The sequence below is a fragment of the Kitasatospora sp. NPDC094015 genome, from assembly GCF_040304075.1.
GTDB lineage: Bacteria > Actinomycetota > Actinomycetes > Streptomycetales > Streptomycetaceae > Kitasatospora.
In genome coordinates this window covers 55531-111606 of sequence record NZ_JBEOUL010000024.1, presented here as the reverse complement: position 1 = coordinate 111606, position 56076 = coordinate 55531, and the positions used below count along the sequence as shown (strand labels likewise).

Genomic DNA, 56076 nt, shown 5'->3' with positions numbered 1-56076 from the left:
GCGGACGGAGGGCGGCCCGATCCTCGTCCACGGCAGCGCCGAACTCAACCACAGCCTCTCCGACGCGGGCCTGATCGACCGCTACCACCTGCTGGTCTTCCCGCTCCTCCTCGGCGCCGGCCAGCGGCTGTTCAGCGCGACCGACAAGGACACCCAGCAGCTGAAGCTGGTCGAGCACGAGGCCTACCCGAACGGCCTCCAGAAGAACGTCTTCGACGTGGTCCGCTGATCCCGCCCCGGAGACGGTTCAGCGGCCGGTCATGTTCCACCGGCCGCCGGCCGTACGAGGGCGAGCAGCTCCTCCGGACCCGTGTACCGGTAGGTCCGAATGCTCACTCTCCCCGGGGGCCGTCTCACCTTGACGTGTCGTCAGAACCAGTGCAGACAGTGCGGGGGACGCTCGGCGCGGAACATGGCGTCCGCGAGGGCGGCCGCGTCCGGGCGGTGGGCGTGGATGTGCCCGGCCCGCACCAGAACGCTCGGGGTGGTGCCGCCGAGGTAGACCGAGCCGAGGTCGCTCACGTCCATCGACAGGTCGGGCTCCCGGTCGGTCGGGACGCAGTCGGCCTTCCCGTCCCGGACGGTCAGCAGGTGGCGGCCGCGCTCACCGAGGATCGGGTCGTCGACGTCGAGCACGAGCTCGCCGTCCGCGGACCAGGCGCGGGCGGTGAGGGCGCGCGGGATGTCCAGGAGCCGGACCCAGAGCCAGTCCGTGCTGCTGCTGTTCGCCTCGGTGGCCCGGAAGTCCACGAACTGCCAGCGCAGCGGGTGCTCGGGCGGGACGTGCTTGAACACCACCTCGGTGACCAGGTCGTGCGAGAGCAGGAACCGGGTCAGGGCGGTGTGGACGGCGTCGTCGGTGGCGATCGTCTCGTCCACCGTCAGGATCTCGGGCCCGCCGATCGCGTAGCTCGCGTAACCGTCCGGCACGCCGTCGGCATCGCGGTGGACGGCGACGTAGCGCGGCGCGGGCGCGATCGGGGGCTGTCCGGCGCCCGAGGACCACCAGCGGTGCGGCCGGGACAGCGCGCCCGGCTGGTCGCGGCGGTACCGGTCGTAGACCTGCTCCAGGATTCCGCCGCAGTCGGCGCGCCGCAGCACCTCGATCGAGCCGCCGAGGTCCGCCGACCCCGCTCGGGGGGTGCCGAGGGCGGAGCGGTGGCGCGGCACGGTGAGGCGCCCGGTGTAGGTGGCCGGCCCGTAGCCGAACCTGCGGTAGATCACGGCCTCGGAGGCGAGCAGCACGGAGAGGAACTCGCCCCGGGCGCGGAACGCGTCGAGCTGGTGCCGCATCATCGCACTGAGCACGCCCTGGCGCCGGTGCGTGGGCAGGACGCCGACGGCGGTCACCCCGGAGACGGGGACGGTCGTCCGGCCGGGCAGCGTCAGCTCGAAGGAGTACGCACCGGCGGTCCCGACCGGCCGCCCGTCCGGCGCCACCGTGAACAGGTTCCGGTCCATCTCGTACGCCCCCCACAGGACCGCACCCCCCTCGCCCGGGGCATCCGGGAACTGCCCGAACGCGGCGTAGAGCGTGTCCACGAAGACCTCGCGGTCCTCCTCGGTCGTGTACCGGATCTCCATCGCTTCCGTGCCCTCCCCAACCTCCCGGCACCACACCCCGCAGCGCCCCGCCACAGTGCAGCGCCGCCGACCGACCAGGTCAACCGAATTACGGCTCCTGCGGAGTCCCGGAAGAACGCAGCCGGAGGGGCGAACTCGTCGCGGACCCTTCCACCTGATCCCGGCAAGCCCCGGGCCCGACACGACCTCCAGCGGTCGGCTGCGGTAAGGGTTTCAATGTTCCGTAGCTGCCGTCCTGGAAGGTGAGGATGGTCGGCCTGGGGTCGTGTTCCTCGCGGTAGTAGCCGCTGTAGCCGGGTTCTTCGACGTGCGGGGCGAGCAGGTGGAGGACCATGACGATCAGGCCCATCTCGTCATCGGGCCAGCGATTGCGACTGAACAGTCCCCAGCTGTAGCGCTCGTGACCGGCCGGGGAGACCCGGGACCGGCGCCGGAGCGACGCGAAGTCTCCTCCGGGTAGCGGGCTTTCCGGATCCGGGGTGAGCACCGCGTACGGGTGCTCGTCAGGGTTGAGGCTGCTCGGGCGCTCGGGGATCGTGCCGAGGTGCCAGCGGAGGGCGTCCAGGACCGTGTCGGGTGTGTCGTCCCGGAGGACGCAGGTGAGGACGACTTCGAAGTGGGGCATCACGGCCGCATTCTGCCCGGCACGACCGACAGTCCCGAGGCCGTGGTCCTACCGGGCCAGGACCTCGACGACGCTCAGGCGCTGAGCAGTTCGTGGACGGCTCGGGTGGCCGTGGCGATGTCCGCCGCAGGGATCTGGGAGTACTCGTCCGAGACGGTGAAGGGCGGTCGGCCGCCCGGTCGGCATTCCAGTTCGACCACCTCGGGGCTGGTCGCGATCCGGAGGAGGAAGTGGTCGTGGTCCGGGGCGGCGACCTCGATCACCAGGTCGGGCACCTGCTCGCGAAGGCGCCGGAAGACCTCGTCCAGGGGACCACCGGTCGTCCGGTCCGCTGTCCAGTCGCTCGTGCTCATGCCGGGTCGGTGGTCGTGGGAGCGGTGTTGAGCAGGCCGAAGGGGACGTGGACGCTCGGGGTCGTGCGAGAGGTGCTGGCCAGGTGGACGGCCTGGTCGTCGAAGAAGATGTGCGGCTTGAGGATCTTCATGATCTCGCCCTTGTCGATGCCGCCGAGGAAGAACGCGTCGTTGACGCGCACCCCCCACCGCTTCAGGCTCAGCACGGCCCGCTCGTGCGCCGGGGCGTTGCGGGCGGTGACGATCGAGACCCGGACCCGGAGTTGGTACGCGGGGTCGCGGAGGCGCTCCTGCTCCTCCCGGAGCTGGATCCGGTTGACCGCGGCCAGGAAGTCCTTCAGCGGCCCCGCGTCGTGCGCGGTGCCCGCGTTGGCCAGCTCGTGCGCCCGGAAGCCTTCGATCCCGCCGCTCCGGTAGACCTGCTCGGAGGCGTCGGAGGCGAGGATCCCGTCGAAGTCGAAGGAGACGCGCAGTTCCTGGTCGCCTGGGTCGTCCGCGCCGCGCGGCCCGAGCACGTACCCGGCCGGCAGTCCGGCGTCGACCGCCTCGCGGACGTCGTCCTGGTTGGCGGAGAGGAAGAGCGACATGTTGAGCGCCGGCATGAACCGGTGCGGCGAGCGCCCCTGGGTGAAGATCGCCCGGGAGATCGGCAGCTTGTGGGAATGGACGGAGCGCATGACCCGCAGACCGGTGTCGGGGTCGTTCCGGGAGAGCACGATGACCTCGACGGGCGGATCGTCGGGCGCGAGGTCGTTCAGCGACAGCAGCCGCCGGATGAACGGGAAGGCCGTCCCCGGCCGGAGCTGATCGTCCAGGTGGGCCTCCTGGTGGGCCCGGTAGCTCTCCTCGCCCTCCTCGCGGAAGACGGCGTCGGATTCGGTGAGGTCGAAGAGGGCGCTGGAGGCGATACCGACGACCAGGCGGTTCGCGAGTTCGTAGGTCATCCGGTCACCCTCTCCGCTCGATCTCGGCTCGATCTCCGAGCGATCCCCGCTCGGTCGGGGTCGAGCATGCGCCCCATCATCGCACCTGCGTACGAAGCTCCGGTCAGGCGGTGCGGGGCAGCCGTGCGGTGCGGGCGAGGCTGTACAGGGTGAGGGCGATGACGGTGGTGGCGTACACGACGACGGCGGTCTGCAGGCCGTACACGTTGGTGAGCAGGCCGGCGAGGACGGTGGGGATGCTCATGGCCAGGTAGCTGAGGACGTAGTAGGCGGCGAGGGTGCCGGCGCGTTCGGCGGGGGCGGCCGCTGGCAGCAGCAGGCGCAGGGTGCTCTGGGTGACGGCGCCGAATCCGGCGCCCGCCAGGGCCGTGCCGGTGAACAGCGCCGCCAGGCTGTGCAGTTGGGGGCTGCTCAGGGTGAGCAGGGCGCCGGGGATCAGCAGCGCGGAGCCGGCGAGGCTGACGGTGCGGGCCAGCAGCGACCGCGCGCCGTGGCCGGCCAGGCCGGCCGCCGCGGTGAGGGTGAAGAAGACCAGGCCGCCGGTGGCGGGCGCGGCGTGCGGGGCGATCAGCCGGGCGAGCGAGGGGCCGAGCGAGGAGTAGAAACCGCCCAGCGCCCAGGCCGCGACGATGCCGGGTGCGGCAACGGCCATCGCGGGCCGGGCGGCGGGGGCGAGGCGGATGGTGGGCCGCAGCGAGCGCAGGGCGCCCGCGGTGGGGCGGACGGTCTCGCCGGTGAGCAGCACGGCGCCCGCCTGCGCGGCGAACAGGAGGATCAGCAGCAGGTAGACGGTGCGGGTGGGGGCGGGGGCGTACTGCACCAGTGCGGTGGCGGCCAGGACGCCGGCCGCCATGCCGGCCACCGGTGTGATCCCGTTGGCGACCGTGGCGCGGCCGGGTCGGTCGGGGTCCTCGAAGTCGAGCAGGGCGGCCCCGGCGGCGCTGGTGGCCACACCGGTGGCCAGGCCCTGGAGGATCCGGGCCGCGATGAGCGCCGGCACCCCCTCGGCGGTCGCGAAGGCGATCATCGCGACGCCCTGCACCAGCAGCGCCCCGGCGAGGACCGGGCGCCGACCGAGGTGGTCCGAGAGGGTGCCGGCGGTGAGCAGGGCGACCAGCAGGGCGAGCGCGTAGGCGCTGAACACCACGGTGAGCGTCATCGCCGAGAAGTGCCAGGCGGCTTGGTACAGCGCGTAGACGGGGGTGGGCGCGCTGGAGGCGGCGAGCAGCGCGACCAGGACGGAGGCGTGCAGCGAGAACGCGCCGCGGCGGCCCGGTGCGGGGAGACGGAGGGAACGGGACGGCCGGACCGTGACGCTGGGCATGGAGACACCTCTGAGCCTTAAAGCGAACGCTTTGCGTTAAGTACTCTAGGCCTGACACTCCTCTTGGCGCAAATATTTAGCTTTTAGTGGGTAGGGGATGAGCCGACCCGGGCCAGCGCCGCCGTCACCAGGCCGTCGGTGTACGCCTCGGACAGCTCCGAGGGGCGGAACAGGATCCGGTACATCAGCGGCGCGACGACCACGTCCAGCAGGCTCTCCACGTCCGGCACGGCCTCGCCGCGGCCGGCCGCGCGCACCCCGATCGCCGTCAACTGCTCGGCGGCGTAGTCGGAGCAGCGCGCCGCGTTGCCCTGCTCGGGATCGCCCAGCAGGGAGTCGCGGATGTAGGTGTGCCCGGCCGTGGAGGACATCTCCTCCGCGAACTGCAGCGCCCACGCCGCCAGATCCGCCCGCAGGTCGCCGTGGTCCGCCGGCGGGCCGTCGGGGCGCAGCCGCTCCACCGCCACGTCGGACAGCAGCTCCCGCAGGTCGCCCCAGCGGCGGTACACGGTGGACGGGGTGACCCCGGCCCGGGCGGCGATCAGCGGGACGGTCAGCGCGTCCCGTCCGAGTTCCGCGTCGAGTTCCTTGACGGCCTGGTGGACGGACTGCTGGACGCGGGCGCTGCGCCCGCCGGGGCGCGCGGTGGGGCGGGCATTCATGGGCCCAGCTTAACGCGAAGATATTGCGTCTGCCATGCCGCTCCGGGGTGGGTGCGGGACGACGTCCCAGTACCGGGCGGGCACCACCAGCTGCTCGCCGCCCACCTCGGTGCGGCGGTCGATCAGGATCACCGGGTCGTCCCGCAGCAGGCCGAGCAGCTGGGCGTCCTTCGGCCGGGCGAGGCCGGCGCGCAGCAGCGTCGTACCGCCGGCCGGTTCGGGCGCACGGCGATGGGCGAGCAGCAGTGGCCGGTCCTCGACGAAGTACGCCAGCGGGACGCCGGGCCCGCTGCCCAGCGGCGTCCAGTCCCCGTCCGTGCCCGGGCGGACGCCGAAGCGGGCGTGCTGGTCCAGGTGGAGCAGGTGCCGGACCGGGTCCTGCGGCACGTACGTCCCGGAGCCGGCCCGGCCCTGCAGCAGGCCGGCGCGGATCAGCTGCTCCTGGGCGCGCTGGACGACGGAGTCGCCGACGCCGAGTTCGGCGGCGAGCTTCGCCCGGGACGGCAGCCGGCTGCCGGGCGGCCACTGGCCGGCGGCGATCCGGGCCCGGAGCGCCTCGGCGACCAGGGTGTGGGCAGGGTGGTGGCCGCGCGGCATCCGGTCCTCCCCTCGATCGCTCGTGACGGTGCTGTCCGTGGCACCGTAGCGCGTCCCCGTGCGCGGGCGGGGCCCGTCGGCCATCCGTCAGCGGGCCGCCGCGCCGAACGGGCCGCCGGCGCCGAAGGCGAGCCGGGCGAAGCGTTCGCCGATCAGCCGGTGGGCGGCCGGGTCCGGGTGGAGCCCGTCGGGCAGCGGCAGTTCGGCCGCGTCCGGCTCGCCGTAGAGCGCGAGGCCGTCGAGGTGGTGCAGGTGCGGGTCGGTGGCGGCGCGCTGCCCCACGATGCGGGCCAGCTCGTCCCGGATCACGGCGAGGGTCAGCTTCCCGGCCGCCACCTGCGCGGGATCGCCGGTGGCCACGAACCGCAGCCGTCCCTCGCGCAGCGCGGTGAGGTCCGGGGCGCTCGGCCCGGGCGTGTGCTCGTGGATGGCGCAGTGGATCGGCGAGACGACCAGCAGCGGGGTGGTGGGGTGGCCCTCGCGGACGGTGTCGAGGAAGCCGTGCACGGCCGGGCCGAACGCGCGCAACCGCATCAGGTCGGTGTTGACGACATTGATCCCGATCTTGAGGCTGATCAGGTCGGCGGGGGTGTCGCGGATCGTACGGGCGACGAACGGGTCGAGCAGGGCGCTGCCGCCGAATCCCAGGTTCACCAGCTCCGCCCCGCCCAGGGTCGAGGCGACGGCGGGCCAGGTCCCGGTCGGGTGGGCGGCGTTGGAGCCCTGGCTGATCGAACTGCCGTGGTGCAGCCAGACCTTGCGGCCATCGGCCGGTGCGGTCCGGACGGGCGCGTCGGTGCGCAGCGCGACGAGCCGGGTGGTCTCGTCGTGCGGCAGCCAGATCTCGACCTCCTTGTCCTCGTCGGACAGGCCGGTGAACCGCAGGGTCTCCACCGGACCGGGTGTGGTCCCGGCCGCCCCGGTGGCCAGGTCGACGGTGAGGGTGTCGCCCTCGGCCGCGACGGCCCGCCCGGCGGGCCGGCCGTCGACGAGGAGTTCGTACACCCCGTCGGGCCGCGGCGGCGCTCCGGGGTAGGACCGCTTGGTGGCCAGCACGTCCAGCTCGACCGTGGTGGCCCGGGTGCGGAAGACCAGGCGGACGCCGGAGGGCTGGGACTCGGCCATCGCCAGCTGGCCGTCGGGTATCTGCCGGCGGGCCCGGGCGGGCAGCCGGTGCGGCAGGATGCCGCGGTCGGTGTGCTCCAGGTCGAGGGCGCCGCGCAGCAGGTCGGCGGTGATCGGGGTGGTGGTCCGGTCGTGCTCGGTGTTCATCGTCCTCAGGTCTTCTCGATCGGTGGGGTGGCCGGGGCCGGTCAGGAGGCGCCGGGCCAGGTGCGCAGCAGGGCGTCGAGCGCGCCGAGGATCTCGGTCCAGCTCTCCTGCGGGTCGGGGGCGCTGTGGCTGAAGCCCCCGGCGGCCTCCAGGCCGACGTAGCCGCTGAAGACGCTGCCGAGCAGCCGCACGGCGTGGGTCTGCTGCGGCTCGGGCAGGTCGTACCCGCGCAGGATCGCCCGCGTCATCCGGGCGTGCCGGACGCCGGCACTGGCGGCCGCCGTCTCGGGGTCGAGGGGGTACTTGGTGGCGGCGAAGCGGCCCGGGTGCGCGAGGGCGTAGTCGCGGTAGACGTTCGCGAACGCGATCAGTGCGTCCTTGCCGGCCCGGCCGGCGATCGCGGCGGCGACCTGGTCGGCGAGTTCCTCCAGGGCGAGCAGGGCGATCCTGGTCCTGAGCTCGTGGGCGCTGCTGACGTGCGAGTACAGGCTCGCCGTCCGGACGCCGAACCGGCGCGCGAGCTCCGCGGGGGTCGCCTGCTCGAAGCCGATCTCGTCGGCCAGCTCCGCCCCCGCCCGGACCAGGCGCTCGGTGGTGAGTCCTACCCGTGCCACGGCCGTCCTCCTGACCTTCGCTCCGCTTCGGCGTACCTGACTAGGTTATATCCTAAACCTCTTAGGAAAGTGCCTAGGGGGATATCGCCGGAACCGGCAGCTCGCGCGGAGCCGTACGGCGTGGCCGAGCCGCGGTCGCGGACCGGGCGACCTAGCGTCGTCGGCACACCCCGAGGAACGGAAGGACGCCGCCATGCCGGAGCAGAAGATCACCACTTTCCTGTGGTACGACCACCAGGCGGAGGAGGCGGCGCGGTTCTACACCTCGCTGTTCGCGGACTCCCGGATCACCGAGGTGCAGCGGTACGGGGAGGGCGGCCCCGGCGAGCCGGGCTCGGTGATGACCGTCGCGTTCGACCTGGCCGGGCTGGGGTACGTCGCCCTCAACGGCGGCCCGCTGTTCCCCTTCACCGAGGCGATCTCGCTCCAGGTGAACTGCGAGGACCAGGCGGAGGTCGACCGGCTCTGGTCCGCCCTGACCGAGGGCGGCGAGGAGAGCGCCTGCGGCTGGCTGAAGGATCGGTACGGGCTGTCCTGGCAGATCACCCCGCGCCGGCTGGTGGAGCTGCTCGGCGACCCGGACCGGGCGGGGGCGCAGCGGGCGATGCAGGCGATGATGCAGATGCGGAAGATCGACATCCAGGCCCTGGAGGACGCGTACGCCGACCGGGGAAAGGCTTCCTAGCCGCCCCGCGGCACCGGGCCCGGCCGGAGCGGGCGCCGGCCGGGCCCGTGGTGCGTCATCCGGTGACCCGCGGCGGCCTCAGTACGCGACCGACATCCGGGCGCGGGGGTGGGCCGCCGCCTCCAGCTCGTCGACGAAGGCGACGGCGTAGTCCTCGGCGCTGATCGAGCTGGTGCCGTCCGCGGCCGTGAGGAGGGTGTCGCCGCCGACGCGGAAGGCGCCGGTGCGCTCGCCGGGGGCGATCGCGGCCGCGGGGGAGACGGACGTCCACTCCAGGTCCGCCACGCCGCCGAGCGCGGCGAGCAGATCGGCGTGCGCCAGCGCCTCGCCCCGGTACTCCGCCGGGAACCCGGGGGTGTCCAGCAGTGCGGTGCCGTCCGTGGTCAGCAGCGAGCCCGCGCCGCCGACCAGCACCACCCGGCGCCCGCCGGCCCGGGCCACCCCCTCCAGCAGTGCGCGGTGCAGGGCGAGGAACGGCTCGCGCGGATCGCTGCCGTCGCGCGGCGGGACCAGCGCGGAGGCCACCACGTCGGCGCCGCCTACGACGCCGGCGACCTCCGCCACCGAGCCGGCGTCCACCGCCGTGCCCGTCACCAGCGCGTGCTCCAGCGGGGCCCGACCGGAGCGTGAGGCCGCGGTCACGTGGTGGCCGCGAGCGGCGGCCTCGGCGGCGATACGGCTCCCGATCATGCCGGTGGCACCGAAAAGAACGATCTTCATGGGACTTCTCCTGGCTGGTCCGAATCCTCCGCCCGACGAGCGGACGCTCCCGGGCACCTCTCCAAACTAGGAGGTCGGCGCATCGCCGCCCGGGTACGGTGAGGACCGATGATGGTCAGAAACGGACAACCGGGCGACGCCGGCGGTGAGCGGATCCGCGAGGTCGACTTCACCGCTCCGGCGGGCGTCCCCTCCGGCGTCGAGGTGATGTCCTTCCCCCTGCTGCGCGCACGCCTGCCGGCCCGGAGCCTCACCGGCCCGCAGCGGCCGTCCTTCCACCAGCTGCTCGCGCCCACCCGCGGCGTGCTGCGACACTCCGTCGACTTCACCGGCCACCTGCTGCACCCCGGCAGCTGGCTCTGGATCCGGCCCGGCCAGGTTCAGCAGTGGCACCGCCTGGACGACACCGACGGCACGGTCGTGCTGTTCCGGGCCGAATTCCTCGACCCGGTGACCACCGCGACGGCCCGGCTCGACGACCCCTTCGCCCCGGTGGCGCTCCGGCCGGACGAGCAGGACGTGCCCCGCCTGCGGATGGCCTGCGACCACCTCCGGCTGGAGTTCGACGCGCTCGGCCGCCTGCCGCTGGAGGTCCACACCGCGGCCCTGCGGCACCTGCTCGCCGTCCTGGTGCTGCGCCTGTCCCACCTCGCCGCCCCGACCGGCGCGCCGGCGGCGGGCGAGCCCGACGAGACCTTCGTACGCTTCCGCGAGGCGGTGGAGCGGGACTTCGCCCGCAGCCACCGGGTGGAGGACTACGCGCACCGCCTCGGCTACGCGCCGCGCACGCTCACCCGCGCGACCCGGGCCGCGGCCGGGGTCGGCGCCAAGGAGTTCATCGACCGGCGCATCGTGCTGGAGGCCAGACGCCTGCTCGCGCACGGCGACCACAGCGCGGCCCGGATCTCCCAGCAGCTCGGCTTCAGCAGCGCCACCAACTTCAGCAAGTACTTCCACCAGCGGACGGGACAGAGCCCGATCGCCTTCCGCACCGCCGTACGCGACCGGCCCGCACCCTAGTTCGGCCACCGGACCGTACGAGCACCGGGCGGCGCCGAACGCCGGCGCGGAGAGGGACGGCGGACGGCGTGACCGACGGGGAGTACGGCTGGTACCGGGGCAGCGGGCGCGGGCGGGAGCTGCTCGCGAGGGCCGCACGCGGCAGGGTCGCGCTGAGTCCCACCTCCCCGCCCACCGCCGGGGAGGCGTACGCGCTCTCGAGCGCCCTGCTGGACCTGTTCGTCGCGTCCGGGCTCGACGGCGACGACCGGCCGACCGCCGACGGGATCCTGATCGAATCACTGGTGGACGGCCTCGCCCGCTACCGGGACGACGACGCCGAGGAGGACGAGGCACCGCGCTGACCGGGGCACGATCGGGGTGCGTCCGCGGCGCGGAGCTGGGTAGACGCGGTGATCACGGGGCGGGGTTGCCGGCCGTCGGCAGCCGCGCCGCCCCGGACCAGGAGGCGACCATGAGCGCGGACGGCACGGCGGACGAGGTGGAGCGGTCCACCGTCGACGAGGACCAGGACGGGACCGACCTGCCCGATCTGGAGAACGAGCTGGACGGGCGGAGCTACGACGACGTCCTGGACGAGGGCTACGCGCCGCCCGACAGACCGCTCGGCGCCACCAGGACCGGCACGACCACGGCCGAGCAGCGCGAGGGCGAGAGCCTGGACGAGCGGCTGGCGCAGGAGGTGCCGGACGTGGCCGCCGAACCGGGCGACGGCATCGGCGACCTGGTCGGCGGGCCGGGCGAACCCGTCGACCCGCAGGCCGGGGACGCCAGGGCCGGCCGGCTGGTCGCGCCGGACGAAGGGGCGCACCCGGACACCGAGGCCCAGCTGCTCGCCTCCGACGTCGGCATCGACGGCGGCGCGGCGGGGGCGGAGGAGGCGGCGGTGCACGTCACCCCGGACGACGGGCCCGGCGGGTGACCGGTGCCCGGGCCGCGGTGCGCGCCGTCGCGCGCCGCGGCGGGCAGCGCGTGCGGTGGTCGGGCGCGGGCCGCGTCCACCGCGCGCCCCGCAGCGGGGCGCGCTCGCCGGAACGGCGTGCGCGGGGCAGCGGGATAGAGTGGCGAGACAGGGGCGGGGGCAAAGGAGCTGGGGTGAGAACAGCACACGGTGTGGCGACACTCGATCCGGTCGACGTCGGGAACCACGTCTGCTGGATGGTCGGACCGGGTGAGGACACGGCCGGCCCGGCGCGGGCCTTCGTGGCCGACGGCGAGCTGTTCGGCGACATGGTGCTGGTGCTCGGGGACACCGGGGGCACCCACCGCGGTCCGGTCTCCTGGGAGTCGTTCTTCACCGAGGTCAGCCGGGGCACCGAACGCGCCGACCGGGAGGGTTTCCGCGCCCTGCGGGTACTGGCGGACCTGAGCCGGCTGCCCGCCGCCGACACCCGGCCCGAGATCCTGGCCCGGCACGAGCTGAGGCTGGACGCCCTCGCCGCCGACAGCGGCGCCATCCTGGTCTGCGTCTACGCCAGGGCCGCGCTCACCCCGCAGGCCATCGACCAGGCGGCGGGCGTACATCCGCACCATCTGGGCAGGGGAGCGGTCGGCCCGGGGTTCCGCCTGTTCAGCTCGTCCCGGGACCGCTGGAGCGTCAGCGGCGTCGTGGACACCGAGGGCGCCGAGACCTTCCGTACCGCGCTCGGTGAGCTGCTGACGCTGACGCCGGTGCTGCACCTGGAATGCGGGGATCTGGAATTCATGGACAGTGCCGGACTGACCGTCCTGGCGACGGCCGCCCGTGGCCTGCCGGGGCGCCGGATCGAGCTCCACCGCGCCAACGAGACCCTCCGCCGCGGCTGGACCCTGCTCGGGTTCGAGCATCCCGAGATCCCCGTGGAGCTGAAGTCGTGAGCCACCCCGACGTCGCGCCCGCCGCCCCCGTACCGGGGACGGGGGTCCGCCACATCCTGTTCCCGTACGCGGACGAGGACCGGTTCGTGCACGGGGCGCTCTCCTTCGTCGACAGCGCGCTGGGGGCGGGCGAGGCCGTGGTGGTCGCCGTCTCGGGTCCGCGCGAGCGACTGCTGCGCGAGGCGCTGACCGGGGCCGGCACCCGGGACGGGGTGTCCTTCCTGGACAGCGGTGAACTGGGGAGCAACCCGGGGCGGTTGATCCCGGTGTGGCAGGCCTGGATCGGCAAGGTCGCCCAGGAGGGGCGGCCGGTCCGCGCCATCAGCGAGAACCGGTGGGCGGGGCGGACCGGCGCCGAGACGGCCGAGCTGCGCTACCACGAGTGGCTGCTCAACAAGGCGTTCGAGCAGTCCCCGGTGTGGTGGCTGCTGTGCCCGTTCGACACCGGAGCCGACCAGGAGGGGACCTTGCGGTCACTGGAGCGTTGCCATCCACTGGTGCTCGGCGACGAAGGACCGGTGCCCGGCGCCGACTACGCCGAGGGCCCGTACGCCTTCGAGGTGCTCGGCGATCCGTGCGACCCGGACGAGGAGCTGGCCTTCTCGGCCGGTGCGCTCGCCTCGGTGCGCGAGCGGGTCACCGCCTGCGCGGCCCGGCACGGGCTCGCCGGGGACCGGCTGCGCAGCCTGCTGCTCGCGGCCACCGAGGTGGCCGCCAACAGCATCAAGTACGCGGGCGGCGGCAGCCTGCGGACCTGGGCGGAGGGCTCGCGGGTGGTCTGCGAGTTCCGCGACGGCGGCTACATCGCGGATCCGATGGCCGGCCGGATCAGGCCCACCATCGACCAGGTCGGCGGCCGGGGCCTGTGGCTCGTCCAGCAGATGTGCGACCTGGTCCAGATCCGTACCGACCCGCGGACCGGCACGGTGGTGCGGCTGTCGATGGACGTCGACGCCGGCTGACGGCCGACGAGGGGTCGGGCGGCCCGGCCCGGATGCGATCCGCGGCCGGGCCGTCCGACTGCCGTGCGGGGTCGGTCAGTTGGCCAGGCTGAAGTCGCCGCCGACCGGTGCGGCGAGCTTGTCGACGCCGGTCAGCGCGGTGAGCGTGGTGACCGGGGTGCTGCTGTCGGTGGTGGTGCCGTTGCCGAGCTGGCCGGAGCCGTTGTTGCCCCAGGAACGCACGGTGTTGTCGCCGAGCAGGGCGAGGGTGTGCTCACGGCCGCCGGCCACCAGCTGGATGCCGGTCAGGCCGGGGACGGGGACGGGGGTGATCCGGTAGTCGGTGGTGCCGTCGCCGATCTGGCCGGAGGTGTTCTGCCCCCAGGCCTTGAGGCGGTTGTCGCTGTCGGTGACGGCCATGCTGTGGTTGCAGCCGGCGGCGATCTGGGAGACCCCGCCGAGCCAGATCCCCTGGGTGTCCACGGGCGTGTAGCGGCTGATCGTGCTGTTGTCGCCGAGCTGGCCGGTCGCGTTGTACCCCCAGGCCTTGACGGCGTTCCCGCTGGTGGGCCTGGTGGTGCCGCTGGGCGGCCCGACCAGGGCGAGGTTGTGGTTGCAGCCGGCGGCGATCCGGGTCACGCCGGCCAGGTTGGCGACCGGGGCGGGGACGTTGCGGCTGGCCGAAGTGCCGTCACCGAGCTGGCCGTTGATGTTGTAGCCCCAGGACCACACGGTGCCGTCCTCGCGCAGCGCGAGGCTGTGGTGCAGGCCGGCGGCGATCGCGATCACCTTGTTGAGGCCCTCGACCCGGACGGGGACGCTGCTGTCGGCGTTGGTGCCGTTGCCGAGCTGGCCGTAGTTGTTCTTCCCCCAGGCGACCACGGTCTGGTCGGTCAGCAGGGCCAGGCTGTGCGCGCCGCCGGCGGCCACGTCGGCGGCGTTCGACAGGTTGACGACCTGCCCCGGGGCGTTGTGGCTGAAGACCGAGCCGTCACCGAGCTGGCCGGAGGTGTTGGCGCCCCAGGACTGGACGGTGCGGTCGGTCAGCAGGGCCAGGCCGTGGCCACTGGCCGGCCCGGCGCCGCCGGCGGCGATCTTGACCACCTCGGCGCTGGTGAGGCCGAGCACGGTGGTGGCCGTGGTGCGGTAGTCGGTCCAGGTGCCGTCGCCGAGCTGGCCGACGCGGTTGTTGCCCCAGGACTTGAGTCGCTTCTCCTGGGCGTGCGCGCCGGTGGCGGGCAGCGCGGTCAGGCCGAAGGCGGCCAGCGCGGCGAGCCCGGCGGCGAGTGCCGGGCGCAGCCGGCCGGCGGGGGCGGTACGAGGGTTCGTCATGTGGTGCCTTCCTGCTCGGTGGTCGGGATCAGCGGGGTGGAGCCGGGCGGGTCGGTTCACGGGGTCGGCGCGGCGGAGCCGTACGGTCCGGTCCACGGGGTCAGCGGGCCAGGCTGAAGTTGCCGCTGCTGGGCGCGGCGACCATGGAGACGCTGCTGGACCGGGCGAGCGCCTGGACCGGGGACAGCCGCTGGGTGGTGGTGCCGTCGCCGAGCTGGCCCTTGTCGTTCAGGCCCCAGGTCTGGACGGTGCCGTCGGAGAGCACCACGACGTTGTGAGCGCCACCGGCCGCGACGGCGGCCACGCCGGACAGGCCCGGGACGGGCACGCTGGTGTTGCGGGTGGTGGTGGTCCCGTCGCCGACCTGGCCGTTGGCGTTGTTGCCCCAGCCGCGCAGGGTGTGGTCCTGCAGCAGGGCGATGCTGTGCTGGGAGCCGGCCGACAGCGCGGTCACGTTCTTCAGTTCCAGCACGGGGACGGGGTACGGCTTGTTGACGGCGCTGTCGTCGCCCAGCTGGCCCTTGTCGTTGTTGCCCCAGGACATCACGGTGCCGTCCGCGAGCACCGCGAGGGCGTGCGAGGCGCCGGCCGTGATGCCCTTGACGGTGGTCAGCTCGGGGATCGCGACGGCCGTGGTGCGGGGGGTCTTGGCGTCGGGCACCGGCGCGGGCACGGGGTCGGTGGACTTGGCCGGCCTCGGGGTGACGCCCAGCTGACCCTTGTCGTTGCCGCCCCAGGTCTTCACCGTGCCGTCCTGGAGCAGGGCCATGCTGAAGGAGTCGCCGGCCGCGATCGCCTTGACGCTGTCGAGGCCGGACACCGTGACGGGGAGCTTGGCGTCCGTGGTGGTGCCGTCGCCGAGCTGGCCCTTGTCGTTGAGGCCCCACGCCCGTACGGTGCCGTCCTTGAGCAGCGCGAGGGCGTGCGAGCCGCCCGCCGCGATCGCCTCCACCCCCGCCAGTCCGGCCACCAGGCTCGGCACCGCCCACTCGTCGGTGGTGCCGCTGGCACCGTTGCCCAGCTGGCCCTTGTCGTTGCGGCCCCAGCTCTCGACGGTTCCGTTGCCGAGCAGCGCCATCGCGAAGCCGGTGGTGGCCGTGCCGCCGGCGGCGATCGCGTCGACCTCCGCGCCGGAGAGGCCGACCACGGAGATCGGGGTCAGTCGCTGGGTCTTGGCGGTGCCGTCGCCCAGTTGCCCGTTGACGTTGTTGCCCCAGGCGCGGGGCCGCAGGTCGTAGGCGGAGGCGGCGGAGGTGGGCAGGGCGGTGGAGCACAGCAGCGTCAGGCTCGCGACCAGGGCGGGCACGGCGGTCACGGGGAGGCGGCGGAGCGTGCGGCGCAGCGGGTGCATGGTGTCCTCGGGTTCGAAGGGGCGGGGTGAGCGAGGGGCGGGCGGGTCGGGCGTCAGCGGGTGTCAGCCGGCGGCGGCGCGGCGGACGGGCCGGTCGCCGGGCAGCCCGGGGTGCGGCAGCGGCCGGGGGTGCACCGCGGTACCGGCGCTCGCGGGGGAGCCGTCCCCGTGCGGGGCCGCGGCGGAGTGCTGAACCACGGTCAGCAGCGGCAGGGCGGCCGCGAGCAGGGCGGTGCAGGCCCGTACGCGCAGGGCCGGTCCGGTGGTGCGGGGCATGGCGGTCCTCGGACTCCTGGCCGCGCGGCGTCCTGGCCGCGCCGGCCGCAGATGGAAATGATGATCGGATTGGCAGGATCCCTGCCCAGTCATGCGAACGATCGTGCGGGTGCGGAGGACTTTTCCACACCTATGGCCCAGCTCGATCACCCGAGATCGCCCCATCGGGCCGCCCCTGGTTGCCGTCCGTAGTCGGTGCACGGAGCATGGCGCCTGTGCCTGGTCGTCCGTCAGCTGACCCGGGCGCAAGTGCCGGACCCTTCCCCCGACTTCAGTTGGAGACACCGTGCTGCGCACACAACGGGCCAGACTCCTGGCCGTGACCCTCGGGGCCGCTGTGGCCCTGGCGGCCCCGGCCCCCACCCCGGCCTCGGCGGAGGACACCGAGCCGGCGGTGGTGGTGAACGGGACGTTCTCCTCGCCGACGGTGCCCGACGGACAGACCTGGGTCACCGGTGTCGAGGGCTGGAGCGGCGGCGGCGTCGGCTCGGCCGCCCGAGCGGCCCATCCGAAGGGCCTCCAGGCCGCCTCGCTCGCCTGGAACGGGCAGTCGGTCCCGCTCGGCACCCGGCTGCGCGGCGTCCGTTCCGGCGCCACCGTGACGCTCAGCTGGGACGACAACCCGGACGGCTGCGCGCAGCAGGGGGCCGCCAGGCGGCCGTACACCGTGACGGTCGACGGGGCGACCAACACGCCCGGTGCGTTCACCACCAACAGCCCGACCGGGAAGGCGAACTGGTTCGTCGGTCGGACGTACTCCTTCACCGCCGCCGAGGACGCGCCGCAGATCACCTTCACCTCGACCGCCACCGAGAATCCCGGCTGCGGGATCCTGATCACCAACGTCGCGGCCAAGCAGACCGCCCCGCCGCTCGGTGCGCCGCAGAGCGGGGCGTCCAGCGACCCGTGCAGCGGTGACGCGGCGGACGGCGCGCAGTGCAAGGCGGTCGCCGGCAAGCAGGACGAGATCGCCAAGTGCCCCGCCTCCGATCGGGATTGCCTGGCCGGGGTGGCGGGGACGGGCGACGCCCAGAACGCGGCCATCGGCAAGGAGACCCAGGCGGTCGAGGACTTCGGCAAGGTGCCCCGCGATCAGGACCCGAACGCGGCCGCCGACGGTCTGTGCGCCCTGCCGAACGCGCTGACCGCCTCCGTCGGGCCCGGCGACGCGGTGGTCCCGCCGAGCGACTGGTGGTTCTGCTGATGGGCCGCCGGCTGCTGCGCGGTCTGGGCTGCACGATGGCGACGGCCGGCCTGCTGCTCGCCGCCACCCCGCCCGCCCCGGCCGCGGACGCCGTGGAGGTCCCGGTGCCCAACGGCACCTTCGCAAGCCCGGTGGCGCCGGACAACGGCACCCAGGCCGGGCACGCCGGCTGGTCGCCGGACAACACCGGGGTGGTGTTCGGGAAGGGCCTCGCCCAGCACCCGCTGGGGTACCAGGCCGCCGCGCTCAACTGGAACGGCGCCGCGCTCACCCTGCGCACCCGGCTGTGGGGCGTGAAGGCCGGCTCGCACACCACCCTGACCTGGGACGACAGTCCAGGTGTCCACCGGCAGTGCAAGCCCGAACAGGTCAAGGACGGGCAGCGCTACAACGTCGCGCTGATCACCGCGGGGCCCGCGCCCGACCCGGAGGTCACCACCAAGGGCACCGACACCGTCGGCGTCGCCAACTGGACCACCGGCCGGACCTTCGAGTTCACCGCCACCGAGGACAACCCGATGGTCTCCTTCGAGTCCGCCGAGCAGCGCGACTCGCTCTCCTGCGGGCCGCTGATCACCAACGTCACCGCCCGGCAGACCCCGGCCCCGGTCGACCAGCGGATCCGCAAGGAGCAGCTGCCCGCCCCCATGGCGTACCGCGGCAACGATCCGCTGGAGCCCGGGATCGCCGTGGACGACTGCGAAGGGTCCGCCGGCACCTGCGTGTTCACGGTCGACAGCCGCTCCTCGTACCGGTACTACGGGCCGGCCAGGATCGTCGGCGAGGTCTACCTCAACTGCACCCGCAACCCGGTCGTCGACGACCACCGGGTGCGGGCCACCGAGCTCCCGTACGACAACCTCACCCAGTACTACGCGCTCAAGGGCGCGCCGCTGGTGCCCAGTCGCTCCGACATCTCGCAGAGCCGCCCCAACCTGGCGGGGCAGGTCGCCGCCGGGTTCAGCGTGGCCGGCGGCAACGACGCCGCGGTCTCCAGCAGCACCCCGCTCACCTGGAGCCGGACCACCGACAAGAACCTCAACCCCACCATCCAGCCGGGCGAGATGAGCTGGATCGAGGTGCAGCCCGCGCGCGAACGGGTGGTGGGCACCTTCACCAACTCCCGTAACGCGTACCGCCTGGACGCGCTCTTCGACGTGCCGTCCAGTGCGCTGCCGGACCGGTACTACCAGCGCACCGGGCCGCTCACCGAGGCCGAGCTGAAGCGCTGCGGCTCCGCCCGGCCGACCGCCGGCACCCCGGAAAACGGGACGGGCGCGGACACCCGCCTGCTCACCCTGGACGCGCCGCCCGAAGGCGCCGGGACCACGGTGACCGCGCTCGACCGGTGAGCCGCACGGCCCACGGACCGGCCGCCCGCCCCAACCCCGGGGCGGGCGGCCGGCGGCCCGTCAGTCCAGCGGCAGCCAGCTCCCGTCCGCGGCCGCCCGCAGGCGCGCGGTCGGCCGGGCCCCGTCCGCGCGCGGCGCCGCCTCGGTGAGGCCGGCGGGCGCCGAACGGCCGGGCGGCCGCAGTGACAGGCACCGGTCGGTGGCGCTGAAGGTCTGCGCGACCACGGTGCTGACGTTCACGCTGGACGGGCTGTCGACGATCACGTTCTTGATCAGCTTGCCGAGGCCGTCCACCCGCAACTCGCCCACCGTGCGCGTCATCGCGTTGAGCACGCCGAACTGCAGCTCGTCGTTGGGCTGCACGGTGAACTTCACCTGCGTGCTCTCGGTGCTGCTGCGCCGCCACTCGTGCGAGTAGGTGGCCCGGAACGCGAGCGCGAAGGTGGCCGTCGCGCTCAGCTTGAGCTGCGCCGCGCCCGACACGCTGCCGCCGACGGCCAGGGTGGCCCCGTTGGCGATGTCCGCGTTCGGGCCCTTGTCGGTCGGCGCGGTGTGGTCGGTGTGGGTGATCTCCGTCTTGTTGCTGCCGCTGGCTCCGGCCGAGACGTCCGTGGTGTTGTCGATCGTGCCGGACAGCGTGGCGCTGCCGGAGATCTCGCCGCCGATGTTGTCCGTGGTGCTCGACTCCAGCACCACCGTGCGGTAGACGTCGATCGCCCGGTCGGTGCAGTTGACCGCCGCGTTGCCGACCGAGACCACCGCCGTGGTGAACTCCCGTGACAGCCCCGGGAGGATCCGGAACTCGCACGCGTACTGCGGGCCGCAGCCGCGGGCGATCGCGGGCGCGTCCTGGGGTGCCGTGTCCGTGCCGGCGGCCGCGGGCCCATCTTCGGCGAAGGCGGCAGGCGCGGACCACCCGGCGGCGGAGCACAGGGCGAGAACGGTCACGGCGGCCGCGGCGGCGGGCCGCTGCCCGCGGCCCCTCACCGCGGGCTCCAGGTGCCCCGCGCGCTGCGGACCAGGACGGCGTCCGGTGCCCGCCGCGCGCTCTCGGCCCGGTCGGCGGGCAGGTCGATCAGTCCCGTGGCGGCGGAACGCCCGGGCGGGCGCAGCGACAGGCACTTGTCCGGGACGGCGAAGGTCTGTGCCACGATCGAGCTGGCCGTGACGGTCGACGGGCTGTCCACGGTGATGTCCTTGATCAGCTTGTCGGTGCCGTTCACCTTCAACTCCCCGGCGGTGCGCGAGGTGGCGTTGACCATCCCGAACTGGATCTCGTCCCCCGGGCTGACGGTGAACACCACCCTGGTCGACTCGGTGCTGACGGCCTGCCACTGCCGGGAGTAGCTCGCCTGGAAGGCCGATTCGAAGGTCGCCTTCGCGCCCAGGTGCAGCGCGTTGGACCCGGAGACCGTCCCCGTCGCCTCGGCGGTGTTCTTCACCTGGTCCTCGGTGAACGGGCCCTTGTCCTTGTTGGGGCCGAACTGGGTGACGCTGTTCACCACGCCCGGGGTCGCACTGGCCGACCCGGCGACGGTCACCGTGGTGTCCACCCCGCCCTCCAGCGCCGCCCGGCCGGAGATCGCGCCGCCGATGTTGTCCGTGCTGCTGGTCACGAAGGTGACGGTGCGGTCGATCTCCATGGTGCCGCTGGTGCAGTTGATCGCGGCGTTGCCCACCGAGAGCACCCCGCTGACGAACTCCCGCGGAGCGGGGTCGTACATCCGGAAACTGCAGGCGCCTTCCTGGGCGCACAGGCCGGCGACCTCGGCCGCCGAGGCCGGCCGGTCGGCGCCGTCCAGCACCTGCGCGGTCGGGAACGGAGGTGCGGCGGCGCCCTGCGGGCCGGCGCCGGCCGGGACGGCCCAGGGGCCCAGCAGGGCCAGCGCGGCCGCGGGGCCGAGCAGGGCGGACCGGGCGGCGCACCGCCGGGTCCGCGGGGGCGGGGAAGTCAGCACAGACGCTCTCCTCACTCGCGATCAGGGGATTCCGACCTGCCGGAGGGGCCGGCCGATTCGGTGACGGAACGGGTCCCGCGGCGGCCGCACGGGCGCGCTCGAACCCGCGGAGGACCCCTTCGACCCATCCTTGACGACCATTCCGTCGTGGGCGAACGATCAGCCCTTGCCCGTGCGCCATTCGATGACCCGTCACCCCCGGCCGGCACCGGTACGAGCGCTGCTCGCTCCTGCCGGGGTCTCCGGCACGAACGGCCGGATCCGCTGCCCGCCCCCGTGCCCGGGTGCGGCCAACGGCCGTCAGCGAGAGCGAGTTGAGGGGCCGTCCGATCGGGTGAGCGGGCGCCGCCGCGGGGGTCGGCGTCGGTGGTCGGCGCTACGTTGCGGGAATGGACATCACAGCCCTGCCCGGGCCGGCCGTCAGCGGCCGGATCCGTACCGGCGCCCACCTCCGGTGCCCGGACCCCAGCCCGCACCCGACCCTCGGCGGCGCCTCGATCGCCTTCGTGTCCGCCCCGCTGTGGGAGGCCCTGACGGCGATGGCCGCCGGCCTCGATCCGGCCGCGACGGCGGCCGACCCCGCCGGCTCCGCCTGCGACGCGCTGCGCCTGATCGTCGCCGCCGCCGAGGACACCGCCGACCCCCACGAGCCGGCCGGCCGGCTCTACGCGACCCCGAGCGTGGTGGAGCTCGGCCGCCGGCCGATCTGGCTGCTGCGCCCGGACGGACCGCACGGCCCGGTCACGGCGGCGTTCCCCGCCGACCTCTGAGCGCCACCCGGCCACCGGGTAGGGTGCTCGCTCCGGCGCCCGCGGTCGCGGACCGGCGGAGCGAGCGATCGGCGGGCGATCGGCGGACGAGGAGTGGCGGGCATGAGCGGCGGGCAACGGCCGGACGAGGCACGCCCCGGCCTGCTCGGACGGCTGCGCGGGCCCCGGCTCGGCCGGCGGTTCGAGCGGTTCTGGGCCGCGTACGCGACCAGCGCGCTCGGTACCTGGCTCGCCTTCGGCGCGTTCCCGCTGATCGCCGTCCAGGTGCTGCACGCCGGCCCGGCCGAGGTCGCCGCGCTCGCCTCGGTGGGGGCGGCGGTCGGCGCGGCCGTGGCGGTGCCGATCGGCCCGTGGGTGGAGTTCCGCCGCAAGCGGCCGGTGCTGATCACGATGGACCTGGTGCGGTTCGCCGCGCTGGCGACGATCCCGGTCGCCCACGCGTTCGGCGTGCTCGGCTTCGTCCAGCTGCTGCTGGTCTCGGTCGTGGTCGCGGCGGCCGACCTCGGCTTCCGGGCCGCCTCGGGCGCCTACCTGAAGTCGATGCTGCCCGCCGGGGACCTGCTCGCCGCCAACGCCCGCTTCGAGTCGACCACCTGGACGACCACCATCGTCGGACCGCCGCTCGGCGGTGCGGCGATCGGGCTGCTCGGTCCGGTGGTCACGGTGCTGGCCGACGCGGTCAGCTATCTGTTCTCCGCCCTGGGCATCCGCGCCACCGGCGGCCCCGGGCACCCGTCCGAGCAGCCGCCGCAGCGCCGGGCGGGCGCCCGGATGCGGGCCGGCGACCTGCTCGACGGCTGGCGGTACATCCTGGCCGACCCGGCGCTGCGCCCGCTGTTCCTCAACACCGTGCTGTTCAACGGCCTGGTGATGGCCTCCGAACCGCTGCTGGCCGTCCTGATGCTCGGCCGGCTCGGCTTCGCGCCCTGGCAGTACGGCCTGGCCTTCGCCGTCCCCGCGATCGGCGGCCTGGTCGGCTCCCGGCTGGCCCGGCCGCTGGCCGCCCGGTTCGGTCAGCACCGGGTGCTGACCGTGGCCGGGACACTGCGCGCGCTCTGGGTGCTCGGTCTGGCGTTCGTCGGGCCGGGCACCGGCGGGCTGCTGCTGGTGATGGCGGTCGAGCTGGGGCTGATCGTGAGCTGCGCGGTCTTCAACCCCGTCCAGGCCACCTACCGTCTCCGGCGCACCCCGACCGATCGGGTCACCCGGACGCTCTCCGCCTGGGGGGTGACGGCCAAGGCGTCGACCGCCCTGCTGACCGCCCTGTGGGGTGTGCTGGGCGCGCTGCTCGGCTCCCGGACGGCCATCGCCCTGGCCGGCGTACTGCTGCTCGCCACCCCGCTGCTGCTGCCCCGGAGCGCGTCCGCGCCGGACCCCGCGCCCGAGCCGCACCCCGATCCGCAGGCCGCCCCGAGCCAGGCCTGAGCCTGGCACCGTGAGCCCGGCACCGTGAGCCCCGCGCCCGGAGCCCCGCGCCCCGGGCCGGGGCAGGTCCCCGGGCCGGGGCAGGTCGGCGGCGGCGGGTCAGGGGAAGCGGGCCAGGCCGCGCGCGTCCAGCTGGGCGGCGAGCGCGGCGATGCTCTCCTCGGGCACGTCGTCGATGCCGTTGACGGCCGGCGTCACCGTGAGACCGTTGGCGCCCTGGAACGCGGTGAGCGCGCCCCGGGTGCCCGGCCCGGCGATGCCGTCGAGGCCGTGCGGGTCGAAGCCCAGGGTCTCCAGGGCGGTCTGGACGCCGATCAGCAGGTTGAGCGGCACCGGCAGCGCCCCCGAGCGGAGGTTGGCGTTCAACGGCTGGGTGGGGTCGTAGACCAGCGCGCCGATGTCCCCGCCCTGCTCGGTGACCCAGCCGGCGAGGGTGAACAGCAAGGCGTTGCGCACGTTGCGAGGGATCACGCCGGAGTTTCCGGCCTCGGTCATCCGGCACTCCCGGGCCATGGTCAGCCGGTCGCCGCCGGCCGCGGCCGCCTCGAAGTGCGGGAAGCGGAACATCGGCCCCATCGCCCAGGCCATGCTGAGCAGCCCGAGCTGGCCGGGCGCGGGCCAGCCGTCGTACCCGGCGAACGGCGGGCGGCCGCGCAGCGAGGTCTCGAAGCTGTCCAGCTTGGCGGTGATCAGCGCGTCCACCGACCCGTCGGAGACGAGGAGTTGGCCGAGCGCCCGCTTCTGCGCGATCGGGGCGTTGGCCGTCCCGCTGAACTTGATCTTCCGGTACTCCTCCTCGATCGCGGTCCGGTCGGCCGGGACGGCGGTGTCCCGGTCGTGCCAGTCCAGCGTGAAGATGTCGGGCAGCGGCACCGGGTTGCTGCCGAAGTTCGCCGGGTCGTCGGCGTCGAGCAGGTTGCCGACGCCGGTGGACACCAGGCTCTTCACGTCCAGGTACATCATGTGCTCGCGGCTCTCCAGCGGTTCGCTGAAGGCGTTGAACCCGTCTCTGACACTGTCGTGCATGACGATCGACTCCTCACGCCGGCCCGGCCGGCTCCTCGGGTTGCGGTGGCGCGGCCGGTCCGGACGGCGGCTCCAGGACGTCGAAGCGCAGCCCGCTGGAGCCCCCGCCGGCGCCGCTGACCTTGCGCCGCGCGCCCCACGCGTGGACCGAGCCGTCGTGCCAGCGGGTGTACTGCCGGCTGCGTTCGACCCGGACGCCGGAGCGCGGGACCTCCTCCTCGAACAGCCACTGCTGCTCCCGCAGCAGCCCACCGAGCGGTTGCGCCGGGGTGCCCTCGTCGCGGACCAGCCCGGCGAGCACCAGCCGGACGTCCTGCGGCGCCGCGGGATCCAGCGGCTGGGGCACCAGCGGGTACCAGTGGCCCGGGACGTCGGTGGCGAGCACGTACCGGTCCGCGGGCGGGTCCCCGGGTCGGGCGACCGGCCGCTCGGGCAGCGCGGCCACCCAGCGGGCGTACCGGTCCAGCGGCTCCCCGGCCAGGTCGCCGACGGTCTCCTCGACCGCCCAGGCCAGATTCGCGGCCTCGTCGCGCAGCAGCAGGACGGACTCGGCGGGCGGGCCCTCCAGCCCGGCGGGCAGCGACGCGGCCCGGTAGAACCACGGGGACGGCGCCGGGGCCGAGCCGTCACCGCCACCGCCCATGGCGCCGCCGGCGGAGTCCTCGCCGAGGCCGTAGAGGTTCCACCCCGAGTCCTCCAGGGCGGCCGGGGCGAGCACCGTCGTTCCGCCGAAGACGTCCGTCACCGAGCAGTGCACGACCCGGCTGAGCGAGCCCACGGCGGTGGGCAGCGGGCAGCAGAACCAGTCGTTGCCGTACACGGTGGTGAAGGCGATCAGGAGCAGCCGCCCCAGGTCGGCGGGGCTGGTGTCGACGGCTCCGAAGTTGATCCTGGCGTCCTCCATCTCCCAGAACCGGGTGGCCGGCATGCCGCCGAACAGCGCCGGGGTGGGGACGATGGCGCGCTGCTCGCGGGTGACGGCGGCCTCGGTGACCGGCACCTGGGCGGGCGGTGCGTCCACGGCCCACCAGTCGAGGTGCCCGCCGAGGTACTCCTGCGCCCGCAGCTCCAGCTCGGGCAGCGTGGAGGCGCGCACCGCGAAGGCGTACTCCAGGCGGTTGGCGTCCCAGGCGGCGGGCCGCGCCGGGCCGTCGGCCGTTCCCGCGCCGTCGGCCGGTGCTTCGGGGCCGGCTGCGGGCGTGGGCACCCGCGGCGCCCACCAGGCCAGCCAGCGGCTCGCGGCGCCGGCCAGCGCCGCCAGGTCGGCGGTGGCGGCGCCGAACTCCTTGGCCGCGGTCTCGTCCCGCTCCGCCAACCGGGCGAGCCACGGGGCCAGCGCGACGGCGTCGGGCAGCCGGCCCCGGACGGCGACGCCGAGCGGGGCGGGTGCGAGCGGTCCACCGACCGCGCCGGGGCACACCGTTGCGAAGGCGGGTAGCAGGGCGCCGAGGCCGCAGGCCACGAGTTCGCGCTGCCAGCGCAGGCCGCCGGCCAGCGCCAGCCGGGCGTCCGGCCCCCGGACGGGCTCCCGCTCGACCAGCTCCTCCAGCACCATCCGGGCCGGATCGTACGGCTGCCAGCTGTCCCCGTCCGCGTCGCTCCCGCCGCCTGTGCCCGTGCCGCTGCCGGTGCGCCAGCCGTCCAGCAGGTGGGTCTCCTGGGCCAGCGCGACGTGGACGGGTGAGGCGGCGTCGTCGCCGCAGAACTCCCCGAAGGCGTACTGGCGCGCCAGCAGGTGGGCGGCGTCGCCGATCCGGGCGGCCAGCGCCTCCTCGACGCCGGCGTCACGGGGCACCGGCTCGTACCGGAACATCCCCGGGTCCATGGCTCCTCCTCGCGTCCTTCCGGCGTCCCCGAGCGGTCAGATCAGCTGGTGGGGTGGGGTCATCAGCTCGACGGGCAGCAGCCCGCGCAACTCGGTGAGGTCGTTGAGGTCGAGCCCCCGGATCCGGGCGAGCGCGAAGGTCTCCTCGACGACGGCGTGCACGTCCTCCATCCGCCACCCGCGCAGCTGGTCCGGCGGCACCGCGACCAGCAGGGCCTGCGGGGCCCGGGCGTCCGGCTGGTCGTAGTGGAAGGCGAGGCCGCCCAGCTCCTCCACGGCGGACCCGCCGCCGGCGGGGAGCGGCTCGGGGACGGTCTCGGTCCAGGAGTCGACCAGCAGCCCCGCCACGTGGTCCGGGTCCGGGGCGCCGTCGGTGCGCAGCAGGGCGCTGTGCCGCGCGGCGGGCCTGGAACGGGACGGCACGGGGGCCGGACCGAGCGCGATCCACCGCTGCCCGGGCGGCAGTTGGGTGACGGTCGTGCCGCACGGCGGGGTGCCGGCCAGCACCTCGGCCGCGGTGAGGGCGTCGCCGAGGGCGCGGGTGCCGGGCCTGACCCGTTCCATCTCCAGCAGCCAGTCGGCGCGCTCCTCCTCGCCGGCGCCCTCGGGGCCGGGCGCGGTGAGCGCGGCGCCGGCCGGGGTGCCGCCGAGCCGCAGTTCGGGCAGCACCGGCAAGGTCCCGGCGAGTGCGGAGGAGACCGCGGCGGTGATCGCGGTGACCCAGCCGAGCGCCTCGGACGGCTCCTGCGGCGGCGGCCCGGGCAGCGGGCGCAGCGGTGCGGCGGCAAACCGGTCGAGGACCGCCTGCGCGTGGCTGCGCAGCGCTTCGATCGCGGCGTCGTCGGCGGGTGGGCCGAGGGTGTAGGCGGAGGTCACCCCGAGGTCGGCCAGGGTGTCCAGGGTCCTGGAGACGGCCTCCGCGAGGCCCGGCAGCACCTTCACCTGTTCGACCAGGGTCGCCACGGCGGTGGTGGTGGCGGCGTGCCAGGCCGTGACCCGTTCGGCCAGCCCGGTCAGGTCGGCGCCGGCCCGGTCGTCGTCGCCGTCCTGGTCGAGGTGGGTGGTGAGCAGCGGTTCGGCCGAGGCCAGGACTGCGGCCAACGCGCCGCAGAGCAGCCGCAGTTCGGCGAACCTGGCGGCGCCGGGACCGGTCACGGGCGGGGTCGGCGCGGGCGCGGCGCGGGTGGCGGCCTGACGCAGCAGGCGGCGGGCGAGGGCGGTGTCCTGGCGGGCCGGGTCGGTGTCCCCGGTGCCGGGCGGCCCGGCACCGAGCACCACGTCGAGCGCGCACACGCCGAGGTCGGCCAGCGTCAGGGTGAGCGGTGAGCCCGGGTCGCCGAAGTCGAACCGCCAGCCGGCCGGCTCGCCGAGCCGGGCCTCGCACCAGCGTTCGAGGGCCGGTGCCAGCCGGGCGAGCGGCCGCGACCCGTCCCAGCCGGCGACCTCTCGCGTCGGTGCGAGCACGCCGATCCGGTACGTCAGCGCGGTGGCGGCGCGCGGGGTCCGGATCACCTCGAACTCCTGCGGGAGGTGGTCGCCGCGGGCGATGCCGTCGGCGGCGGTGGCCGCCCGCTGCGCGCTGCCGCCCACCAACTGGTGGACGCTCTCGGCCAGCAGCAGGTCGCCGACCGCGTCGACGGTGTCCTCCAGGTCCTGCACCAGCGGGGTCGCCGGGTCGAGCAGCGGCCGGTCCTCGGCGGGGAGATCTCCCAGCAGGTCCTGGAGCTGGCGGCCGTGGGCCAGCCAGTCGTCCAGCAGCGCCTGGCCGTCGAGGACGTCGCGGGCCGCGATCGTGGTGCGGGCGAGATCGCTGTCGGGGGCGGTGGGGTCGACCATCCGGGGGAGCGGGTAGCCGGCCCGCAGCGGTGCGATCAAGGCGTCCAGGCCCGCGTCGTGCAGGGCGCGTTCCAGGCGGTAGCCGAGCAGCGCGCCGAGGTTCCGGCCGGAGCGGACGCCGTCCACGACGGCGAGCGCGCGGCGGACCCGGGCGGCGCGCAGGTCGACCGCGAACGCCTGGCGGTCGCTGTGGCCGAGCCAGCCCGAGCGCAGCACGGCAGCGGTCACCGCGTGGTGCAGGGAGGGCGCCAGGAGGTAGCCGTCGTTGGTCCCGGGGGAGCCGTCGCCGGCGGGTTCGGGCGGGTCGCCGGGGACGGGCTCCGGCGGGGGCAGCGACTCCGGGCGCGGGTGGAGGTCGCAGACCCAGCCGTACGCGCCCAGGTGGATGCCGTCCGGGCGGCTGCTGCGGGTCCTGGCGAGGCGGGCGGTGGCCACCGAGGACATCCAGGCGTCCAGCCGGTGGGTCTGGGTGTCGAGCACCTCGCACAGCAGCCGTTCCAGGCGCGGCAGGTCGGCGTACGGCAGGTCGTCGCCCTCGCCGCCGGGCCGCCCGGCCGGGTCGGTCGGGGCGGTCTGGGCCGGTGTCGGCGGGGTGACCAGCGACAGGTCCTCCGCCGCGGCCAGCTGTTCGAAGGCCAGCGCGGCCCAGTCGTAGATCTGCGGGACGAAGCCGGCGTCCGTCGTGAGGTCGCCGCCCTCCAGCCGGACACCGGCCGGCGGCACGCTGCCGGCCCTGAGCAGCTCGCCCAGCCGGAAGGCGTAGGTGTACATCAGGGAGGTGGCGTAGTGGTAGAAGAGTCCGATCCGCCCGGTGCCCATCCCGTCCAGGGCGGAGCGCAGTGCGGCCACCCTGGCCAGCAGCTCCGGTGCGGGCGTCCCCCCGGCGGTCACCTGGGGAATGGCCTGCTGCCAGAAGTTCCACATGAAGCGCAGCGGTCGGGCCCGCGCCAGGTCCACCGCCTCGGGGGTCGGGTCCTGGTCGAGCAGGAACTCCAGCGGTGTCGGGAAGGCGGTGAGGTCGGGCGGCGGTGCCCAGGCGAAGAACGAGCGGTGCGGCACCGTGCCGGTCGGCGTGTCGGGCGGCGGCTGGAAGGGCGGCGAGACCGGGTCCTGCATGACGTGGCGCAGCCGCCGGGAGGCCGGCAGCCGGTGCAGCAGATCGTTGACCACCTCGTCGGGGTCGCCGCCCGCGCCCACCCCGGGCGAGCGGAAGGCCTGCGATTCGATCAGCGTCCGGAAGCCCGAGATCTGGTTGAGGACCCGCAGGTCGACCTCGGTGCCGTGCCACAGGTCGAGCGAGGTGACGGGGAGCAGGCCGTACGGCTGGTTGCCCACCCGCAGTGTCGGCAGCAGGCCCCGGCCGCGGACGTGCCGGACGTAGTGCGAGACCAGGTAGGTGAGGTCGGGCTGCCCGCCGCCGTCGATGGTCTGCCAGTTGATGGAGGAGGCGGCGAAGGCCCCGGCCGCGCCGTGCAGCAGGGCCAGCAGGTCGTGGTCGTCGGAGGCCAGTCCGTCGGTGACCGCGGCGAGCACCCCGGCGGCGGTCGGGCCGAGGGCGGTCGCCGCCCGCGCCGCCGCCTGCGTGCTGCCGGGGGTGAGGGCGGCCCGCTGGGCGGCGACGAGGTCCGGCGGGGCCGGTGGGGTGCGCGGGTGCCAGGCGGAGCGGGTGGAGTCCGTGTTGTTGGTCGGGGTGCCGGTGGGCAGGACGGCCAGGCCGTCGGTGCAGCGGTGCGCCTCCAGCAGGGTGGTGAGCAGTTCGGTGGTCCGCGCGCAGCTGCCGCCGCGCACGCCCGCGACGGTGACCAGGCTGAAGTCGGTGCGCAGCCCGGCCAGCGGCACCCGCACGCCCAGGCCGACCCGGACGGCCTCGTCGAAATCGGTGAGCCAGCGCGGCGGCACCAGCGACTCGGGGGCGGGGCCGACGTCCAGCTGCTCGGCGATCGGCTCGCCCTGTTGCCGCCAGAGCAGGCCGATCTGGCCGTCGCCGGTGGTCTCGTAGCCGGAGAATACCAGCCGGTCGGGCAGCACGTAGCTGTGCGCGGCCCGGGTGAAGGTGCCGGCGCGGGCCGGCGGTTCGGCGGCCCACGGGGCCGGGTCGGGCGCGGTGGCGTCCGGAGCGGTCTCGACGGCCGGTGCGGGGCCGGCCGGGTGCAGCGCCCCGACGGCCCAGGCGGCGCGGTCGGGGCCGATCGCGGCCGCCAGGGTGGCCCAGGCGGCGGTCCGGCGGTCCGCGTTCGGTCCGGCGGCCCAGACGGCCCGCCAGTACGCCTCGGTGGCGGTCCGCTCGTCGGGGGTGAGGGCGCTCTCGTGCGCGTCGACGTGGATGTCGTCGGGGAAGGCCCGGATCCACAGCTGGGGTTCGGCGCCGCCGAGGCCCCGGTACACCGTCTCCAGCCGCAGCGGGAGCAGCAGCAGCGGGTCGGCGCCGTCCTCGGGCCACAGCGCCGGCTCGGCGCTCGCCAGTTCGCGGTAGGTCTCGCGGGCCTGCTGGTAGCGGGTCTCGGCGGCGTCCGCCTCCTGGCTCGCGCCCAGGTGTTCGTTCTCCAGACCGGTCTCACCGGCCAGCACGCGTTTCTCGTAGCCGGCCAAGCCGGTCCTGGACCAGTCGAGGGCGACGCGGGCGTCGCTGACGGCGCGGTGGGCGCCGGCGATGTCGTTGCTCACCGTGGTGCTCCCATCAGGCTGCGGGCGGTGCGGAGCAGGCGGAACGGGCGCTGCAGGGTGACCCGGGCGACGTCGGCGGAGTTCCAGGCCCGACCGGCGGTGCGCGGGTGCTCCTGCTCCTCGAGCGGCTCGGGCTGCGGCATGCCGCCCAGCGAGGCGAACGCACCCGCCTGCACCCGCTCCCAGTTCAGCTCGTCCCAGGACGTCATGCCGGCGCCGATGCCGGGCGCGGTGTCGTAGCCGAACCGCAGCCGGTGGCCGTTCTCGGCCAGCACGATCCACCAGTCGTGGATGGACTGGCCGGCGGGCAGCTGGAAGGCGTAGGCGCAGGTGCGCTCGTCCATCGGGAGCACCATGATCGGCGCAACCCAGCTGTCCGGCGCGAGCAGCGGGTCCTGCACGGCGGCGGGCGGGACGGCGGCCACCACCATGCCGGGGTAGCGGCGGACCAGCCGGCCCCGGATCAGCAGCACGTCCAGGCCGTTCGCGTCCAGCGCGAGGTGACTGCCCAGCGCGCCGTCGAGCGCCCAGCCGTGCACCGGCGGGATGTCGGCGAGGCCGTCGGGCCGCGGCCAGAAGTGCGTGAACGGGCTGCCGCGCAGGTCGGTCGGGTACTCCCGCCAGCGCATCTCCCGGTTGATCTCGTCGTTGGCCCCGACCATGAACGCGGCGATGAACGGGCCGTTGGCGTGCAGCAGCACGGCCCGGTCCTCGGGGATCGCGGCCGCGCCCGGCAGGAACCAGTCCGGCTCGGCCTCCTTCAGCGCGAGCGCCATCGCGGCGGGGAAGTCCGGGCAGTCCATCACCGGCTCCGAGACCTGCTCGGGCAGGGCGACCGGCGACCCGCTCGGTACGGTGACGAGGTCCGCGAGCCGGGCGGCCAGCAGCGGGCCCGGGTCGAGCGCGCCGGCCAGCCGCTGCGCGATGGCGTCCGGGTCGACCGGCACGCCGTACCGCAGGAGTTGGCTGCCGGGGTCGTCGCCCATGTCCTGCGGCCCGGTCATCGCGGTGTTCGGTTCGGGCAGCACCATGCCGAAGTCCTCCGGCGGCGCGGTCAGCGCGCCGGCGAGTCCGGGGACGAGCGGTGCGACCGCACCGGGGTCGAAGAGCTGCTCGGCGGCGAGCAGCCCCGCGGAGTCCGGGCCGCCCGCGGCGAGCCCCTGCCCGCCGCCGACCAGCTGCCCCACCGTCGGGCCGAGGACCGAGGTGATCGCCCCGGCCTGCGCGGCGAAGCCGTTCGCGAGCGCGGCCGGGGCCAGCGCGGACATCGTCCGCAGGACACCGGTGGCGTGCCGGGTGGCGGCGGAGCGCAGCGCACCGTCGACCCGCCCGGCGAACGGCTCGCCCGCCGCACCCTCCACGGGGGGAGCCTCCTGCGGCTTCGTCACCAGCGGCACGGGCAGCGGGGGCAGCAGCGCGCCGGCGAGCGTGCGCCGGGCCAGGCTGTCGCCGTCGAGCGCGGCCCGCCGGGCGACCGGGCCGCGCCGGCGCAGCAGCCGGTGGAAGGCGGTGCTGGTGAGCGCCGTCGGGGCGGGGCTGACCGCGACCTCGGTGCGCAGCGGCAGGCCGCTGTCGGTGCGGACCCGGTCGCCGACCGGCGCGGCCAGGGCCATCAGCTCCCCGGGCGAGAGGGTCCGCAGGTTGCGGCGGTGCAGCGATCCGGCGACCCGGCTGCAGAACGCCGCCCGCTGCCGCCGGCGGTTGGCCTCCCGGATCTCGCCGACCCCCTCCCACGCCCGGGCCATCAGGAACTCCTGGTTGTCGCGCACCCAACCGGCCCCGAGCGCCGCCGCGATCCGGCTCTCCGGGTCCAGGTTGAGGTCGGCGAGCCAGCCGGTCGCGCTCGGCGCGATCGACCGGCTGACCACCGGGTGACCGCCGTACAGGGGTGGCGCCAGCGCGGTGTCGGTGCCGCGGTCGATGTGGGCGGCGACCCGGGTGCGGAAGTCGTCCAGCGCGGCCCGGGTCGCGGTGCCGGGCGGCGGTGCGAACAGCGTGAGCACGCCCTGGACGGTGATGGTCTGCCGGCCAGCGGCGGCGTCGCCGGTGGCGAGCGGGTCGCCGTGCAGCCAGGGCCGGGTGATGTCGACGGTCCGCCCGCCGAGCGGTCCCGCCTCCTCGGGCGTCAGCGGCACGACGGCGGTCGCCAGCGCCTCGAAGTCGCCCTCGGTGCCGGTGCGGAAGGTCCAGGAGTGGTAGACCGGCAGCCGGAAGCGGTCGGTGCCGGGGAACGGCCAGGCGTCGCCCAGCTGGTCGATGTCGGCGAAACCGCCGCTCAGCCCGGCGCTCACGCCGCTCTGGAAGGCGGGCACCAGACAGGCCAGGTAGTCGGTGCCGGGGCCGAGGCGGCGGGGGCAGAGCAGCCGGGAGATCAGCGGGCCGGGCCGCCCGGCGGGCCGCTGGAGGTGCGCCCACTGCCAGGAGTCGCCCAGCGGCGGCAGCAGGCCCGCCTCCACCTCGACGGACGCCAGCGGGTTCCCGGGCCGCAGGGGGTGCCCGGCGGCCTCCACCACGATCAGCACCAGCCACGGCCGCAGCCGCCCGTCGACGGCCTTCGCCGGGGTGAACAGCCACGGCAGCTCGGGGGAGTCGAACTCCACGCAGGGGAGGTAGTTGGGTTCGACGTCCGTGCTGCCGGGCGCGGGCTCCACCCGCACGATGTGCCGGGTGTCGAGGCCCACCACGCCCTCCGGGCCGAGCATCCGCAGGCCGTGGCCCTCCACCGGCACCCGCGCGCCGCGCGGCCCCGACAGGGTCAGCGTGGGCGCCAGCTCCGGCGGCAGGGCCGGGTCGGCGGTGCGGATCGCCGCACCGATCGAGGTCTGCAGGTAGGGGGCGAACTCCAGGTCGTCGTCGGTCATCGGGGCCGCACCTCCCAGCTCTCCACCGCGCGCAGGCCGGGCCGGCCGGCCAGCAGGCCGCGCAGTTCGGCCGCGGGCGGTGCCGCGCCCGGCACCCCCACCGGCGTCCTGAGCGCGGTCATCGACCAGGTGGACGCCGCCGCGAGGGGCTGCTGCGGTGCCACCCGCAGCCCGGGAGCGGCGGCCCGCCACCAGCGGGCGTCACGGATCGAGGCGGCGAGGGCCACCTGCTCGGCGTGCACGTGGGCGTGGGCGCGCACCATGCGCCGGATGCGCGAGCGCATCGGCACCGGGTCCCGGACGATGGCGGTGTCCCAGCCGAGCCTGGTCCCGACGAAGGCCGCGTCCTCGGGCCCGGAGAGGTCGGGGACGTACTGCACGCCCGACCGGTAGCGGGCGAACGCGTCGGAACCCAGCTGCTGGTCCTCGGTCAGGTCCAGGAACTGCCCCGGCGCGAACGAGTCCTCCACCGCGCCGCCGCGCGCGTCGTCGTCGCCGAGCCGGGCCGCGGCGATGTCCCACCGCTCGGGCGGGTCGACCACGCTGCGCCCGAAGCGGGCGATGTCCACGCCGAACGGCAGCACCCGCTGGCGGGCGGCGAGCCGCCCGTGCGGGTGCACCCGCTGCCCCTCGGCCAGCAGCCGGTTCGCGGACGGCGACAGCCGCACGGGGGAGCGCTCGGCGCCGGACGGCGGCAGCACGCTCCACGCGGACGGCTGCGCGAAGGCCTTGACCAGCTCACCGGCCAGGTCCACCGGCACGCCCGGCAGCGGCGGGGGCCCGCTGCCCCAGCGCGTCTCGAAGTTGAACGAGGCCTTGAACAGGAACAGCCGGAGGTGGCCGCGCCCGACCGCGTGCCACGGCGTGGGGCCCTCCAGCGTCAGCTCGAACGCGATGCCGAGCAGGGTCTCCCCGAACACCTCGACCGACAGCGCGCCGCGCATGGCCGCGGTGAAGGCCATCGCCGGCTCGAAGTGGATCAGGACGTCCAGCGCGAACTGGCCGCGGATCCCGCAGTCCGCGATGTCCGCGACCAGGAAGAGCTTCGCCCCGAACTGGACGGTGTTGCTGGTCACCGCGAAGTACGCCTCGCAGCGCAGCTGCAGCCAGGACGCCGGGGACAGGTTCATCGCCAGCCGGCGCAGCGCCGGCACCCCGCGCGGGACGGGGAACGCCGGGTGGAAGCCGCCCGCGCTGAGCACGAACACCGGATCGGGGCCGCCGCGGCTGAGCACCAGCACGTCACCGTCGAGCGGGATGCCCGCCATCCGCGAACCGGTCAGGCCCGCCATCAGGAAGGCGCTCGGCTCGGCCGTGTCGTACTGGCCGGCGAACGTCGCCCTCAGCTCGATCACCGGCGCCGCCGGGTCGGGCACCATCACCCGCAGCACGCCGAGCACCGACAGCCGCACCGGGTCGGGGAGCTCGGCGACCACCGCCGCCGACAGGTCGACCATCCGCCCGCCCCAGGAGATCCGGAACATCGGGCCGACCACGATCCGCCCCGGGACGGTCGGGAACAGCGCCGACAGCCGCGGCATCACCCGCAGCGCGGCCTCCACCGGGTCGGGCGGGAACAGCAGCTCGCCGGCCGTGCCGTCGGCGATGCAGGCGATCAGGGTGTCCCGGTCGATGGCCTTGTTGACGCCCACCACGCCGCCGATGCCGCTCACCGCGAAGCCCAGCCCGATCTGCAGGCCCGGCTGCGGGAAGGTCGCGCCCATCAGCACGACGAACGCCGGCGGGCGGCCCAGCGAGATCTGGCCGAACGCCGTCACCGTGGTGACCGGCAGCGCGGCGCTGAGCACCCCCGAGAACTCGGTGAACCCCTGGCGATCCAGCTGCCCGCGCAGCCGCACCGGCGGCAGCGGCAGATCGATCTCCAGCGTGGCCGGCAGGTTCTGGTCCGCCAACCTCTCCAGGTCCAGCCCCGGAACGGCTCCCATGACGCACCTCGCTCCTCGTCGTCCTCGCGGTCAGGTCCAGGGGGTGACGGTGAGGGCGATCCGGGCACCCTCGCCGAGCACCGGGTGGCTGGTCGCCGGCAGCGGGATCTCGGCGCGCCACGCCCCGGCCGCCGGATCGAGGTCCGCCAGCGGCGGGCCGCTCGGCACGTAGTCCCGGATCGCACCGTCGACGGTGCTGTTCCACACGGCCCAGACCGCGGGCGCCGGCCCGGTGGTGTCCACGTCCACGATCAGGATGTCGTCCAGGTCGGCGGTCTGTTCCAGGTGGTCGCCGAAGCTGAGGAAGCCGTCCACCCGGTGCAGCGACAGCACCCGCAGGTGCAGCGCGTGGCGCGCCGGACCGGCGCCCCCGCGCGGGGCCAGCCGGCTGCACAGGAAGGTGGTCACCAGCGGCACGTCCGGCTCGGGCCCGCCGTCCTCGCGGCTGCGCGGCAGCTGCACCGGGCACCAGTGCGCGGCCGTCTGCTCGTGCATCACGATCGGCAGGCCGCGCACCGACAGCCGCACCTCCGCCTGCCAGTCCACCCCGTCGCCGGCCGGCAGGCTGTGCCCGACCAGCGCCGACGCCACCCGCAGGTCGCCGAACAGGAAGCGGCGCAGGTTCTGGTAGCCCTCCTCGGAGTTGACGAGCCCGTAGCTGCCGCTGTGCGAGCGGTGCACGTACGCGCGGTGCGCCCCCGGCACGTAGGCGTTCTCGATCTGCACCAGCCCGTCGCTGCGCGCCCCGACCACCGCGGACGACAGGCCCGCGGCGACCTGGTAGTCACCCGGGTCGGTGCCGACCAGGCAGAACACCCGCTCCGCCGGGAAGCCGCCGCCCAGCAGCCGGGCGTCCCAGCCCTCGCCGGGCCCGTCGCGGTCCTGCAGGGCGGCCGGCGTCAGGTACTCGTACATCCGGCGCGGGCCGAAGATGTCGGCGCCGTTGATGCCGGTGGCGTCGCGCAGCCGCTCCAGCAGGCCGAGGCCGTGCTCGAAGGCGATCCCGCCGTGCGGGGTGCCGTAGGTGAACAGCTTGTCGACGTACCCGGCCGGGTCCTCGCCCCGGTCGGGCAGCACCTTCTGGAGCAGGCAGCGGCAGATCAGGCCGCCCATCGAGTGCGCCACCAGGTGCACCCGCGGCACGCCGGCCCTGGCCCGGACCTTCTCGATCAGGGCCAGCAGGCTCGCGGCGGCGTCCTCGAGGCGGTACTCGTGCGGTTCGGCGCCCCAGCTGCTCGCCGCGGCGTCGTAGAACCGGTGCACCCAGACGGTGTTGGCCGGCACCTCGGCGGCGCTGTCGAGGTAGGCCTCCTGCCCGCCCTGGACCCGGATCTGGTAGCCCTCGTCGAGCAGCAGCCGCAGCAGCGGGCCCTCGAACTGGTAGAAGCTCGGCTCGTTCCCGGCACCCACCCGGATGTGCGTCGAGCCCTCGTTGAAGCCGTAGAACGGGTCCGCCACCGCTTTGTCGATCCCGTGGGTGTCGCCGGCGAAGCCGCGGACGTACACCACCGGCAGCAGGCCGGCGACGGGCGGATCACCGGTGCGGTCCTGGTCCCCGGTGGCCATGGGAACCACCGCCCTCAGCGCTCGCCGTCGTCGGCCGGCCGGCGAGCGACTGAATCGTGGCGGGCGACGGAAGGGCGCGGAATGCCACGACCGGCTTTCGGCGGACGCTCCGGAACGTGACCGGAATTACGGGCGGTCACCATTTCGGCTGCGAACCACGGATGGTGACCGCTTTTCCGGGGAGGAGCCTTTCCGGCGCGCGCACCACCGGCCCGATCGGGCGGAGTTTCCAGGCGGGTTGGGAAGCGCCAGGCCATGACGACCCATCTCCTCAAGAGCGGACCGGCGGGCGGGCAGCGCTCTCGGCAGCGGCGGAAAACGGTATGTCATTCAGTTTAGGTCCGCGCCTCGGGGCCGTCCAACGTTGTCCCGGGAAATTGCCGACAATTCCCGTACCGGGCTGGACCGGGCCCGGTGCCCGGGGTGACAATGGCGTCATTCCGTCAATTCGTCACCTCCGGACACCAGTCGACCCGCCCGTGGTCGGCCCGGCCGCCGGGGGAACTGGAGGTCGTCATGACCGCGACCGCGACCATTCTGAACGTCTGGTGCCTGCACGCCGCGACCGGCACCGACACGGGGGTGAACCAGGCCGTCGCCAACCTGGCCGAATCCATCCCGCTCGACGAGCTCGGCGCGGGCTCGCTGGAGGACATCGTGCGCGCCGTCCCGGCGGCCGTGGAGATGATCGACACGGCCCGCTCGGACCCGGACGACCTGTACCTCACCACCGACACCGGCGGCGGCCTCGCGCAGAGCATCTGGCCGGGCGGCGAACAGACCGTCAGCATGCAGGCCGGCCAGTCCGCCTCGCCCGGCATCCCGGTGCCGGTGTCCTTCGCCCAGAACCTCTCGCTGTGGGACTTCGACACGGTCTCCAGCGACGACCTGCTGGGTTCCGTACGGATCCTGGAGGAGGAGCAGGGCCGCGGCACCATCGCCAAGCTCGCCAAGTCCGACGTGGAGGGCTCCGTCTACTACGTCACCTACGCCGTGAACTGATCACCCGGCGCAACCACTCCGGGCAGAAGGTCCACACACCGTCACCACCCGGGCCGGCCCGCCCGCGAGCGACACCGCTTGCGTGTCGTTCCGTGCTGCGCCGCGCTACGCGGGCCGGGGCGGGCGCAGGACGTGGCGGACGGCGGCGCGGAGCCACTGGTGGGCGCCGTCGGCGGTGTGGCGCGGGTGCCAGGCCATACCGATCGTCAGGGGTGGCAGCGGGAGCGGGATCTCCAGCAGCACCAGGCCCATGGCGCGGGCCGCGTCGCCGAGGGGGGAGGGGGGCTCGCCGGGCAGTGCGGTGGGGACCAGGCAGACCGCGTCGCCGGTCGCCGCCAGGGCCATCGCGGCCAGGTGGCCCGGCAGGACGGCGCCGACCCGGCGGCTGAGCCCCTGCTCGGCCAGCGCGGCGTCGAGCGGGCCGGTGAAGCGGCCCCGGCGGCTGACCGCCACGTGCTCGGCCGCGGCGAGGCCTTCGGGGGTCAGGGGTGCCTCGGCGAGCGGGTGCCCGGCCCGGACGGCGGCGGCCATCCGGAGCGTGACCAGTTCCTCGACCCGGGTCTCCGGGTCCACGTGGCCGATCGACCCGACCTCCAGGTCGACCCGGCCCTCGCGCAGCGCCGGGCCGGCCTCCCACTCCTCGGCCAGCACCCGCAGCGAGACGCCCGGTGCCCGGCGCCGGGCCAGCCCGAGCAGACCCGGCGCGAGCGCAGCGCCGACCAGGTCGGCGGTCTGCACGGTGAAGGTGCGCCGCAGCGCGCCGGGGTCGACCCCGCCGCTCGGGGTGAGCAGCGCCTCCAGCCGGCGCACCACCGCGGCGGCCTCCTCCCGCAGCGCCTCGGCCCGCGGGGTCGGCACCATCGCCTGACCGGCCCGCACCAGCAGCGGATCCTGCAGCACCCGGCGCAGCCGGGCCAGGGTGCGGCTCATCGCGGCGGGCGAGGTGTGCAGCCGCGCGGCGGCGCGGGTGACGCTCTGCTCGGTCAGCAGGGCGTCCAGGGCGACGGCGAGGTTGGCGTCGAGGTTCGGGTCCGGGCTGGTCACCTGGGTTGTTCCATTCCTGGCAATGATTGGTTGCTGAGGTTCCCATTGTGGCAATACCACCCGGGTCGACACCATGAGGGAGTCGTACCGATCCCCATCCAGACCGTGAGGTTTTCATGATCGTCATTACCGCCCCCACCGGGAACATCGGCCGCCGGCTGCTGTCCCTGCTGGTCGAGGCCGCTCCGGCGCGCGGGGAGGAGCTGCGGGTCGTGGTCCGCGACCCGGCCCGGCTCCCCGCGGCCGTCCGCGGGCAGGTCGAGGTGGTCGTCGGCTCGCACGGCGACGCCGCGACCGTCGAGCGCGCCTTCGCCGGGGCCGACGCCGTCTTCTGGCTGGTGCCGCCGGACGCCTCGGCCACGCCCGAGGCGGTGTGGACCGACTTCACCCGCCCCGCCGCGCGGGCCTTCGCCGCCCACGGCGTCGGCCACGTGGTCGGCGTCTCGGCGCTCGGCCGCGGCACCCCGCAGGCCGCCCGGGCCGGGCTGGTCACCGCCTCCCTCGCCATGGACGACCTGATCGCCGACTCCGGCGTCGCCTACCGCGCCCTGGCCAACCCCTCGTTCTACGAGAACCTGCTGGAGGAGGCCGACTCGATCCGCGAGCACGGCGTCTTCACGGACACCGTGGCCGCCGACCGGGCGGCCCCGATGGTGGCCGTCGCCGACATCGCCGCGACGGCGGCCGAACTGCTGCTGGACCGCTCGTGGACCGGCGTCGGCAGCGTCCCGGTGGTCGGCCCGCAGGAACTGTCGCCGAACGACCTGGCCCGCATCATGTCCGAGGAACTGGGCCGCCCGGTCCGCTACCAGCGCCAGCCGCTCGACGAGCTGCGCGCCACCCTGCTCGGCTACGGCCTCAACGCGGAGTTCGTCGAGGGCATCGTCGACATGAAGCGGGCCAAGGACGAGGGCCTGGACGCCGGTGTCGAGCACTCGCCGCTGGCGGGCGTCGACTTCGCCCGGTGGTGCGCGCAGACCCTCAGGCCCGCCGTCCTCGCCACCCCGGAGGCGACCGATGTCCACTGACCGAACCGAACCGCCGGTCACCGCGTTCATGCTGGTCAAGACCACGCCGGAGTGGCTGGCGATGTCCGTCGCCGAGCGCGTCCACGCCTTCACCACCCAGGTCGTCCCGGTGATCGAGTCCCGCACCAGCGGCGTCCGCTCCCGCTTCTACGACACCGAGTTCTACTCGGCCCGGGTCACCGACGTCTGGGTCTGGGAGGCCGACGACCACGACGCCTACCGGCTGCTGATCGACGCGCTGCGCGAAACCCCTTTCTGGGACCGCTACTTCGACGTCGTCGACCTGCTGGTGGGCACCGAGAACGGCTACGCCCGCACCTACGACCTGGAGCCGCTGACGACCTTCTCCACCTGACCGCCGAGCCGCCCGGCCGGTGCCTCCGCCCCCCGCGGGAGGCACCGGCCGGCCCGCGTCCGGGCCACGGTCAGCCCCGCCCGGCCCGCTCCTCGCGCCGCCGGGTCAGTTCCGCGACCGCGCTCGGGAAGGTCGTCTCGAAGTCGATCAGCTTCGCCCAGGTCGGGGCGACCACGATCCGGACCATGGCCTCGTACAGCGACCCGGCGCCGGCGTCCCACTCGGCCCGCTGCTGCGGCGTCATGTCGGGCACGCCGTTCGCCAGGAGGAACTCCTCCGGGACGCCCTCGACCTCGTCCAGCTCGGCCCGGCCCCGGAGCAGCAGGATGGCGGGCGGCCGCGACTCGGTGTCGATCGTCAGGGCGACGGCCGGGTTGTGACGCAGGGCCCGCAGTTTCGGGGCGTTCGTGGGCGTACACATGACGATCTCGGCCCCGTTCCAGACGAACGCGATCGGGATCGCCCGTGGTGTGCCGTCCTCGGCCACGTAGGCGAGGCGGGCCAGCCTGCGGGCCAGGAGTTCCCGGCCGAGCGGACGGTTCAGCACCTCGGTGATCCGGCTGGGCTGCACGGGCGGCACCGCCTTTCGAGGGTCGGGGCGCACCGGCCCCGGCCGGGCGCCCGGGTGGTGGGAGGGCTCGGTCGGACGGTATCGTCCTGCACCCCGGTCCCGCGCAGGCGGCCGGCGTGCCGGTGGGTCGCCGGTCACGACGGGGGGAGGCCGCCGGGGACGGGGGTGAACTCCAGCGGGAGGGCGACCGGTCCGCGGGTGTAGAGGCCGCTCTCGCGGTACCGGGTGCCGGGGGAGTGGCGGACCTGGTCGAGCAGCGGGAGCAGCATCGCGGCCACGGTCTCGATCTCGGCCTTGGCGAAAGCCGCGCCGACGCACTGGTGCAGGCCGGCCCCGAACGCGAGGTGCTGGGCGGCGGCGGTGAAGGACCGGGCGGCGCCCAGATCGGGCCGGTGGAGGTCGAAGGTGTCGGGGGCGGCGAAGGCCTCCGGGTCGCGGTTGGCCGCGCCGATCAGGCAGAACACGGTGGCACCGGCCGGGACGGTGGTCCCGGCGAAGGCGACGTCCTGCTCGGCCCGGCGCGGGATCAGCTGGACCGGCGGGGTGTACCGCAGCGTCTCCGCGATCGCGGCCGCCAGCAGGGCCGGCTCCCGGCGGACCGCGGCCAGCTGCTCCGGGTGGTCGATCAGGTGCTTGAACAGCAGGGCGAGGGTCTTGTCGGCGGGCTCGGTGGCGGCCACCAGCACGTTGAGGACCAGCGCGGTCACCTCGCGGTCGGTCAGCGCGACGCCGTCGTACTCGGCGCCGCACAGCTGCGAGATCAGGTCGTCACCGGGCCGTCGGCGCCGCTCCTGGATGACGGGGCGCAGGTACGCCTCCAACTGCTCGGCGCTGTCCAGGCAGTGCCGGCGGCGCTCGGGGGTGAGGGTGATGCTGGTGATGAACTCGGCGACCCCGGCGTGCCAGCCGGCGACCAGCTCCCGGTCCCGCCGGTCCAGGCCGAGCACGTCGAGCGTCACCCGGACGGCGAGCGGTCTGCCGAGGTCGTTGACCAGGTCCACCCGGCCGAGCGGCAGGAACGGGGCGAGAAGTTCGGCGGCGTTCGCGCGCACGGCGCGGACCTGGTCCTGGAGGGCCCGCCCGGAGAAGCTCCGGACGACGATCTTCCGCTTGGCGGTGTGCTCGGCCCCGGTCATCTGGGCCAGGACCGGCCCCCGCATCACCGGCTCGGCGCGGACCTGGAGCGGAGCGGTGCTGAACGCCGCGTGGTCGGTCAGTACCCGCCGCACGTCCCGGTGGCGGGAGAGGAAGTAGCTGTCGATCGCCGGCTCGTGGAGCACCGGCGCCCGCTCCCGCAGGCCGGCGAAGTACCGGTAGGGATCGGCGGCGAAGTCCTCGGACAGGACACTGAACCGGGTGTCGGCCGTGGGCATGAGGGAGGGCCTTCCGGGCGAGGGGGCACGGGCCGGCGGAGCCGTCCGGTCGCGGCGTGGGGTCCGCCGGGGCTCGTCGGGCAGGCCCCGGGCCCGGCCCGTCGCCCGCGGACGCCGGGAACGCAGCTCCCGTTCGCCCCGGGGCCGGGACGTGCCGCGACGATTATTCACCCCGCGCCGGGGCCGGCCTCCCGCCGGTGCCGGGCCGGCCGCCCCGGAAGGTTCACCGCCGCGCGGGCGCGCCCGCCACCACCCCGTACGTGACCAGGCCGTACACCAGGTGGGGGACGGCGTCCGAGACCCAGTCGACCGCCGACCAGGTCCGTGGGTCGCTGACCCCGAGCCCGGCGATCGGCAGGTCGCTGGCGGCCATCGCGAGCGCGGCGGTCACGGTCCCGCCGACCCACACGGGCAGCCGGATCCCGCCCGCCCGCAGGACGGCGACGGCCACGCCGACCCCGGCGCCGACGGCGATCCCGCTCAGCGCGCCGAGCCCGGTCAGCCGTGCCTCGCGTCGGGCGCCCTCACCCGGCACCTCGAGGCCGACCTTGTGGGCGGCGGTGTCCACGATCTGTTCGGGGACGCTGCTGGTGGGTCTGCCGCGCAGCGCCATGTCGGCGTAGGCGGTGGCATTCAACGCGGTCGTCCCGGCGGCACCGGCCACCGCACCGCGGATCACGGTTTTCATCATGTGATCAGCCTGCCCGGCCGTACCGGCTCCACACCGCCTCGCTCCCGTGGGCGCCCCCGGACCGGTGGTTGAACGTTGAACGCGATGTCCGAATGCCGCCGGATCCCGGCGCCGCCCGCGCCCAGGATGGAGTCATGTCCGAGCACGAGACGAGGAGTTCGATCGCCATGACGACGATGACGGCGGCCCGGGGCGGGATCGCGAAGCTGGACGGGAAGGTGGCCCTGGTGACCGGTGGTAGCCGGGGGATCGGCGCGGCGGTGGCGCTGCGGTTGGCCGAGGACGGCGCCGACGTCGTGGTGACCTACCGCGACGGCGCCGAGCAGGCCGAGGCCGTTGCGGCCAAGATCACCGCGATGGGCCGGCGCGGGTGGGCGGTCCGGGCGGACAGCGCCGACCCGCAGGCGGTCGGGGCGGTGGTGACGGCGGTGGCCGACCGCTTCGGCCGCCTGGACATCCTGGTCAACAACGCGGGCATCGGCGTGCTCGGCCCGATCGGGGAGATCGCGCCGGCCGATGTGGACCGGGTGCTGGAGGTGAACGTCCGGGCACCCTTCCTGTTCGCCCAGGCCGCCGCCGCCCACCTGGCCGAGGACGGCCGGATCATCACCATCGGCAGCTGCATCGCCAAGCGGGTCGCGTTCCCCGGCGCCTCGCTGTACGGCACCAGCAAGGCGGCGACGATCGGGCTCACCAAGGCGCTGGCCCGGGAACTCGGGCCGCGCGGGATCACCGTCAACGTGGTCCACCCCGGCCCGATCGACACCGACCTGAACCCCGCCGACGGGCCGGCGGCCGAACTCCAGGCCTCGCTGACGGCGCTCGGCACCTTCGGCCGGGCCACCGACGTCGCCGCCACCGTGGCCCACCTCGCCGGCCCCGACGGCCGCTACATCACCGCCGCCGAGATCGCCGTCGACGGCGGCTTCGCGGCCTGAGCCGGGCGCCGGGGCCAGGGCCGGGTCCGGGCCCCACGCTCGGTGGGAAGCCCGGCCCCGGCCCGCCGCGATCGGCTCTCGGCCTCCGAATCGACGGCCGCGCGCGGCTCAGAGCAGCTTGATGGCCGTGATCCAGGCCTTGTTGGCGTCCACGACCCGGTTGCTCTCGCCCCGCCACTGCCGGGCCGGGGCCCCGTTGTCGGTGCGCCAGTCCGCGATCTCCAGCAGTGCGGCCGAGTTGAGGTTGGACAGGCCCAGCTCCTTGCGGGAGCCGATCGAGCCCGCGTACAGCCAGCCCTGGTTCCAGCCGCCGGTGCAGCTCCACTGGCGGGCGGGTGCGCCGTTGTCCATGCGCCAGTCCGCGATCTCCAGGCACTTCCCGGAGTTCCGGTTCACCAGCATGGTGATGCCGTGGGCCTGCTTGAGGTCCCAGAGCTGGTTGGCACCGCCCGTGCAGGTCCACTGGCGGGCGGGGGCGCCGTCGTCGGTGCGCCAGTCGGCGATCTCCAGGCACTTCCCGGAGTTCGCGTTGACGACGGTGGTGGACGACGGCATGGTGAAGCCGCCGCCCGCCGCGGCGGCCGGGGTGGCGGGCAGTGCGGTCAGGAGCGCCAGGGCGGCGCCGGTGACGGCCGCGGCGGTGCGCGGCAGGTCGAGCGGTGTACGGCTGGTCATCGGAGTCCGATCCCTTGAAGGAGCGTGCGTGCGGGACGAGGCCGGGATCGCCCGGATGTGGATCGCTCCGGTCCCGTGCCGGCCGGGCGCCGGGCTCACGCCCGAACGACCCGCCCCCTGTGGCCCGGGGTCACCCGCCGGGCCGCCGGCACCGGCGCATCATAGGACAGCGCACCGACGGGTGATCAAGTCGATTGCCGGGCCCGCCGACGGGTTCAGTCCGTGCAGGTGGTGCCCGCCGCGGGCAGGGCGAGGGTGGTCAGGTAGCGGTTGGTGGCCTCCTGGACGCACCGGGACAGCAGGAACATGCTGTAGTCGTCGCCCTCGCGGCCGAGCACGACGCTGCCCGGAAGCTGGCCCGCCATCGCCGCGCCGGCCTGGAACGGGGCCAGCGCCTGGTGGGTGGACTGCAGGATCAGGGCCGGCGGCGCGCCCTGCACGGCGGCGCCCGCCTTGACCGGCTCGGCCGGGTCCGGCCAGCCCAGGCAGCCCGCGATCGCCTGGTACGAGCGCACGGCGCCGCCCAGGTGCGGGGAGACCCGGGACAGGTCCGCCTCGAGCCGGGAGAGGTCGGCGAAGGTGTGCACGGGGTTCGGGTTGTCCAGGCAGGCCGGCACCTGGACCTGGACCGCGTCGAGGGTGTCGTCCGGGTCGTGGGTGAAGCCGCCCGCGTCGCCCGCCCGGGCCTTGGCGATCGCCGTGCCCAGCTCCGGCCAGGCGAGGCCGGACAGGGTCAGCAGGTCCTGGGTGGCCTCGCGGATGTCCTCGCCGGTCAGCGGCGTGTGCGCCGAGCCGCCGGTCGGGATCGGCTCCCGGTCGGCGCGGGCGACGAGCGCGTCGTACTCGGCCGCGACGTCGTGGCCCTGCAGGGCGCACTCCTTCGACCCGGTGCACCAGGCGGCGAACCGGTCGAACGCGGTCTCGGCCGTGGTCGCCTCCTGCGTGACCCGGGACAGCGGATCGCCGGTGTCGTCCAGCACGGTGTCCAGGACCATGGTGCGCAGCCGTCCCGGGTTCAGCGCCGCGTAGGTGCGCCCCAGCAGGGCGCTGTAGTGGATGCCGTACCAGTTCAGCTGCTCCTCGCCGAGGGCGCCGCGGACCGCCTCGAAGTCCCGCGCGGTGCTGGTCAGGTCGACCTTGGCGACCAGCGCCCCGTTGCGGCGCCGGCAGTCCTCGGCGAAGGACCGGTTGGCGGCGATCAGGGCGTCGTACGCGGCCTGGTCGTGCGGGAAGTGGCTGACCCCGGCGGGCTTGGCGGCCTCGCCGCAGCGGATCGGCGTGCTGTGCCCGACCCCGCGCGGGTCGACCGCGACCAGGTCGAACTTCGCGGTCATGTCGCCGGCGAACTTCGGCATCCCGATGTGCATCGCCAGCCGCAGCTGCTCGATCGACGAGCCGCCCGCGCCGTCGTTGAGCAGCAGCGTGCCCTTGCGGTGCGCCTGGTCGTCGGCCGGACGGCGGACCAGGGCGAGGCTGATCCGCTCGGCGTCCGGGTGCGACCAGTCGACCGGCACCCGGATCGACCCGCACTGCATCTGCCGGAAGTCGCTGTCGGTGCAGGCGTGCCAGTCGATCGTCGCGGCCGGACGGAGGTCGCCGCCCTCGGTGTACGCGATGGCCGACACCGCGGTCGTGGCGACGGCGGCGACCGCGGCGACGGCGCCGACGGCGGTCCAGCGGCGGGCTCTCCGGTTGTTCGTCATGGTGCTTCCTTCGGTCTTCCCCGAGCGGGTGCCTCGTCCGGTGCGGGAGCGAGGAGGCTGCGGCGGTGTGCGGTGGTGGCGGGTGCACGGGCGGAGGTCCGCGTCCGTGCACCGTTCATGACGCACACACTCCCGGCGGACGCTGTCCACATTCCAGGCCGGACGGGGTACGGGGACTGTCCACCGGTGTCTGCCCGTGTCCACCGGGGCGCGCATGCACGACCGGACGCCCCACCCTCCGAGGAGGGCGGGGCGTCATATCTGATGATGCGTCACATCTGTACGGTGGAAGCCGGGTTCACCTGGCCTCGGCCAGCCGGAGCGCGTCCGGGCCGGCCGGGAACCTCAGCTGGCCCGTGGTGTCGTGCACGGCCCGCCAGACAGCCTCGGCGACGTCGCGCTCCTCGGTGAACAGCTCCTGCCCGGTGAAGTCGGCCATCGCCTTCCGGACCCAGGGCGCGTACGGCGGCGGCACCAGCTCGTCGGGCGCGCCGCCGGCCGTCGCCCGCCCGGCGAAGTTGGTGGTCAGGCAGGCGCCCGGCTGGACGGTCTTCGCCCGTACCCCGAACGGCTCGAGCTCCAGGGCGAGGGAGGCGGTGAACCCCTCGACGGCCATCTTGCTCGCCTTGTAGACGGCCGAGAGCGGCATGTGCCCCAGCACCACGCTGGAGGTCACGTTGACCACCACGCCGGAGCCGCGCTCGCGGAACCCGGGCAGCACCGCCCGGGTGGTGGCCAGCACGCCGAAGGTGTTGGTCTCGAAGACCTCCCGCACCTGGTCGGGCGAGGTGCCCTCGAAGACGCCGATCGACGGGATGCCGGCGTTGTTGACCAGGGCGTCGAGCGGCCCCGCCGCCGCCAGTGCGGCGGCGATGCTGTCCGGGCTGGTCACGTCGAGCCCGAGGACGCGCAGCCGGTCCGACGCGGGCAGCACGCCCGGTCGGGGCGTGCGCATCGTGGCGACGACGTTCCAACCCTGGGCGTGGAAGTGGAGGGCGGTCGCCCGGCCGTAGCCGGACGAGGTCCCGGTGATCAGTACCGTCTGCATGACTGCGTCCCCTGCGATGGTGTGGGATCCGCGCTGCGGCAGGCACGTTCCTGCCGCGCGGAACAACTCGTGATCCCAGTGAACCGCTCTGACCAGGGGGGATGGTAGAACGATCCTCGCTGCTCCTTGCACGATCCTGCCGCTCGGGTGCCGCCGGGGCTCAGGGTAGGGCGGTCGCCGGGGTCGGTGCGCCACCGCGCAGCCGGGCCGCGTCCTGGCTCGGCGGTGCCCCGAAGTGGCGGCGGTACTCGCGGCTGAACTGCGACGGGTTGTCGTAGCCCACCCGCCGGCCCACCCCGGTGACGTCACCCGGGCTGGTGGTGAGCAGCAGCCGGGCCTCCTGGAGCCGGATCTGCTTCTGGAACTGGATCGGGCTCAGCGCCGTCACCGCCTGGAAGTTGCGGTGGAAGGCGGAGACGCTCATGCCCGACAGCCGCGCCACGTCCTCGACCCGGAACGACTCGGCGTAGTGCTCGCGGATCCAGCGCACGGCCCGGGAGACGTGGCTCAGCCCGCTGTCGGCCAGCCCCAGCTGTCGGACCGTCTCACCCTGCTCGCCGGTGATCAGGCGCCAGAGGATCTCCCGCTTCACCAGCGGGGCCAGCACGGCCCGGTCGCGGGGCTGGTCGAGCAGGCGCAGCAGCCGCACCACCGCGTCCAGCAGGGTCGCGGGGGCGTCGCTCACGGCGATCCCGGACGGGGCGCCCGCGCCCGCGCGCGGCACGCCGCCGGGGCCGGCCTGGAGCAGCACCTCCGCCACGGCCGCCGGCTCCAGCACCAGCCCGAAGCCGAGCGCCGGCTCCTCGGGCGAGGCCCGCAGGAACTGGCCGGTGACGGGCAGGTCCACCGAGGCGACCAGGTACTGCCCGGGGCCGTAGGTGAAGACCCGGTCGCCGAGCGCGAGCCGCTTGGCGCCCTGCGCGATGACGGCCAGCACCGTGCCGGACATCGCGGGCGCCGGGGGATCGGACCGGTCGACCTTCGAGACGAGGACCCCGTCGACGGCGGTGGTCCAGTCGGGCCGGGCGTGCCGGGCCAGCAGGGTGCGGAACTCTTCGAGCGGCATGCCCCCATTGCACCACCCGCGGCCCGTCCCCGCTCCCGGCCCTGCTCCCGGCCCGGAGAGGATCGTGCAAGCAGCCGAGAGCATCGTTCTACTCCTGCGCAGGCCAGGGCAGTTGAATGGAACCACCGCACTCCGCCGCACCACCGCCACGGAAGAGGATCCGATGATCGCGACCTACGGTTTCACCGCCACCCTGACCGCCCGGCCCGGCCTCGGCGACCGGCTGGTCGACCTGCTGCTGACCGGCCTGGACGAGGGCGCCCCGGGATCCGGACCGCACTGCCTGGTCTACCTCGTCTCCCGCTCCGCCTCCGACCCCGACGTCGTCCAGGTCACCGAGGGCTGGACCAGCGAGGAGGACCACCACCGGGTCTTCGCCGGCGCGCCCGCCCGGGCGATCGCGGGGCAGATCGACGCTCTGCTGGCCGAGCAGCCCGCGTACACCGACCACGTCCCGGTCCGCGGCCGGGCCTCGTTCTGACCACGGCCGCGGCCAAGGCCACGACCGCTGACGTCCATCCCGGAGGAGACCGCACGATGACCCCCGCACGCCCCGCCCTCGACCCCGACCTGCACGAACTCCTCGCCGACCAGCCCCTGATGACCACCCTCACCCCGGAGCTGCTCGCCCAGCTGCGCCGCCTCCCCACGCCCCCCGTCGACACCCTGCCCACCCGCCGGCGCTTCGAGCGGCGCGAGCTCGCCGTGCCGGTCGCCGACGGCACCCCCGTCCCGCTCTCCGTCCTCACCCCCGAGCCCGCCGACCCCGCAGATCTCGCTGGCCCGGCCGCCGGCGCACCCTGCGTCTACTGGATCCACGGCGGCGGAATGGTCATGGGCGACCGCCACTCGCAGCTCGACATCCCGCTGGAGTGGCTGGACGAGTTCGGCGCGGTCGTGGTCTCGGTCGACCACCGGCTCGCCCCCGAAGCCACCGGCACCGCCCTGGTCGAGGACTGCTACCGCGGGCTGCGGTGGACCGCCGACCACGCGGCCGAACTCGGCATCGACCCCGCCCGGATCGTGCTCGCCGGCATCAGCGCGGGCGGCGGCCTGGCGGCGGCCACCGCCCTGCTCGCCCGCGACCTCGCCACCCCGGCGATCGCCGCCCAGATCCTGATCTGCCCGATGCTCGACCACCGCAACACCACCACCTCCAGCCACCAGTACGCCGGCGGCCCCGGCGTATGGACCCGCGAGATGAACGAGTTCGGCTGGCGCGCCCTCCTCGGCGACCTGCCGGACGAGGAGGTCGGCCCGTACCTCTCACCGGCCCTCGCCGACGACCTCGCGGGCCTGCCGACCACCTACATCGACACCGGCTCCGCCGAGGTCTTCCGCGACGAGGACACCGACTACGCCGCCCGCATCTGGGCCGCCGGCGGCCAGGCCGAGCTCCACGTCTGGGCGGGCGGCTTCCACGGCTTCGACGCGCTCCACCCGCAGGCCCCGATCTCCGCGACCGCCCGCCGCACCCGCACCGAGTGGCTCGCCAGGACCCTGGCGTCGACCCGCGCCACGTCGCCCCGCTGAACCCCCGGCAGGCCGCCGGGCACCCGTCGGGCGCCGGTCCAGGGGCGCGGCGGCCGGGTGCACCGGCCGATCCGGGCAGGACCTACGATGGCACCTTCCGTCCGCCCGGAGCACGCCGCTCACGCCCCGGGTGCCGCCCCGACCGGAGGACCTGGACCGTGCGCGTGCTGCTGGTGGAGGACGAACCCGACCTGAGGGCGGTCACCGCGGCCGGCCTGCGCGACGCCGGCTTCTTCGTCGACCAGGCCGCCGACTGGCCCGCCGCCGACGAACTGCTCGCCCGCACCGACTACGCCTGCGTCGTGCTCGACCGGATGCTCCCGCACGGCGACAGCCTGCGCGAACTCCAGGCGCTGCGCCGGCGCGGCTGGTCCGCCCCGGTGCTCTGCCTGACCGCCCTGCACACCCTGGACGACCGGCTGACCGGCTTCGAGCACGGCGCCGACGACTACCTGGTCAAACCGTTCGCCCTGCCCGAGCTGGTGATGCGGGTCCGCAGCCTGGCCCGCCGGGCCCGCCGCCGCACCCCGGTCTTCCTGCGCTGCGCCGACCTGGAGGTCGACCTCGCCCGCCGGGAGGTCCGCCGGGCCGGCGTGCTGCTCTCCCTCACCCCGAAGGAACTCGCCGTCCTGCAGCACCTGCTGGTCCACGCCGACCAGGTGGTCGGCAAGGGCGAGCTGTTCCACCACTGCTGGGACGAACTCGCCGAACCCAGCTCCAACGTGGTCGAGGCGGTGATCGCCGGGCTGCGCCGCAAACTCGGCGCACCGCCGCTCGTCCACACCGTCCGGGGCCAGGGCTTCCGGCTCGCCGAGGCGCTGGAACGGCCCCGGTGAAGCGGCCCGCCTCCCCGGCCCGGCGCAGTCTCGGCCGGCTGCGGTGGCGGCTCACCGCCGCCTACACCGCGATCATCGTGATCGGCCTGGCCGGCCTCTCCTTCCTGCTGGTCCGCACCGACGCCCGCTCCGGCCGGGCCGCCGAGTACGACGAGATGCGCCGGCGGGCCGCCGTCACCGCCTCCCTGATCTACTACCAGGACGGGCAGCTCCAGCTCGACGGCCTCCAGGACGACGAGGCCACCACCGGCAACCCCCAGGTCACCGTCCTGCTGCGGCAGTTCGGCACCCCGCAGCGGTACCGGCCGGTGTTCGGCAGCCGCGCCGGCCGCTTCACCCTCACCCCGGCCCGGCTCGGCACGGCGGCCGACGCCGCGCTGGCCGAGGACGACACCACCACCGCCGAAGGCGCCGACGACACCGGCCGCCCGGTCCTCCTGCTGGCCACCCCCTTCTACGAGGACGGCACCGAACGGCAGGCCGGCGCGGTCGTGGTCACCGGCGACCCGGACCGGGGCTCCGCCGAACGGCACCGCCTCACCGTCACCCTGGCCGCAGGCTGCGCGGTGTTCACCGCAGTCGGCGCCGCCGCCGGCCACGCGCTCAGCGGGCGCAGCGTCCGGGCCGCCTGGCAGGCGCTCGACCAGCAGGAACGGCTGCTGGCGGACGCCGCCCACGAGCTGCGCACCCCCGTCGCCGTACTGCGCGGCGCCGTCGACCTGGTGGCGACCGCGCCCGCTGCGCTGCCCGAACACCTGCCCCGGCTGCGCCGCGCCTCGGACCGCACCGCCGAGGTGATCGAGAACCTGCTGGTGCGCGGCCGCCTGCAGGCGGGCGTGGACGAGCCGAGGCGGGAGCCGGTACGGCTGGACCAGCTGGTGGAGGCCGTCTGCGAGGACCTGCCGCCCGGGTCGCACCGGCTCACCGCGCACCTCGAACCGGTGGTCGCCGAGGTGGACCCGGCGCTGGTCCGGCTCGCGGTGCGCAACCTGCTCGACAACGCGGTCCGCCACGGCACCGCCCCGGGCGCCGGCGCGCTGGTCGAGGTGCGGGTGGCCGGCCCGGCGGTGACCGTCCTCGACCGCGGGCCGGGACTCGAACCCGCCCAGCTGGCAGCCGTGTTCACCCGCTTCCACTCGCCCGGCGGCGGCACCGGCATCGGGCTGTCGCTGGTGCGGTGGGTGGCGCACGCGCACGGCGGCACGGTGGTCGCCGAGGCGCGCGAGGGCGGCGGCGCGGCGTTCACTCTCCGGCTCGCCCCGGCCCCGCGCCCCCGGTGGGGCCGCCGTCGCCGGGCGGCCCGCCCGCGGCCGGGCGTCCTCACGGATTCCTCATGACCGGCCCAGCAGGATGACCGGCGGGCCGGTGACCGCCGGTCCGCCGTCCGCCCCAGGAGTGCACGTGCGCCGACACGCTTCCCCGATCCTCCGCCGCAAGGCCGTACTGGCCGCCCTCGCCGTGGGCGTGGTCGGCGCCTGCGGCGCCGGCTTCGCGCTGGCCGACGCCTCGGCCGGCCAGCGTCCGGGCCGGCCCGGACCCACGCCCCCGCACGCCGGCGCCACCCACCCGGGGCACCGCCCGTCCCCGGCGGCCAGTGCCGCGCCGGCCTCGGCGCCCGCCTCCGCATCCGTCCCCGTCCCGTCCGTACCGACCGCCACCGGCGGCCCGGCTCCGCAGGGGGCCCGGAAGGTGGTCCTGCCGACCCCGGACACCGGCTTCGACTACCAGATCGGTGGCCCCTACCAGCCGCCCGCCGGGGTCGGCGCCGTCTCCCGCGACCACACCGCGCCGCCCGCCCCGGGGCTGTACAACGTCTGCTACCTGAACGCCTTCCAGGCCCAGCCCGACGCCACCGGCTGGTGGCAGGCCAACCACCCGGCGCTGCTGCTCCGGGACGGCGCCGGCCACCCGGTGATGGACGAGGACTGGGGCGAGGCCCTGCTGGACGTCTCCACCGAGGCCAAGCGCACCGAGCTGGCCGGGGTGGTCGGCGGCTGGATCGACGAGTGCGCGGCCAAGGGCTACCAGGCCGTGGAGCCCGACAACCTGGACTCCTACGAGCGCTCCGGCGGGCGCCTCGACAAGTCCCACAACGCGGCCTTCGCACAGCTGCTGGCGGCCCGCGCGCACGCGGACGGCCTGGCGATCGGGCAGAAGAACACCGCCGACCTGATCGACCGGCGCCAGAGCATCGGCTTCGACTTCGCGGTCTCCGAGGAGTGCGGCCACTACGACGAGTGCGGCGACTTCGCCTCCGCGTACGGCAACCGGGTGTTCGTGATCGAGTACAACGCCGCCGACTTCGCCAAGACCTGCAAGGCCTTCGGCAGCAAGCTGTCGGTGGTCCAGCGGGACCGCGACGTCCGCCCGGCCGGCCGGTCCGGCTACGTGTTCAAGTCCTGCTGATCCACGCCCGTACCTGGCCGGCCCGCCCCCTCGGGGTGCGGGCCGGCCCCGGGCCCCGTGCCGGTCGAGGCCGCGCGGACCCGGGGGCGGGGGCCGTAGGGTCGACGGAGTGGAATGCGCGGGGTGCGTCCCGACCCCGAGCCGAACCCCGAACGAGCCGGACCGTCCACCACGAAGGGTACGGACCCCATGACCACCACCGTTGCCGCCTACGCCGCCCCGGCGGCCAAGGCACCGCTGGAGCGCACGACCGTCGAGCGCCGCGCGGTCGGCCCGCACGACGTGCTGATCGACATCAAGTTCGTCGGCATCTGCCACTCCGACATCCACCAGGTCCGCGAGGGCTGGGGCGAGGCGATCTTCCCGATGGTGCCCGGGCACGAGATCGCGGGCATCGTCGCCGAGGTCGGCGCCGGGGTGACCGAGCACCGGGTCGGCGACCGGGTCGGCGTCGGCTGCATGGTCGACTCCTGCCGCGTGTGCGACAACTGCAAGGCCGGCCTGGAGCAGTACTGCGACCAGGTCCCGGTGTGGACCTACAACGCGGTCGGCAAGGACGGCCAGCCCACCTACGGCGGTTACTCCCAGCGCGTGGTGGTCGACGAGAACTACGTGGTCCGCATCCCCGAGGCCCTCGGACTGGACGTGGCCGCCCCGCTGCTGTGCGCGGGCATCACCACCTACTCGCCGCTGCGGCACTGGAACACCGGCCCGGGCCGCAAGGTCGCCGTGGTCGGCTTCGGCGGGCTCGGCCACGTCGCCGTGAAGCTCGCGCACGCGCTCGGCGCCGAGGTCACCGTGCTGTCGCAGTCCCTGCGCAAGCAGGAGGACGGCCTGCGGCTGGGCGCCGACCACTACCGTGCGACCGGCGACCCGGCGACCTTCGAGGAGCTCGCCGGCAGCTTCGACCTCATCCTGAACACCGTCTCCGCCCCGCTCGACTTCGCCGCCTACTTCAAGCTGCTGCGCACCGACGGCGCCATGGTCAACCTCGGCCTCCCCGAGGAGCCGGTGCAGATCGAACTCCGTTCGCTGAGCGGCGGCCGGCGCAGCCTGAGCAGCTCGGGCATCGGCGGCATCGCCGAGACCCAGGAGATGCTGGACTTCTGCGCCGAGCACGGGGTGGTCGCGGAGATCGAGCTGATCCGCGCCGACGAGATCAACGACGCCTACGAGCGGGTCCTCGCCAGCGACGTCCGCTACCGCTTCGTCATCGACACCGCCACCATCTGAGCCCACGCCGGCCCGAGGCCGCCCGGACGGGTGCGGTACGACGCCCCCGCCCGGACGGCCGGGTCACACCCGGCGGATGGTGGAGATCGCGATGGCGTCGACCTTCATCGTCCGCACCACGTCCCCGGCGCGCGGCGCGTGGACCACCAGCCCGTTGCCGATGTACATGCCGACGTGGCTCCGGTTGCTGTGGTAGATCACCAGGTCACCGGGCTGGGCCTGGTGCCAGTCGGTGCCGACGTCGGTGCCGACGGTGGCCTGCTCCTGGGAGGTGCGCGGCAGCGAGACACCGGCCTTGGCGTAGGCGTAGACCATCAGGCCCGAACAGTCGAAGGTGTCCGGCCCGGTCGCGGCCCACTTGTACGGGTCACCCTGCTGGTCGAGCGCGGCCCGCACGGCCGTCGCCGCGTAGCCGGCGGCCGGCGGCAGGGTGGACGGGTCGACCCGGTTCGAGCTGCGGGAGGCGGTGCTGCCGTCGCCGTCGGTGCCGCGCAGGATGGCCGTGCGGTCGGCCGCGCTGAGCGTGCCGAGCAGCTGCTGCGCCTCCTGGAGCTTGTGCTGCACCTCGTCCTTGGCGCCGTTCAGGGCCTGCGTGGAGCGGTCCAGCTCGGCGAGCACCGCGGCCGCCTCCTGCTTCTGCTGGTCGAGCCGGCGCTGCTGCTCCTTCAGCGACCTCAGCGTGTCCGCCTGGGTGTTGACGGCCTGGTCGAAGCCGGCGGCCCGGGCCAGGTAGTCGTCCGGGTCGGCGGAGAACATCAGCTCCATGGACGGGTCGACACCGCCCTGGCGGTACTCCTCGGCGGCGACCGCGGCGAGACCGGCGGTCAACTCGGTCAGCTGAGCCTGGCCGCGCGCCACCTGGTCCTGCAACTGGTCGGTCTGCTTGTGCAGTTGCTCCGACCGCTCCTTCGCACCGTTGTAGCGCTCGCTCGCCGCCTCCTGCTCCTCCAGCAGCTTGTCGACCTGGGCCCGCACCTCGTCCTTGGTCGGCCGGGCGGGCGCGGCGTGGGCGCTCACCTGGGCCGAGAGGGCGACCGCGGTCGCTGCGGCACCGGTCAGGACGGATATCCGCGCGCGGCTCGGCTGCTTCGGACGGCGGTGGGTGGCCAAGGGACCAGCTCCTTCTTCCAGTTGGACGCACTCGGACGAGAGCTAATCCCGAAAACCGGTTCGATGCCAGACCGTAATCAAGATCCTGCCGCGCGTCCACCCCGACCGGACCGCGAACCCGGCTGCCCTGCCTACGGTCTGGCTGGACGTCAGGGGGTGTCCGGCCGATGCCGCCCGGCGCGTGGAGCTCCCGCGGCTCCGCGGCCGGGCGGAGGTCCTCGCGCCGGTAGAGGCCGGCCGTCCCCGCGGACAGCACGCCCCGGCGCGACCGGCCGCGAGCGCTCCTCGACGGTGGCCGGCCTGGCCTGGCGGGCGGGATCGCCGGATGTCCCCTATGTTGAGGATCAAATCGTACGAATCATCCCAAACCAAGTGTGGAGTCTTCCTCATGAACAAGGGACAACTCGTCGAGGCCGTGGCCGGGCAGCTGGGGAGCCGCGCCGCCGCCGAGGAGGCCGTGGACGCGGTGCTCGACGTGATGGTCCGAGCCGTCGTGGCCGGGGATCGCGTGCAGGTCACCGGTTTCGGCACGCTGGAGCCGGTGGAGCGGGCCGGTCGCTACGCCCGCAACCCGCAGACCGGTGAGCGGGTCCGGGTCAAGAAGACCACGGTCCCGCGCTTCCGTCCCGGCCAGGGCTTCAAGGACCTGGTGTCCGGCGCGCGGAAGCTGCCCAAGAGCGGGCCGTCGGTCGCCAAGGCGCCCAAGGGTTCGCTCACCATGTCCAAGACCATGGGTTCCCCGGCCGCCGGGCGCCCGGCGGCGAAGCGGGCCGCCGGTGCTCCCGCCGCGGCCAAGAAGACCGCCACGCGCAAGACGGCGACCGCGGCCCGGAAGACCACGGCCACCGCGAAGAAGACGGCCCCGGCGGCGAAG

52 protein-coding genes (2 of these 52 cut by a window edge) are annotated in these 56076 nt (G+C 74.8%); 22 read left to right on the top strand and 30 right to left on the bottom strand.

Going from position 1 to position 56076, the window contains the following annotated elements:
• A protein-coding gene (locus tag ABT014_RS25400) for a dihydrofolate reductase family protein (RefSeq protein ID WP_350641463.1) crosses the window boundary here: on the top strand, positions 1-229 show its 3' portion. 344 nt of this gene lie to the left of the window's left edge; only the last 229 of its 573 coding nucleotides appear in the window; its start codon lies beyond the left edge, outside the window; its stop codon occupies positions 227-229.
• Between the two features lie 140 nt (positions 230-369).
• On the opposite strand, the gene ABT014_RS25395 is transcribed toward ABT014_RS25400, so the two are convergent.
• The 9 genes from ABT014_RS25395 to ABT014_RS25355 all read right to left on the bottom strand — a co-directional run bounded on the left by ABT014_RS25395 (position 370) and on the right by ABT014_RS25355 (position 7975).
• Positions 370-1584, bottom strand: coding sequence for a GNAT family N-acetyltransferase (locus ABT014_RS25395; protein WP_350641461.1), 1215 nt, complete (start codon positions 1582-1584; stop codon positions 370-372).
• Positions 1585-1672: 88 nt separating this feature from the next.
• A complete protein-coding gene (locus ABT014_RS25390) occupies positions 1673-2212 on the bottom strand; it encodes a hypothetical protein (RefSeq protein ID WP_350641460.1) in 540 nt (179 codons plus the stop codon).
• Positions 2213-2283: 71 nt separating this feature from the next.
• A complete protein-coding gene (locus ABT014_RS25385; protein ID WP_350641459.1) occupies positions 2284-2562 on the bottom strand; it encodes a hypothetical protein in 279 nt (92 codons plus the stop codon).
• Positions 2559-3506: a 5'-nucleotidase gene (locus tag ABT014_RS25380; RefSeq protein ID WP_350641457.1), complete on the bottom strand. Its 948-nt coding sequence runs from the start codon at positions 3504-3506 to the stop codon at positions 2559-2561. The genes ABT014_RS25385 and ABT014_RS25380 overlap by 4 nt, the downstream gene beginning before the upstream one ends.
• Before the next feature lie 103 nt (positions 3507-3609).
• Positions 3610-4830, bottom strand: coding sequence for an MFS transporter (locus ABT014_RS25375; RefSeq protein ID WP_350641456.1), 1221 nt, complete (start codon positions 4828-4830; stop codon positions 3610-3612).
• A gap of 83 nt (positions 4831-4913) precedes the next feature.
• The gene (locus tag ABT014_RS25370) at positions 4914-5492 is read right to left on the bottom strand and encodes a TetR/AcrR family transcriptional regulator (RefSeq protein WP_350641455.1); all 579 of its coding nucleotides are present in this window, start codon (positions 5490-5492) and stop codon (positions 4914-4916) included.
• A 9-nt stretch (positions 5493-5501) separates the two neighbouring features.
• Complete coding sequence (locus ABT014_RS25365; RefSeq protein WP_350641453.1) at positions 5502-6089, bottom strand: GntR family transcriptional regulator; 588 nt, start codon at positions 6087-6089, stop codon at positions 5502-5504.
• 87 nt (positions 6090-6176) lie between these two features.
• Positions 6177-7361: an SGNH/GDSL hydrolase family protein gene (locus tag ABT014_RS25360; protein WP_350641452.1), complete on the bottom strand. Its 1185-nt coding sequence runs from the start codon at positions 7359-7361 to the stop codon at positions 6177-6179.
• Between the two features lie 41 nt (positions 7362-7402).
• Entirely contained in the window at positions 7403-7975 is a 573-nt protein-coding gene (locus ABT014_RS25355; RefSeq protein WP_350641451.1) for a TetR/AcrR family transcriptional regulator, read from the bottom strand.
• Between the two features lie 193 nt (positions 7976-8168).
• Here ABT014_RS25355 and ABT014_RS25350 point away from each other — a divergent pair, with 193 nt between their 5' ends.
• Entirely contained in the window at positions 8169-8660 is a 492-nt protein-coding gene (locus ABT014_RS25350) for a VOC family protein (protein ID WP_350641449.1), read from the top strand.
• 78 nt (positions 8661-8738) lie between these two features.
• Here ABT014_RS25350 and ABT014_RS25345 read toward each other — a convergent pair whose 3' ends face one another.
• The gene (locus ABT014_RS25345; protein ID WP_350641448.1) at positions 8739-9380 is read right to left on the bottom strand and encodes an NAD(P)-dependent oxidoreductase; all 642 of its coding nucleotides are present in this window, start codon (positions 9378-9380) and stop codon (positions 8739-8741) included.
• 108 nt (positions 9381-9488) lie between these two features.
• Here ABT014_RS25345 and ABT014_RS25340 point away from each other — a divergent pair, with 108 nt between their 5' ends.
• The 5 genes from ABT014_RS25340 (at position 9489) to ABT014_RS25320 (ending at position 13219) form a co-directional block, all read left to right on the top strand.
• Complete coding sequence (locus ABT014_RS25340; protein WP_350641447.1) at positions 9489-10400, top strand: helix-turn-helix domain-containing protein; 912 nt, start codon at positions 9489-9491, stop codon at positions 10398-10400.
• A 68-nt stretch (positions 10401-10468) separates the two neighbouring features.
• Positions 10469-10744 (top strand): hypothetical protein, encoded by a 276-nt coding sequence (locus ABT014_RS25335; protein ID WP_350641446.1) that lies wholly within the window; start codon positions 10469-10471, stop codon positions 10742-10744.
• A 110-nt stretch (positions 10745-10854) separates the two neighbouring features.
• Positions 10855-11322: a DUF5709 domain-containing protein gene (locus tag ABT014_RS25330; RefSeq protein ID WP_350641444.1), complete on the top strand. Its 468-nt coding sequence runs from the start codon at positions 10855-10857 to the stop codon at positions 11320-11322.
• Positions 11323-11495: 173 nt separating this feature from the next.
• Positions 11496-12257: an MEDS domain-containing protein gene (locus ABT014_RS25325; RefSeq protein ID WP_350641443.1), complete on the top strand. Its 762-nt coding sequence runs from the start codon at positions 11496-11498 to the stop codon at positions 12255-12257.
• On the top strand, positions 12254-13219 hold the full coding sequence (locus ABT014_RS25320; RefSeq protein ID WP_350641442.1) for an anti-sigma factor RsbA family regulatory protein: 966 nt from the start codon (positions 12254-12256) through the stop codon (positions 13217-13219). Before ABT014_RS25325 ends, ABT014_RS25320 begins: the two co-directional genes overlap by 4 nt.
• 75 nt (positions 13220-13294) lie before the next feature.
• On the opposite strand, the gene ABT014_RS25315 is transcribed toward ABT014_RS25320, so the two are convergent.
• From ABT014_RS25315 to ABT014_RS25305, 3 genes are all read right to left on the bottom strand, one after another.
• The gene (locus tag ABT014_RS25315; protein WP_350641441.1) at positions 13295-14530 is read right to left on the bottom strand and encodes an RCC1 domain-containing protein; all 1236 of its coding nucleotides are present in this window, start codon (positions 14528-14530) and stop codon (positions 13295-13297) included.
• A 100-nt stretch (positions 14531-14630) separates the two neighbouring features.
• Positions 14631-15845 (bottom strand): RCC1 domain-containing protein, encoded by a 1215-nt coding sequence (locus ABT014_RS25310; protein ID WP_350641440.1) that lies wholly within the window; start codon positions 15843-15845, stop codon positions 14631-14633.
• Positions 15846-15944: 99 nt separating this feature from the next.
• Positions 15945-16157: a hypothetical protein gene (locus ABT014_RS25305; RefSeq protein ID WP_350641439.1), complete on the bottom strand. Its 213-nt coding sequence runs from the start codon at positions 16155-16157 to the stop codon at positions 15945-15947.
• Between the two features lie 319 nt (positions 16158-16476).
• On the opposite strand from ABT014_RS25305, the gene ABT014_RS25300 reads away from it, so the two are divergent.
• Positions 16477-17361 carry a hypothetical protein gene (locus tag ABT014_RS25300; RefSeq protein ID WP_350641437.1) on the top strand — a complete coding sequence of 295 codons (885 nt, stop codon included), beginning with the start codon at positions 16477-16479 and terminating at the stop codon, positions 17359-17361.
• A complete protein-coding gene (locus tag ABT014_RS25295) occupies positions 17349-18713 on the top strand; it encodes a hypothetical protein (RefSeq protein ID WP_350641436.1) in 1365 nt (454 codons plus the stop codon). Before ABT014_RS25300 ends, ABT014_RS25295 begins: the two co-directional genes overlap by 13 nt.
• Before the next feature lie 60 nt (positions 18714-18773).
• On the opposite strand, the gene ABT014_RS25290 is transcribed toward ABT014_RS25295, so the two are convergent.
• Both ABT014_RS25290 and ABT014_RS25285 read right to left on the bottom strand, forming a co-directional pair.
• Positions 18774-19700 (bottom strand): hypothetical protein, encoded by a 927-nt coding sequence (locus ABT014_RS25290; RefSeq protein ID WP_350641435.1) that lies wholly within the window; start codon positions 19698-19700, stop codon positions 18774-18776.
• Positions 19697-20671 (bottom strand): hypothetical protein, encoded by a 975-nt coding sequence (locus ABT014_RS25285; protein ID WP_350641433.1) that lies wholly within the window; start codon positions 20669-20671, stop codon positions 19697-19699. The genes ABT014_RS25290 and ABT014_RS25285 overlap by 4 nt, the downstream gene beginning before the upstream one ends.
• Before the next feature lie 389 nt (positions 20672-21060).
• Here ABT014_RS25285 and ABT014_RS25280 point away from each other — a divergent pair, with 389 nt between their 5' ends.
• Both ABT014_RS25280 and ABT014_RS25275 read left to right on the top strand, forming a co-directional pair.
• Positions 21061-21441, top strand: coding sequence for a hypothetical protein (locus ABT014_RS25280; protein ID WP_350641432.1), 381 nt, complete (start codon positions 21061-21063; stop codon positions 21439-21441).
• Positions 21442-21543: 102 nt separating this feature from the next.
• Positions 21544-22866: an MFS transporter gene (locus ABT014_RS25275; protein ID WP_350641430.1), complete on the top strand. Its 1323-nt coding sequence runs from the start codon at positions 21544-21546 to the stop codon at positions 22864-22866.
• 99 nt (positions 22867-22965) lie between these two features.
• Here the strand turns inward: ABT014_RS25275 and ABT014_RS25270 are convergent, their stop codons facing one another.
• From ABT014_RS25270 to ABT014_RS25245, 6 genes are read right to left on the bottom strand one after another with little or no spacing between them, the layout of a single operon-like run.
• A complete protein-coding gene (locus ABT014_RS25270) occupies positions 22966-23892 on the bottom strand; it encodes a peptidoglycan-binding domain-containing protein (protein WP_350641428.1) in 927 nt (308 codons plus the stop codon).
• A 13-nt stretch (positions 23893-23905) separates the two neighbouring features.
• Positions 23906-25717, bottom strand: a complete 1812-nt coding sequence (locus ABT014_RS25265) for a hypothetical protein (RefSeq protein WP_350641426.1) — start codon at positions 25715-25717, stop codon at positions 23906-23908.
• A gap of 36 nt (positions 25718-25753) precedes the next feature.
• Entirely contained in the window at positions 25754-30217 is a 4464-nt protein-coding gene (locus tag ABT014_RS25260) for a hypothetical protein (protein WP_350641424.1), read from the bottom strand.
• Entirely contained in the window at positions 30214-33078 is a 2865-nt protein-coding gene (locus ABT014_RS25255) for a hypothetical protein (protein WP_350641422.1), read from the bottom strand. Before ABT014_RS25255 ends, ABT014_RS25260 begins: the two co-directional genes overlap by 4 nt.
• Positions 33075-35024, bottom strand: coding sequence for a DUF6603 domain-containing protein (locus ABT014_RS25250; RefSeq protein ID WP_350641421.1), 1950 nt, complete (start codon positions 35022-35024; stop codon positions 33075-33077). Before ABT014_RS25250 ends, ABT014_RS25255 begins: the two co-directional genes overlap by 4 nt.
• 30 nt (positions 35025-35054) lie before the next feature.
• On the bottom strand, positions 35055-36590 hold the full coding sequence (locus ABT014_RS25245; RefSeq protein ID WP_350641419.1) for an esterase/lipase family protein: 1536 nt from the start codon (positions 36588-36590) through the stop codon (positions 35055-35057).
• A 516-nt stretch (positions 36591-37106) separates the two neighbouring features.
• On the opposite strand from ABT014_RS25245, the gene ABT014_RS25240 reads away from it, so the two are divergent.
• Positions 37107-37592: a hypothetical protein gene (locus ABT014_RS25240; protein ID WP_350641418.1), complete on the top strand. Its 486-nt coding sequence runs from the start codon at positions 37107-37109 to the stop codon at positions 37590-37592.
• A 105-nt stretch (positions 37593-37697) separates the two neighbouring features.
• On the opposite strand, the gene ABT014_RS25235 is transcribed toward ABT014_RS25240, so the two are convergent.
• Complete coding sequence (locus tag ABT014_RS25235; RefSeq protein WP_350641417.1) at positions 37698-38636, bottom strand: LysR family transcriptional regulator; 939 nt, start codon at positions 38634-38636, stop codon at positions 37698-37700.
• Between the two features lie 116 nt (positions 38637-38752).
• Here ABT014_RS25235 and ABT014_RS25230 point away from each other — a divergent pair, with 116 nt between their 5' ends.
• Together ABT014_RS25230 and ABT014_RS25225 are read left to right on the top strand one after the other, a co-directional pair.
• Positions 38753-39664 carry an NAD(P)H-binding protein gene (locus ABT014_RS25230; protein ID WP_350641416.1) on the top strand — a complete coding sequence of 304 codons (912 nt, stop codon included), beginning with the start codon at positions 38753-38755 and terminating at the stop codon, positions 39662-39664.
• The gene (locus ABT014_RS25225; RefSeq protein ID WP_350641415.1) at positions 39654-40019 is read left to right on the top strand and encodes a darcynin family protein; all 366 of its coding nucleotides are present in this window, start codon (positions 39654-39656) and stop codon (positions 40017-40019) included. The genes ABT014_RS25230 and ABT014_RS25225 overlap by 11 nt, the downstream gene beginning before the upstream one ends.
• A 70-nt stretch (positions 40020-40089) precedes the next feature.
• Here ABT014_RS25225 and ABT014_RS25220 read toward each other — a convergent pair whose 3' ends face one another.
• The 3 genes from ABT014_RS25220 to ABT014_RS25210 form a co-directional block, all read right to left on the bottom strand.
• Positions 40090-40590 (bottom strand): pyridoxamine 5'-phosphate oxidase family protein, encoded by a 501-nt coding sequence (locus ABT014_RS25220; RefSeq protein WP_350641413.1) that lies wholly within the window; start codon positions 40588-40590, stop codon positions 40090-40092.
• 134 nt (positions 40591-40724) lie between these two features.
• A complete protein-coding gene (locus ABT014_RS25215; RefSeq protein WP_350641411.1) occupies positions 40725-41963 on the bottom strand; it encodes a cytochrome P450, cyclodipeptide synthase-associated in 1239 nt (412 codons plus the stop codon).
• Between the two features lie 223 nt (positions 41964-42186).
• Positions 42187-42654, bottom strand: a complete 468-nt coding sequence (locus ABT014_RS25210; protein ID WP_350641410.1) for a hypothetical protein — start codon at positions 42652-42654, stop codon at positions 42187-42189.
• 167 nt (positions 42655-42821) lie between these two features.
• On the opposite strand from ABT014_RS25210, the gene ABT014_RS25205 reads away from it, so the two are divergent.
• Positions 42822-43592, top strand: coding sequence for an SDR family NAD(P)-dependent oxidoreductase (locus ABT014_RS25205; RefSeq protein WP_502895095.1), 771 nt, complete (start codon positions 42822-42824; stop codon positions 43590-43592).
• Between the two features lie 108 nt (positions 43593-43700).
• On the opposite strand, the gene ABT014_RS25200 is transcribed toward ABT014_RS25205, so the two are convergent.
• From ABT014_RS25200 to ABT014_RS25185, 4 genes are all read right to left on the bottom strand, one after another.
• Entirely contained in the window at positions 43701-44267 is a 567-nt protein-coding gene (locus ABT014_RS25200) for an RICIN domain-containing protein (RefSeq protein ID WP_350641408.1), read from the bottom strand.
• Between the two features lie 215 nt (positions 44268-44482).
• Positions 44483-45970 carry an alpha/beta fold hydrolase gene (locus tag ABT014_RS25195; RefSeq protein ID WP_350641407.1) on the bottom strand — a complete coding sequence of 496 codons (1488 nt, stop codon included), beginning with the start codon at positions 45968-45970 and terminating at the stop codon, positions 44483-44485.
• A 298-nt stretch (positions 45971-46268) separates the two neighbouring features.
• Positions 46269-47018, bottom strand: coding sequence for an SDR family NAD(P)-dependent oxidoreductase (locus ABT014_RS25190; RefSeq protein WP_350641406.1), 750 nt, complete (start codon positions 47016-47018; stop codon positions 46269-46271).
• Between the two features lie 160 nt (positions 47019-47178).
• A complete protein-coding gene (locus tag ABT014_RS25185) occupies positions 47179-48084 on the bottom strand; it encodes an AraC family transcriptional regulator (protein WP_350641404.1) in 906 nt (301 codons plus the stop codon).
• A 163-nt stretch (positions 48085-48247) separates the two neighbouring features.
• Between ABT014_RS25185 and ABT014_RS25180 the strand changes: the two genes are divergently transcribed.
• From ABT014_RS25180 to ABT014_RS25155, 6 genes are all read left to right on the top strand, one after another.
• Positions 48248-48565: a putative quinol monooxygenase gene (locus ABT014_RS25180; protein WP_350641403.1), complete on the top strand. Its 318-nt coding sequence runs from the start codon at positions 48248-48250 to the stop codon at positions 48563-48565.
• 56 nt (positions 48566-48621) lie between these two features.
• Positions 48622-49617 carry an alpha/beta hydrolase gene (locus ABT014_RS25175; RefSeq protein WP_350641402.1) on the top strand — a complete coding sequence of 332 codons (996 nt, stop codon included), beginning with the start codon at positions 48622-48624 and terminating at the stop codon, positions 49615-49617.
• A gap of 158 nt (positions 49618-49775) precedes the next feature.
• Positions 49776-50453 (top strand): response regulator transcription factor, encoded by a 678-nt coding sequence (locus ABT014_RS25170; RefSeq protein WP_350641401.1) that lies wholly within the window; start codon positions 49776-49778, stop codon positions 50451-50453.
• Positions 50450-51790: a sensor histidine kinase gene (locus ABT014_RS25165; protein WP_350641400.1), complete on the top strand. Its 1341-nt coding sequence runs from the start codon at positions 50450-50452 to the stop codon at positions 51788-51790. The genes ABT014_RS25170 and ABT014_RS25165 overlap by 4 nt, the downstream gene beginning before the upstream one ends.
• Before the next feature lie 64 nt (positions 51791-51854).
• Positions 51855-52859, top strand: a complete 1005-nt coding sequence (locus ABT014_RS25160; protein WP_350641399.1) for an endo alpha-1,4 polygalactosaminidase — start codon at positions 51855-51857, stop codon at positions 52857-52859.
• A 189-nt stretch (positions 52860-53048) separates the two neighbouring features.
• Positions 53049-54092: an NAD(P)-dependent alcohol dehydrogenase gene (locus ABT014_RS25155; protein ID WP_350641398.1), complete on the top strand. Its 1044-nt coding sequence runs from the start codon at positions 53049-53051 to the stop codon at positions 54090-54092.
• A gap of 63 nt (positions 54093-54155) precedes the next feature.
• Here ABT014_RS25155 and ABT014_RS25150 read toward each other — a convergent pair whose 3' ends face one another.
• Entirely contained in the window at positions 54156-55202 is a 1047-nt protein-coding gene (locus tag ABT014_RS25150) for a C40 family peptidase (protein ID WP_350641397.1), read from the bottom strand.
• A 388-nt stretch (positions 55203-55590) separates the two neighbouring features.
• Between ABT014_RS25150 and ABT014_RS25145 the strand changes: the two genes are divergently transcribed.
• Positions 55591-56076: the 5' portion of an HU family DNA-binding protein gene (locus tag ABT014_RS25145; RefSeq protein ID WP_350641395.1), read on the top strand. It continues 75 nt past the right edge of the window; the window shows 486 of its 561 coding nt (coding positions 1-486); the start codon lies at positions 55591-55593; the stop codon falls past the right edge of the window.

Excerpts from the sequence above, each read along its gene's own strand:
- ABT014_RS25205 (WP_502895095.1), top strand. The coding sequence starts at position 42,822 with ATGACGACGATGACGGCGGCCCGGGGCGGGATCGCGAAGCTGGACGGG.
- ABT014_RS25315 (WP_350641441.1), bottom strand. The coding sequence starts at position 14,530 with ATGACGAACCCTCGTACCGCCCCCGCCGGCCGGCTGCGCCCGGCACTC.
- ABT014_RS25280 (WP_350641432.1), top strand. The coding sequence starts at position 21,061 with ATGGACATCACAGCCCTGCCCGGGCCGGCCGTCAGCGGCCGGATCCGT.
- ABT014_RS25305 (WP_350641439.1), bottom strand. The coding sequence starts at position 16,157 with ATGCCCCGCACCACCGGACCGGCCCTGCGCGTACGGGCCTGCACCGCC.
- ABT014_RS25195 (WP_350641407.1), bottom strand. The coding sequence starts at position 45,970 with ATGACGAACAACCGGAGAGCCCGCCGCTGGACCGCCGTCGGCGCCGTC.
- ABT014_RS25200 (WP_350641408.1), bottom strand. The coding sequence starts at position 44,267 with ATGACCAGCCGTACACCGCTCGACCTGCCGCGCACCGCCGCGGCCGTC.
- ABT014_RS25370 (WP_350641455.1), bottom strand. The coding sequence starts at position 5,492 with ATGAATGCCCGCCCCACCGCGCGCCCCGGCGGGCGCAGCGCCCGCGTC.
- ABT014_RS25180 (WP_350641403.1), top strand. The coding sequence starts at position 48,248 with ATGATCGCGACCTACGGTTTCACCGCCACCCTGACCGCCCGGCCCGGC.
- ABT014_RS25245 (WP_350641419.1), bottom strand. The coding sequence starts at position 36,590 with ATGGCCACCGGGGACCAGGACCGCACCGGTGATCCGCCCGTCGCCGGC.
- ABT014_RS25185 (WP_350641404.1), bottom strand. The coding sequence starts at position 48,084 with ATGCCGCTCGAAGAGTTCCGCACCCTGCTGGCCCGGCACGCCCGGCCC.
- ABT014_RS25240 (WP_350641418.1), top strand. The coding sequence starts at position 37,107 with ATGACCGCGACCGCGACCATTCTGAACGTCTGGTGCCTGCACGCCGCG.
- ABT014_RS25255 (WP_350641422.1), bottom strand. The coding sequence starts at position 33,078 with ATGACCGACGACGACCTGGAGTTCGCCCCCTACCTGCAGACCTCGATC.
- ABT014_RS25350 (WP_350641449.1), top strand. The coding sequence starts at position 8,169 with ATGCCGGAGCAGAAGATCACCACTTTCCTGTGGTACGACCACCAGGCG.
- ABT014_RS25265 (WP_350641426.1), bottom strand. The coding sequence starts at position 25,717 with ATGGACCCGGGGATGTTCCGGTACGAGCCGGTGCCCCGTGACGCCGGC.
- ABT014_RS25395 (WP_350641461.1), bottom strand. The coding sequence starts at position 1,584 with ATGGAGATCCGGTACACGACCGAGGAGGACCGCGAGGTCTTCGTGGAC.
- ABT014_RS25345 (WP_350641448.1), bottom strand. The coding sequence starts at position 9,380 with ATGAAGATCGTTCTTTTCGGTGCCACCGGCATGATCGGGAGCCGTATC.
- ABT014_RS25380 (WP_350641457.1), bottom strand. The coding sequence starts at position 3,506 with ATGACCTACGAACTCGCGAACCGCCTGGTCGTCGGTATCGCCTCCAGC.
- ABT014_RS25270 (WP_350641428.1), bottom strand. The coding sequence starts at position 23,892 with ATGCACGACAGTGTCAGAGACGGGTTCAACGCCTTCAGCGAACCGCTG.
- ABT014_RS25155 (WP_350641398.1), top strand. The coding sequence starts at position 53,049 with ATGACCACCACCGTTGCCGCCTACGCCGCCCCGGCGGCCAAGGCACCG.
- ABT014_RS25360 (WP_350641452.1), bottom strand. The coding sequence starts at position 7,361 with ATGAACACCGAGCACGACCGGACCACCACCCCGATCACCGCCGACCTG.
- ABT014_RS25230 (WP_350641416.1), top strand. The coding sequence starts at position 38,753 with ATGATCGTCATTACCGCCCCCACCGGGAACATCGGCCGCCGGCTGCTG.
- ABT014_RS25365 (WP_350641453.1), bottom strand. The coding sequence starts at position 6,089 with ATGCCGCGCGGCCACCACCCTGCCCACACCCTGGTCGCCGAGGCGCTC.
- ABT014_RS25225 (WP_350641415.1), top strand. The coding sequence starts at position 39,654 with ATGTCCACTGACCGAACCGAACCGCCGGTCACCGCGTTCATGCTGGTC.
- ABT014_RS25275 (WP_350641430.1), top strand. The coding sequence starts at position 21,544 with ATGAGCGGCGGGCAACGGCCGGACGAGGCACGCCCCGGCCTGCTCGGA.
- ABT014_RS25330 (WP_350641444.1), top strand. The coding sequence starts at position 10,855 with ATGAGCGCGGACGGCACGGCGGACGAGGTGGAGCGGTCCACCGTCGAC.
- ABT014_RS25385 (WP_350641459.1), bottom strand. The coding sequence starts at position 2,562 with ATGAGCACGAGCGACTGGACAGCGGACCGGACGACCGGTGGTCCCCTG.
- ABT014_RS25210 (WP_350641410.1), bottom strand. The coding sequence starts at position 42,654 with ATGATGAAAACCGTGATCCGCGGTGCGGTGGCCGGTGCCGCCGGGACG.
- ABT014_RS25215 (WP_350641411.1), bottom strand. The coding sequence starts at position 41,963 with ATGCCCACGGCCGACACCCGGTTCAGTGTCCTGTCCGAGGACTTCGCC.
- ABT014_RS25190 (WP_350641406.1), bottom strand. The coding sequence starts at position 47,018 with ATGCAGACGGTACTGATCACCGGGACCTCGTCCGGCTACGGCCGGGCG.
- ABT014_RS25175 (WP_350641402.1), top strand. The coding sequence starts at position 48,622 with ATGACCCCCGCACGCCCCGCCCTCGACCCCGACCTGCACGAACTCCTC.
- ABT014_RS25375 (WP_350641456.1), bottom strand. The coding sequence starts at position 4,830 with ATGCCCAGCGTCACGGTCCGGCCGTCCCGTTCCCTCCGTCTCCCCGCA.
- ABT014_RS25250 (WP_350641421.1), bottom strand. The coding sequence starts at position 35,024 with ATGGGAGCCGTTCCGGGGCTGGACCTGGAGAGGTTGGCGGACCAGAAC.
- ABT014_RS25340 (WP_350641447.1), top strand. The coding sequence starts at position 9,489 with ATGATGGTCAGAAACGGACAACCGGGCGACGCCGGCGGTGAGCGGATC.